The sequence below is a fragment of the Enterococcus sp. DIV1090 genome, assembly GCF_050537975.1.
Taxonomy (GTDB): Bacteria; Bacillota; Bacilli; order Lactobacillales; family Enterococcaceae; genus Enterococcus; species Enterococcus faecalis.
Window position 1 is genome coordinate 2,567,844 of record NZ_CP172917.1, and the last position, 57,671, is coordinate 2,625,514.

At 38.2% G+C, this 57,671-nt stretch carries 55 protein-coding genes and 1 other annotated feature (2 of these 56 cut by a window edge); of the genes, 11 read left to right on the forward strand and 44 right to left on the reverse strand.

Features of this window, described 5'->3' with window-relative positions:
- From IGL48_RS12525 to IGL48_RS12570, 10 genes are all read right to left on the reverse strand, one after another.
- Window positions 1-1,417 carry the 5' portion of a cation-transporting P-type ATPase gene (locus IGL48_RS12525; protein WP_002385260.1) on the reverse strand. Its footprint begins 1,136 nt before the window's first position, so only the first 1,417 of its 2,553 coding nucleotides appear in the window; its start codon is at window positions 1,415-1,417; its stop codon lies off the left edge, out of view.
- A 149-nt stretch (window positions 1,418-1,566) separates the two neighbouring features.
- Window positions 1,567-2,829: a serine/threonine transporter SstT gene (gene sstT, locus IGL48_RS12530; RefSeq protein WP_033918092.1), complete on the reverse strand. Its 1,263-nt coding sequence runs from the start codon at window positions 2,827-2,829 to the stop codon at window positions 1,567-1,569.
- 128 nt (window positions 2,830-2,957) lie between these two features.
- Window positions 2,958-3,341 (reverse strand): potassium channel family protein, encoded by a 384-nt coding sequence (locus IGL48_RS12535; RefSeq protein ID WP_002355036.1) that lies wholly within the window; start codon window positions 3,339-3,341, stop codon window positions 2,958-2,960.
- A 116-nt stretch (window positions 3,342-3,457) separates the two neighbouring features.
- The gene (locus IGL48_RS12540; protein WP_430601652.1) at window positions 3,458-4,417 is read right to left on the reverse strand and encodes a restriction endonuclease; all 960 of its coding nucleotides are present in this window, start codon (window positions 4,415-4,417) and stop codon (window positions 3,458-3,460) included.
- A 23-nt stretch (window positions 4,418-4,440) separates the two neighbouring features.
- Window positions 4,441-5,181, reverse strand: coding sequence for a tRNA pseudouridine(38-40) synthase TruA (gene truA, locus IGL48_RS12545; RefSeq protein ID WP_002355033.1), 741 nt, complete (start codon window positions 5,179-5,181; stop codon window positions 4,441-4,443).
- 111 nt (window positions 5,182-5,292) lie between these two features.
- Window positions 5,293-7,074, reverse strand: a complete 1,782-nt coding sequence (locus IGL48_RS12550; protein WP_002386294.1) for a hypothetical protein — start codon at window positions 7,072-7,074, stop codon at window positions 5,293-5,295.
- A 151-nt stretch (window positions 7,075-7,225) separates the two neighbouring features.
- A complete protein-coding gene (locus IGL48_RS12555; protein WP_002368394.1) occupies window positions 7,226-8,152 on the reverse strand; it encodes an anti-sigma factor in 927 nt (308 codons plus the stop codon).
- Between the two features lie 2 nt (window positions 8,153-8,154).
- On the reverse strand, window positions 8,155-8,619 hold the full coding sequence (locus IGL48_RS12560) for an RNA polymerase sigma factor (RefSeq protein WP_002390448.1): 465 nt from the start codon (window positions 8,617-8,619) through the stop codon (window positions 8,155-8,157).
- A 137-nt stretch (window positions 8,620-8,756) separates the two neighbouring features.
- Window positions 8,757-9,266 carry a DinB family glutathione transferase gene (gene gst / locus IGL48_RS12565; RefSeq protein WP_002389448.1) on the reverse strand — a complete coding sequence of 170 codons (510 nt, stop codon included), beginning with the start codon at window positions 9,264-9,266 and terminating at the stop codon, window positions 8,757-8,759.
- 42 nt (window positions 9,267-9,308) lie between these two features.
- A complete protein-coding gene (locus tag IGL48_RS12570) occupies window positions 9,309-10,115 on the reverse strand; it encodes a DUF5677 domain-containing protein (RefSeq protein ID WP_010824230.1) in 807 nt (268 codons plus the stop codon).
- Window positions 10,116-10,395: 280 nt separating this feature from the next.
- Between IGL48_RS12570 and IGL48_RS12575 the strand changes: the two genes are divergently transcribed.
- Window positions 10,396-11,799 carry a dicarboxylate/amino acid:cation symporter gene (locus IGL48_RS12575; RefSeq protein ID WP_025190632.1) on the forward strand — a complete coding sequence of 468 codons (1,404 nt, stop codon included), beginning with the start codon at window positions 10,396-10,398 and terminating at the stop codon, window positions 11,797-11,799.
- A gap of 70 nt (window positions 11,800-11,869) precedes the next feature.
- Here the strand turns inward: IGL48_RS12575 and IGL48_RS12580 are convergent, their stop codons facing one another.
- Window positions 11,870-15,775 carry a polysaccharide lyase family 8 super-sandwich domain-containing protein gene (locus IGL48_RS12580; protein ID WP_010824231.1) on the reverse strand — a complete coding sequence of 1,302 codons (3,906 nt, stop codon included), beginning with the start codon at window positions 15,773-15,775 and terminating at the stop codon, window positions 11,870-11,872.
- Between the two features lie 580 nt (window positions 15,776-16,355).
- Window positions 16,356-16,835 (reverse strand): 23S rRNA (pseudouridine(1915)-N(3))-methyltransferase RlmH, encoded by a 480-nt coding sequence (gene rlmH / locus IGL48_RS12585; protein ID WP_002380931.1) that lies wholly within the window; start codon window positions 16,833-16,835, stop codon window positions 16,356-16,358.
- A 400-nt stretch (window positions 16,836-17,235) separates the two neighbouring features.
- On the opposite strand from rlmH, the gene IGL48_RS12590 reads away from it, so the two are divergent.
- On the forward strand, window positions 17,236-18,534 hold the full coding sequence (locus IGL48_RS12590; protein WP_002368406.1) for a S1C family serine protease: 1,299 nt from the start codon (window positions 17,236-17,238) through the stop codon (window positions 18,532-18,534).
- Window positions 18,535-18,580: 46 nt separating this feature from the next.
- Here IGL48_RS12590 and ytpR read toward each other — a convergent pair whose 3' ends face one another.
- From ytpR to pepA, 4 genes are all read right to left on the reverse strand, one after another.
- Window positions 18,581-19,201 carry a YtpR family tRNA-binding protein gene (gene ytpR, locus IGL48_RS12595; protein ID WP_002361057.1) on the reverse strand — a complete coding sequence of 207 codons (621 nt, stop codon included), beginning with the start codon at window positions 19,199-19,201 and terminating at the stop codon, window positions 18,581-18,583.
- 210 nt (window positions 19,202-19,411) lie between these two features.
- The gene (locus tag IGL48_RS12600) at window positions 19,412-19,867 is read right to left on the reverse strand and encodes a universal stress protein (protein ID WP_010824232.1); all 456 of its coding nucleotides are present in this window, start codon (window positions 19,865-19,867) and stop codon (window positions 19,412-19,414) included.
- 147 nt (window positions 19,868-20,014) lie between these two features.
- Window positions 20,015-20,329 carry a thioredoxin family protein gene (locus IGL48_RS12605; protein WP_002355015.1) on the reverse strand — a complete coding sequence of 105 codons (315 nt, stop codon included), beginning with the start codon at window positions 20,327-20,329 and terminating at the stop codon, window positions 20,015-20,017.
- An 11-nt stretch (window positions 20,330-20,340) separates the two neighbouring features.
- Entirely contained in the window at window positions 20,341-21,417 is a 1,077-nt protein-coding gene (gene pepA, locus IGL48_RS12610; RefSeq protein WP_002355013.1) for a glutamyl aminopeptidase, read from the reverse strand.
- Window positions 21,418-21,723: 306 nt separating this feature from the next.
- Here pepA and IGL48_RS12615 point away from each other — a divergent pair, with 306 nt between their 5' ends.
- On the forward strand, window positions 21,724-22,065 hold the full coding sequence (locus IGL48_RS12615; RefSeq protein WP_002355012.1) for a PepSY domain-containing protein: 342 nt from the start codon (window positions 21,724-21,726) through the stop codon (window positions 22,063-22,065).
- A gap of 318 nt (window positions 22,066-22,383) precedes the next feature.
- Window positions 22,384-24,039: a peptide ABC transporter substrate-binding protein gene (locus IGL48_RS12620; protein ID WP_002368408.1), complete on the forward strand. Its 1,656-nt coding sequence runs from the start codon at window positions 22,384-22,386 to the stop codon at window positions 24,037-24,039.
- A 37-nt stretch (window positions 24,040-24,076) separates the two neighbouring features.
- On the opposite strand, the gene IGL48_RS12625 is transcribed toward IGL48_RS12620, so the two are convergent.
- Both IGL48_RS12625 and IGL48_RS12630 read right to left on the reverse strand, forming a co-directional pair.
- Window positions 24,077-24,628, reverse strand: a complete 552-nt coding sequence (locus IGL48_RS12625; protein ID WP_002398148.1) for a DNA-3-methyladenine glycosylase I — start codon at window positions 24,626-24,628, stop codon at window positions 24,077-24,079.
- Between the two features lie 76 nt (window positions 24,629-24,704).
- Complete coding sequence (locus IGL48_RS12630) at window positions 24,705-25,481, reverse strand: peptidase C39 family protein (protein ID WP_002372856.1); 777 nt, start codon at window positions 25,479-25,481, stop codon at window positions 24,705-24,707.
- Between the two features lie 216 nt (window positions 25,482-25,697).
- Here IGL48_RS12630 and IGL48_RS12635 point away from each other — a divergent pair, with 216 nt between their 5' ends.
- Entirely contained in the window at window positions 25,698-26,060 is a 363-nt protein-coding gene (locus IGL48_RS12635; RefSeq protein ID WP_002354999.1) for a hypothetical protein, read from the forward strand.
- 119 nt (window positions 26,061-26,179) lie between these two features.
- On the opposite strand, the gene thiT is transcribed toward IGL48_RS12635, so the two are convergent.
- The 3 genes from thiT to IGL48_RS12650 all read right to left on the reverse strand — a co-directional run bounded on the left by thiT (window position 26,180) and on the right by IGL48_RS12650 (window position 28,435).
- The gene (gene thiT / locus IGL48_RS12640; protein WP_002354998.1) at window positions 26,180-26,755 is read right to left on the reverse strand and encodes an energy-coupled thiamine transporter ThiT; all 576 of its coding nucleotides are present in this window, start codon (window positions 26,753-26,755) and stop codon (window positions 26,180-26,182) included.
- Between the two features lie 162 nt (window positions 26,756-26,917).
- Window positions 26,918-27,571, reverse strand: a complete 654-nt coding sequence (locus IGL48_RS12645; RefSeq protein ID WP_025192857.1) for a PepSY domain-containing protein — start codon at window positions 27,569-27,571, stop codon at window positions 26,918-26,920.
- Window positions 27,572-27,649: 78 nt separating this feature from the next.
- Window positions 27,650-28,435 (reverse strand): hypothetical protein, encoded by a 786-nt coding sequence (locus IGL48_RS12650; RefSeq protein ID WP_002354996.1) that lies wholly within the window; start codon window positions 28,433-28,435, stop codon window positions 27,650-27,652.
- Between the two features lie 233 nt (window positions 28,436-28,668).
- Here IGL48_RS12650 and IGL48_RS12655 point away from each other — a divergent pair, with 233 nt between their 5' ends.
- The gene (locus IGL48_RS12655; RefSeq protein ID WP_002354994.1) at window positions 28,669-29,403 is read left to right on the forward strand and encodes a class A sortase; all 735 of its coding nucleotides are present in this window, start codon (window positions 28,669-28,671) and stop codon (window positions 29,401-29,403) included.
- Window positions 29,404-29,450: 47 nt separating this feature from the next.
- Here the strand turns inward: IGL48_RS12655 and IGL48_RS12660 are convergent, their stop codons facing one another.
- From IGL48_RS12660 to rpsO, 8 genes are all read right to left on the reverse strand, one after another.
- Window positions 29,451-29,681 carry a hypothetical protein gene (locus IGL48_RS12660; protein WP_002383277.1) on the reverse strand — a complete coding sequence of 77 codons (231 nt, stop codon included), beginning with the start codon at window positions 29,679-29,681 and terminating at the stop codon, window positions 29,451-29,453.
- A gap of 88 nt (window positions 29,682-29,769) precedes the next feature.
- Window positions 29,770-30,240, reverse strand: a complete 471-nt coding sequence (locus tag IGL48_RS12665) for a low molecular weight protein-tyrosine-phosphatase (RefSeq protein ID WP_002387365.1) — start codon at window positions 30,238-30,240, stop codon at window positions 29,770-29,772.
- Between the two features lie 40 nt (window positions 30,241-30,280).
- Window positions 30,281-30,850, reverse strand: a complete 570-nt coding sequence (locus tag IGL48_RS12670) for a TetR/AcrR family transcriptional regulator (protein ID WP_002354991.1) — start codon at window positions 30,848-30,850, stop codon at window positions 30,281-30,283.
- 177 nt (window positions 30,851-31,027) lie between these two features.
- Window positions 31,028-32,446 (reverse strand): CHAP domain-containing protein, encoded by a 1,419-nt coding sequence (locus IGL48_RS12675; protein WP_002390314.1) that lies wholly within the window; start codon window positions 32,444-32,446, stop codon window positions 31,028-31,030.
- A 331-nt stretch (window positions 32,447-32,777) separates the two neighbouring features.
- Window positions 32,778-33,287, reverse strand: a complete 510-nt coding sequence (gene mreD, locus IGL48_RS12680) for a rod shape-determining protein MreD (RefSeq protein WP_002359075.1) — start codon at window positions 33,285-33,287, stop codon at window positions 32,778-32,780.
- Window positions 33,284-34,144 (reverse strand): rod shape-determining protein MreC, encoded by an 861-nt coding sequence (gene mreC / locus IGL48_RS12685; protein ID WP_002383273.1) that lies wholly within the window; start codon window positions 34,142-34,144, stop codon window positions 33,284-33,286. The genes mreD and mreC overlap by 4 nt, the downstream gene beginning before the upstream one ends.
- Window positions 34,145-34,325: 181 nt before the next feature.
- Window positions 34,326-36,440, reverse strand: coding sequence for a polyribonucleotide nucleotidyltransferase (pnp, locus tag IGL48_RS12690; RefSeq protein ID WP_002354984.1), 2,115 nt, complete (start codon window positions 36,438-36,440; stop codon window positions 34,326-34,328).
- A 186-nt stretch (window positions 36,441-36,626) separates the two neighbouring features.
- The gene (gene rpsO, locus IGL48_RS12695) at window positions 36,627-36,896 is read right to left on the reverse strand and encodes a 30S ribosomal protein S15 (protein ID WP_002354983.1); all 270 of its coding nucleotides are present in this window, start codon (window positions 36,894-36,896) and stop codon (window positions 36,627-36,629) included.
- Window positions 36,897-37,175: 279 nt separating this feature from the next.
- On the opposite strand from rpsO, the gene def reads away from it, so the two are divergent.
- Window positions 37,176-37,739: a peptide deformylase gene (gene def / locus IGL48_RS12700; RefSeq protein WP_002354981.1), complete on the forward strand. Its 564-nt coding sequence runs from the start codon at window positions 37,176-37,178 to the stop codon at window positions 37,737-37,739.
- A gap of 43 nt (window positions 37,740-37,782) precedes the next feature.
- Here the strand turns inward: def and IGL48_RS12705 are convergent, their stop codons facing one another.
- From IGL48_RS12705 to IGL48_RS12715, 3 genes are all read right to left on the reverse strand, one after another.
- Window positions 37,783-38,559, reverse strand: a complete 777-nt coding sequence (locus IGL48_RS12705) for an HAD family hydrolase (protein ID WP_002361040.1) — start codon at window positions 38,557-38,559, stop codon at window positions 37,783-37,785.
- Window positions 38,560-38,568: 9 nt separating this feature from the next.
- Window positions 38,569-39,222 (reverse strand): DNA alkylation repair protein, encoded by a 654-nt coding sequence (locus tag IGL48_RS12710; RefSeq protein ID WP_048949483.1) that lies wholly within the window; start codon window positions 39,220-39,222, stop codon window positions 38,569-38,571.
- 72 nt (window positions 39,223-39,294) lie between these two features.
- A complete protein-coding gene (locus tag IGL48_RS12715; protein ID WP_002365340.1) occupies window positions 39,295-40,098 on the reverse strand; it encodes a formate/nitrite transporter family protein in 804 nt (267 codons plus the stop codon).
- A gap of 324 nt (window positions 40,099-40,422) precedes the next feature.
- On the opposite strand from IGL48_RS12715, the gene rpsD reads away from it, so the two are divergent.
- The 3 genes from rpsD to lepB all read left to right on the forward strand — a co-directional run bounded on the left by rpsD (window position 40,423) and on the right by lepB (window position 42,339).
- Window positions 40,423-41,034: a 30S ribosomal protein S4 gene (gene rpsD, locus IGL48_RS12720; protein WP_002365342.1), complete on the forward strand. Its 612-nt coding sequence runs from the start codon at window positions 40,423-40,425 to the stop codon at window positions 41,032-41,034.
- 158 nt (window positions 41,035-41,192) lie between these two features.
- Window positions 41,193-41,741, forward strand: coding sequence for a biotin transporter BioY (locus IGL48_RS12725; protein ID WP_002354975.1), 549 nt, complete (start codon window positions 41,193-41,195; stop codon window positions 41,739-41,741).
- 61 nt (window positions 41,742-41,802) lie between these two features.
- Window positions 41,803-42,339, forward strand: a complete 537-nt coding sequence (lepB, locus tag IGL48_RS12730) for a signal peptidase I (protein WP_010712890.1) — start codon at window positions 41,803-41,805, stop codon at window positions 42,337-42,339.
- A 68-nt stretch (window positions 42,340-42,407) separates the two neighbouring features.
- Here lepB and IGL48_RS12735 read toward each other — a convergent pair whose 3' ends face one another.
- The 10 genes from IGL48_RS12735 to IGL48_RS12780 all read right to left on the reverse strand — a co-directional run bounded on the left by IGL48_RS12735 (window position 42,408) and on the right by IGL48_RS12780 (window position 55,806).
- Window positions 42,408-46,697, reverse strand: coding sequence for a WxL domain-containing protein (locus IGL48_RS12735; protein WP_174098713.1), 4,290 nt, complete (start codon window positions 46,695-46,697; stop codon window positions 42,408-42,410).
- Window positions 46,684-47,046 (reverse strand): LPXTG cell wall anchor domain-containing protein, encoded by a 363-nt coding sequence (locus IGL48_RS12740; protein ID WP_010824237.1) that lies wholly within the window; start codon window positions 47,044-47,046, stop codon window positions 46,684-46,686. Before IGL48_RS12740 ends, IGL48_RS12735 begins: the two co-directional genes overlap by 14 nt.
- Before the next feature lie 355 nt (window positions 47,047-47,401).
- Entirely contained in the window at window positions 47,402-48,013 is a 612-nt protein-coding gene (locus IGL48_RS12745) for a YktB family protein (RefSeq protein ID WP_010824238.1), read from the reverse strand.
- 34 nt (window positions 48,014-48,047) lie between these two features.
- Complete coding sequence (locus IGL48_RS12750) at window positions 48,048-48,605, reverse strand: GNAT family N-acetyltransferase (protein ID WP_010824239.1); 558 nt, start codon at window positions 48,603-48,605, stop codon at window positions 48,048-48,050.
- Window positions 48,606-48,690: 85 nt separating this feature from the next.
- Window positions 48,691-49,911 carry a peptidase T gene (gene pepT, locus IGL48_RS12755; protein WP_010777984.1) on the reverse strand — a complete coding sequence of 407 codons (1,221 nt, stop codon included), beginning with the start codon at window positions 49,909-49,911 and terminating at the stop codon, window positions 48,691-48,693.
- Window positions 49,912-49,932: 21 nt separating this feature from the next.
- On the reverse strand, window positions 49,933-51,576 hold the full coding sequence (locus tag IGL48_RS12760; RefSeq protein ID WP_002359061.1) for a peptide ABC transporter substrate-binding protein: 1,644 nt from the start codon (window positions 51,574-51,576) through the stop codon (window positions 49,933-49,935).
- 49 nt (window positions 51,577-51,625) lie between these two features.
- Window positions 51,626-51,871 (reverse strand) — a binding site (T-box leader).
- Window positions 51,872-52,152: 281 nt separating this feature from the next.
- Entirely contained in the window at window positions 52,153-53,106 is a 954-nt protein-coding gene (locus IGL48_RS12765) for a siderophore ABC transporter substrate-binding protein (RefSeq protein WP_048949487.1), read from the reverse strand.
- Window positions 53,107-53,144: 38 nt separating this feature from the next.
- Entirely contained in the window at window positions 53,145-53,900 is a 756-nt protein-coding gene (locus IGL48_RS12770) for an ABC transporter ATP-binding protein (protein WP_002354962.1), read from the reverse strand.
- A complete protein-coding gene (locus tag IGL48_RS12775) occupies window positions 53,897-54,862 on the reverse strand; it encodes an iron chelate uptake ABC transporter family permease subunit (RefSeq protein WP_002371665.1) in 966 nt (321 codons plus the stop codon). Before IGL48_RS12775 ends, IGL48_RS12770 begins: the two co-directional genes overlap by 4 nt.
- Window positions 54,859-55,806, reverse strand: coding sequence for an ABC transporter permease (locus IGL48_RS12780; RefSeq protein WP_002354960.1), 948 nt, complete (start codon window positions 55,804-55,806; stop codon window positions 54,859-54,861). Before IGL48_RS12780 ends, IGL48_RS12775 begins: the two co-directional genes overlap by 4 nt.
- A gap of 184 nt (window positions 55,807-55,990) precedes the next feature.
- On the opposite strand from IGL48_RS12780, the gene IGL48_RS12785 reads away from it, so the two are divergent.
- Entirely contained in the window at window positions 55,991-56,443 is a 453-nt protein-coding gene (locus IGL48_RS12785) for a YueI family protein (protein WP_002359057.1), read from the forward strand.
- A 277-nt stretch (window positions 56,444-56,720) separates the two neighbouring features.
- Here the strand turns inward: IGL48_RS12785 and IGL48_RS12790 are convergent, their stop codons facing one another.
- A complete protein-coding gene (locus tag IGL48_RS12790) occupies window positions 56,721-56,906 on the reverse strand; it encodes a hypothetical protein (protein WP_048949489.1) in 186 nt (61 codons plus the stop codon).
- Window positions 56,907-57,068: 162 nt separating this feature from the next.
- On the reverse strand, window positions 57,069-57,671 hold the end of the coding sequence (gene gshAB, locus IGL48_RS12795; RefSeq protein WP_002354955.1) for a bifunctional glutamate--cysteine ligase/glutathione synthetase. The gene runs 1,668 nt beyond the window's last position; only the last 603 of its 2,271 coding nucleotides appear in the window; its start codon lies beyond the right edge, outside the window; it ends in the stop codon at window positions 57,069-57,071.

Below are 57,671 nucleotides of genomic sequence, written 5' to 3' on the forward strand. Positions count from 1 at the left end.
ATGTTTCATGTGTCAGTTCCTGTTGTGACGTAACTGTCTTATAAGCGAAACCTAATACCCGTTGTCCTTTTTGCGCTAATTGCGCAGCTTGTGCTTGCCAAGCACCTTTTTGATTATCAGATAACGTAGAAAGTTGTAACAATACTTCTGGCGCACCTTTGACATAAATAATTGAACCTTCTGCTTGCGGATGGCGAGTGGCCATGTATTTATAACTTGAACTAAACGGAATTTTCTTTTCTACAGGGCGTAAAGACAGTTGATCCTGATCAACATATTGTAGTAAAGCTAACTCGGTAGGATTCCCTTGTAAGTCGGCGATTTTTTGTTGGTCTTGTAATTTCAATTCTTGACAGTTGGCCATAATCTCTTTGACAATGGTCATTTCTTCAGTCACTACATCCATTACCGTCATTTCATTTTTAGTTAGCGTTCCTGTTTTGTCTGAACAGATAACTGTCATTGAACCTAATGTTTCAACGGAAGGCATGCCTTTAATAATCGCATTTTCTCTAGCCATCTCATGAACACCCATCGATAAAATCATCGTTAACACAGCAGGTAAGCCTTCTGGAATCATTGCTACAATTAATGCAATCATCGCAGAAAATAAGAGGCTCCATTCCATGCCATGACGAAAAGTGGTAAAGAAAATCAGAAACACGATCAAGACCATAATCCCTTGGAAAATTTGCTTGTTTAATTGGTGCATTTTCCGCACGAGCGGCGTTGTTTTTTGATCTACTGACTGCAACGCGTGATTAATTTTTCCAACTTCAGTGGAATCTCCTGTTTCTACTACAACGCCTAAGGCTGAGCCCGCTTGGACAAGAGTTCCTGAAAAAGCCAAATTCTTTTGATCGCCTGTTGGCAATTCTTCATTCAAGGAACCGGTAATTTTCTCCACGGCTTCTGATTCGCCTGTCAAAATTGATTCTTCAATCATCAGATTATGTACATCAAATAAGCGCAAATCTGCTGGGACTACATCGCCAGCTTGTAACGTGACTACATCTCCCAGAACCAATGTTTCAGAAGAAACGGTTGTTTTTTGTCCATCAATTAGAACGACTGCCTCTTGGCCCATCATCTGTTTCAGGCCGTCTAATGATTCTTCTGCTTTACGCTCTTGCCAATAACCGACAAAGCCATTGACAAGTACCACTAGAAAAATGATACTTCCTTCGACCACTTCGCCTGTGGCAAATTTTAGAATTGCGGCAGCGAGTAAGACCACCATTAGTAAATCTGTAAAATGTTTGGCTAGCTTTTGCCACGTTTTCAGTTGTTGTTTTTCTTCAATTTTATTTGGACCATTCGTTTGTAAACGTTGCTGACGTTCTTCGCTAGAAAGACCCGTTTGCTTCGTCTTAGTCTGCTCGATTACTTTTGTTGAGGAAAGTTGATACCATTTCATTTCGTGTACCTCCTATTTACTTGATACCTTTATTATAGAGAGGATTTTCTTCACAAAATGGTCGATAATTTCAGTGGCCCCTGAAAAAAATGGGGCCAAGATTATTAAAGAAAGGAACAACCCGCATTTTAGTGGGTTGTTCCTTTCTTTTAAATATTTTCTTGTTCGACCACCAATTGACTTTTGCCAATTAACGCTTTAACATCAATAATTTCACCATTTTTACGTCGGTCTGCTAACTCAACTGAGGTGGTAAACAACAAGTCACTAGAAGAGTTCAACGCTGTTTCAATGGAATCTTGGACTACGCCGACGATAAAGCCAACGCCGACGACTTGCATGGCAATATCATTGGAAATGCCAAACAAACTACATGCAAGCGGAATTAACAACAAGGAGCCACCAGCAATTCCTGAAGCCCCACAAGCAGAAACAGCGGCGATGATGCTCAACAATAATGCTAAATAGATTGGTACGGACATGCCTAATGTGTGGACTGCCGCCAATGTCATAATAGTAATCGTAATGGCTGCGCCGCCCATATTAATCGTTGCGCCTAGTGGAATAGAGACCGCATAAGATTCTTCATTTAAATCCATTGCTTTCGCCAATTCCATATTAATGGGAATATTGGCCGCAGAACTGCGTGTAAAGAATGCGGGAATCGCACTTTCCTTTAATACAAAAAAGACTAACGGATACGGATTTTGCCGAATATTCCAAAAAACAATCGCTGGATAAACGACTAAAGCAACCACGGCCATCGTACCAATTAACAATAATAGTAACTGACCATACTTGGCTAACCCTACAATGCCTGTTGTTGCCACCGAATGAAACACCAATCCCAGAATCCCAATTGGCGCAATGCCGATAATCATTTGAACGACCGTGGTAATCCCTGTCGAAAGATTGGCAATCACATCCTTGGTAGCGACCGAACTTTGGCGTAACCCAATGCCGATTAATGAGGACCAAAATAAAACAGATAAATAATTGCCTTCAATCATCGCTTGAATCGGATTTTGGACAACGCTTGTTAACACATTGCTTAAAACATCACTAAGTTGCGTTGGGGCTGCTTGCGCTTCCTGCGCCGCCTCCAAGACAATCTTAACGGGAAACAGATAGCTTGCCGTCACGGCAACAACAGCTGCCAAAAATGTCGCTAACAGATACACAACTAAAATTGATCCAACATATGTTTTCGCCCCAGCCTTTTGTTGGGCCAGCGACGCAATAATTAAGACAAAAACTAAAATCGGCGCAATTGCTTTTAAGGCGCCCACAAACAATTCACCAAGAACGCTGATGAAGGTCCATTCCGGCACCAAGAAACCCAAGGTGGTTCCAATCACAATCCCTATCATGATTTTTTGAATTAACGATAATTTCCGAATCGCTTTGACCATTCACTTCACGCTCCTTTAAAATAAAATACAGTTTGGGACATACTACCATAATTATTAAGATAAAAAAAGAGTGTTTCTCAAAAAACTTTCATTTTTCGAGAAACACTTGGTCAACTCATCAATTTCGTCTATTTTTCTGAAGACTTTTCCGCTGAATGTTCTTTGTTTTTATGGTGATGATGGTGATGACTTTGTTTAGAATACAAGTAGGATTTTGCTACGACCGAAATAAACATAGCCATAATCCCCAAGCCCACGGTAGCATAAACCATGGTGAAAATTTTTCCCAAGTCAGTAACTGGATGCACATCTCCATAACCAATCGTGGTTAACGTCATGAAACTTAAATATAACGAATCTAATGGCGACAATTTTTCCACTGTTGAATAAAAAATGGTCCCACTCAACAACGTGGTTGCCAATAAAAAGAACAAGGCACGCGTGTCTTCTTTTTTTAAGATACCTAAAAAAGATGAAAATAATTTTTTGACAGAAATAAGTAAAGATAGCAAAAAAATGACCTCTTTCTATTGTTAATCTCTTCTTAACGTTAGCACTTTTTAGATAAAGTTCAACTTTTTAATTGGTGTGGTTAAAGAAAATTTATTTTTTTGTTATTTATAATAAGCTAAAGCTCATCTTCAAAGTAATCATTATCAATTCTAAATAGCTTGTACGTCTTGGCTATTTCTACACCAACACCAAACTCTAACATGAGCTCTGTTAATTTAATACCATCTATTAAAACTATCCCTTGATTTTTGGCAAATTCGTGCGCATTAGCACTAAAACTAGAAGTTGTTATAAAAACTCCTCTATCTGCATTTACAGCAGCTAAAGCGCCATAAAATCCTTGTATAGCAGGGCGACCAATGGTATTAGTTTCGTGATATCGCTTTGCTTGAACATAAACAGTACTAGTTCCTAATGGATCCTGATTGATGATACCATCTATTCCACCATCATTTGATTTGGATGTAACAACTGCCGTTCCGTGTTTTCCACTATATCCCATTGTCTCCAATAAATGTATAACTAGCTTTTCAAAAAATACTGGCTCCACTTGTCGAACTTTATTTAATAGTTCAATCGCAATTTGATTATTTTGATTGTTGATCATATCCTCAATGTCTATTTTAGCACTTTCAATTGGTGCGCTTGCTTCGATAGTAGTCGTTCCAACACGATTATTCCGTTCGACTAATTCTTGCATATATTTTTGATATGCAGGTTGTTGTTCCAAAAGTTTTCTATTGATTTTTTCACCATAATTATTTAATAAATCCAAACCTAGTTCTGTTATTTGATACATACCTCGTTTAATCCGTTCAACAGCTCTAGCTTTATACAAATCACTGATAGCAAAGCTGAAACGATTTGCTAAAATCCCATCTCCTTGAGGGTAGTTTGGATACATCATTGAGGCAATTTCATCCGGAATATCTAAGAACTGAATAATACGCTTTAAAATGATCTTTCTGTTCAGTACATCTCCATCTTTCAAAACTTCTAAAGTATATGGCATTAATGATTCAAATATTGGAATACCTTCATTAGACGCTTTTAGTTTTTTCCAATCTTTATTCACTTTTCCCCCACCTCTAAAGTTGTTTATTTATAATACACTTCATCTAAAAACAACCCTTGTGCAGGAGCCGTTTCACCTGCGCCTTCTCGGACTTTTGTTGCGAACAATTCATCAATTATCGCTAATTCTTTGGTGCCTGCACCAATTTCTAAAAGTGTCCCAACGAGGATGCGGACCATTTTATGCAAGAAACCATTGCCCACAAAAGTGAACTGTAACATTTCGCCGTTTCTTTCAATCGTAATCTTTTCAATCGTTCGAGTAGTCGATTTTTTGGTTTTTTTCAATGCTGAAAAGCCAATAAAATCATGGGTCCCTATTAATTTTTGGCAAGCTTGTTCCATTTTTTCTTGATCCAACGCTTTGGGAAAGTGAAAACTATGATACCGTTCAAAGGCATTAGGAATTGGGCTATTCCAAACATAGTAGCTGTATTGTTTGCCTGTGGCGTTATACCGTGCATGAAAACGTTCAGGCATTTCTGTAACTTCTTTAACAACAATATCGCCAGGTAAATATCGATTTAAAAAGGATAACATTTCGGTTGTTGTTAGTGAACTAGTCGTTTTAAAATTCGCTACTTGACCACGTGCATGTGTGCCGGCATCCGTTCTGCCTGAGCCAATAATTTCAATCGGTTCACCCGTCATTTGTGTTAAAATACTTTCAATTTTCCCTTGAATCGTTTTCTCTGAATTGCCTAGTCGTTGCCAACCTGAGTATCTTTTACCATCATATTCAATGGTTAATTTTATGTTGCGCATGGGCGAAGCTCCTTCGTATTCTTTTTCTCTCTTATCATAGCAGAAATAAGTGGATTTTTCTTCTTTTCCAAGAATAAAACACCTCTTTTCTATAGAAAAGAGGTGTTTTATTTAGTTTAATCCTGCAATTTTCAATTCTTCAACATTCGCTGCTTTAGCATTTTCAGTCACTACGGCTTTAAATGTCACTTGGTCGCCCTCTTTTAAGAATAGCGCCAGCGGACTGTTATTAGTCGTTACGCTAAAAATGGTTTTTTCATCTTCTAGTAAAAATGAAACTACCGTTTGCGCTTCCCCAGCTACTACTGAGACACGAGCTACTTTCCCTTGCATCGTTTTCAAGTTGGCTTTGTCTGTATTTTCATTGTTACTTCCTTTGGTTACTAACTCAATTCGATAAGCGTCTAATGCGCCTTGTGCCGTGTCTGCATCAATCACAATATCATTATCTACGGCGTTTATATAGACATATTTTTTGAAAATCCCTTTACTGTCCATTAACGAAACAATCCACGTTGGCACGCCATCAATGTTATAAAGGACTGGCATACTAGCTTTCCATTTCTTTTCTGGATAAATTTTTGAGGCGATAGAAATGGCGCCATCACTATCCATAATGCCGACTTTAGTATCACGATAATACGTAACTTGGCCTGTTCGGGCATTGATTAAGGAGTAACCTAAAGCGGAATCTTGGTCTTTTTCACTACTTGTAAAGTCCGTAAAATAAAGCAACTGGTTCCCTTCCTTGTTCATCATCGGCGTAATTTGTCCTGATGCATAAATACCATTTTCAGTTGGAATTTTAACATCTTTTTTGGCACCAAACATTGTCTGGTTCCACCAGCCTTGACTGTAACGACCAAAGAATTCATTTAAGCTATTCGCCGCTGAGCTAGTAATCGGCGCATCAACGAAACTTGGGGCTTTTTGACTGTCATAAACGTTAACTTCTCCTGTTGTAGCATTTAATACCGCCGTTTTAAATTCATTATAGTGCATGCGACCAGAAACCCCATACTCTTTGTAAAGCGTTTGAATATAGTAAGGATTCCCTTGGTCGTCCAGCTCTAAATTGATTGTGCCAGTTGCTGCATAACCTGGATAAGCGGAATAAATTTTTCGTGCGGCATCTTTGCCAAAGTAAGCTGAAGGAGTGTAAACGATTGGTTTTTCTACAAATTCTGGCTGTGCGTTGATATCTGTCGCACTAATGATGAAATAGCCAGGTACTTCCCCCAGTTTTAGCCATTTAAAGAAGCCATTAAATTCGACTGTTGCTACATAAACATACTCGCCATTGACAACTTGTGCTGTTATACCATCCAAAGTAAACATATTGGAATTGGGAATGACGGAAAATTTCTGTAACATTTTTCGTTTCGCCGTTTGTGGTGCAATCGCAATGGGTGTTTCTTTCGCCGAAGTTAAAACTTCAGCTTTTTCTTCCGTTTTTAAAGGAATCGTTTGATAAATTTCATCAATAGAAGAAATTCTGGTAATACTACTGACAATGGTCAACAAAATCATTGCCAAAACGGCAACACCCAAAATTTTGCCAGACCAGTCTTTGTTAGCCGTTTTGTTGGTATTCTTGCCTACTTCTTTGCGGCCCTTTTGGATACCAGGAACTTCGACTTTACTAGCTAAGCGTGTACTTAATAACACCCCACTAGCAATCACTGCGCCAATCAAATTAATCCACAACACGGTTGAAAGATTTTTACTTGGCAAAGTCACAAATAAAAAGATACCTAACAAGAGCAATTCCATCGCCATTAACAGAATGGTCCCCTTACTCTTTTTCCCTTTATTCGCTACAATTTTGGCGCCATTCGCAACTAAGATCCCGATACCAAAAAATAACGTTAACCCAATAAAATTAAAAAACATTCACTTGCCCTCCTCATAGATAAGTAAAAAAAGTGCTCCCACGCATTGTAGAAGCACTTCCTGTGATCCATTCTATTATAACGTTTTCTATTTTTACTGACAATATCGTTGAAGCAAAATCAGTCGGAAGGCTTAGAGTTTTGAAGAACGTTTATTTCTCTGGCTGAATATAAGGAACGATAGGTGCGGTCACGCCAATTGAAGCGCCACGAACAAAAGGTTCATTTTGTAAGGCTTTGAAATTTTTAGTTTGTCCGGTGAGCATGACTCCCCAAATAGGTAATTTTTCGACTTTTTTATTTTTATTTTGTTGGATAAACTTTTGGCCTTCTTGGTTGTCAGCAAACATGGGGGATTTTTCTAAGGTTTCAAAAAAGTGTTGCTTGTCGTTTTCAGGATCAAATATTTCATTTTGATCGTCCATGCTTAATTGAAAACCATAAGGCAGAGTACCAGAAGGCCCCTCTTTTTCATTAACCGTTTCGGAGTAAACATAGAGCCAAACTAAGTTGACATTGCTCGGTAACATTTTGCGGACTTCTTCATATGGATAAGGTTTATCAAAAGAAATCGCCACTTCCGCTACTTGGTTTTCCATTTTATCTAATTCAGTTAATTCGTTTTTGATACCACCATAGTAATTGGTAATCGCTGGGTTATAAAAAGATGCTACTTTCTGCTTGGTTTGTCGGTTGTATTCATAAAAATTCTTAGAAGAATAATAGCTACCAGGATAGACTTCATTCCAGTCAATCGAATTTCTGAAAAAGCTATATCTGCTACGTAAATTACTCCACTCCACCGTGTAACCATCAATATTTTTTGAACGATTGGTCACAACTTCGCCCCCAAAAGGCGAACTATTAGCAATTACTTGGGAATCTAATTGAGTGTTTGGTGAAGCAATCATTTCTTGATCATTAATTACTTCTAGTAGGGTATGATAGTTTTTCGTCGAAAGTTTATCCATTCCCACAAAAAAACCGACAAACAATACGGCAAAACTAACAACGGTTATGGCACCAATCACGATAAATTGTTTTCTTTTCGCTTTACGAATACTTTTTTTTAAATCCACTTCTATTCCTCCAGTTCTTTTTTTAATTTTTGACGTGTGCGATACAATTTTTTGCGAACATTTTCAACAGATAATTCTAAAATCAACGCAATCTCGGCATACGATAATTGATAATAATATTTCAAAAGTAATAGTTCTTGTTCCTCATCTTTTAAGGAATCGATCAATAATAATAACTCTTGCCCTTCCATTTTTTCTATTGATTTCACAGGATGGCTGTTTGCCACAAAAGTGCGTTCTCGTTTCTTTTTTCGATACATCGTAATGTAGTAATTAAATGTTACTCGGAAAAACCACGGGCGTAGATTTTCTGATGTAATTTCAGGTAATATTGAAAAAATCGTTGTATACGTTTGCGACACTGCATCTTGTGCATCTTCAAGACTTGCTCCTCGGCGAATCAAGACTTGGATGACTTCTTGCCCCAAAGAAAATAGTACTTCGTCAAAATTTGCCTCCTTTTTCATCTGATTTCTCCTTTCACTTATACAACGTTTCAACTAGGGAAAAAGTGGACAGTCCTTCGTTCATTATTTTTATGTATTTTTCTCTCAATAAAAAATGCTCCTGCTTAAGCAGAAGCATTTTTGTTTTTGCTTATTTATCATTTTCCAATGACTAATCTTCGTGTATAAACGGCTTGCCCAGAATGCATCACTGCATCATCAATCACTGAAACTAAACGCACTTGTCTAGTCACCGGCGGGGTCCAATTTTTATCAATCACGTCTGACAATTGTTCTTCTTTGATTTGGTCTAAATAGCTTTTGGTAAGTGCCACACTGGCAGCCAAATAGTCACTAAGCAATTGCTTTTCTGCCACCACGACTTTCGCCGCTTCCTCTGGTGTGTGATGCCAGTCTTCTGTTTCATCTGGCAAATCCAAGGCAAATTTTTCTGTCCAGTGTTGACTAAGCCATAACGGATCACTATGATTAAGTGCGGAAATTTGTAGGTCTAATTCTCTGGCTGTGTGCCACATCAGCCAAGTAACAGACTTGATTAATGGTGCGGGCATCGTGTTTGCTTCGGCAACGGTCATTTGCGCAAGTGTTTCTTCAAAACGTTCGTGCGCTCGGTCAAGGGTTTCACTAGAAAGTTGAGTGACTTTCATAAAAATACCTCCTTTGTAGATTATTTATTGCGATTTATGCTTTTAATCATTAATGAATGTCATTGAATTAACTATTTTTGTACAAATATCCGATATTTCTTTATCTTCCATTAAGTCATATCTTTCAAGCAAACTATATACTAAATTACTTATGTTTTGTTCTATAAATATATAACACATGTATTTTGGTATGACTTTCCACGTCATGATATTTTCCTCAATTATTCCAATACCACTCATGCCATGTACATCTATAGATGTTAAACCATAATAAAAATTTACTATATTTTTTTTTATTCCTATATGCTGCATCAATTGTGTAAAAGATTTAATTTTCCAATCTAATGAATACCATTTTCTTTTATATTCCGCGATTTTATTAGGATTAGCTTCAAAAAGTGAAAACCATTTATCTTCATAATATTTTAAATAATCTTTATATGAATTTATAGATGAAGATATTTTTTGAAGTTGATTCAATTCTTCTGGTTTTAATATAATTTCACTGTCCGATGATCTAATGATAGTTCTAATTACTTGAATTTTTTGATTTAAGTAGTATGATGTCGCTAATTTTTCTGTATCTCCATTCAGTATATGAATAATGCTTACGTAAGTCTCAATAGATGCTCTTGTTAAAATAGATATGGATTCTCCTCTTCCTAAATAAGAAAGGTCAATTATTGTTTGTATTTTTTCTATATAATTTTTTGTTAAATTCATTAAAACATGATCTTCAAATAGAATTTCTTCTTTATTTAGCTTATCAATTATTAAATAGTAACATTTCTCAACCTCATTAACTAATTCAGCTTTTATTTTCTTATCACTATATTTATTACTTTTCACCCTATTCACTCCTTCACACTATTTAATTTTATCATACTTAAAACTTACCCTCCAAACCTTTAAACACTTATTTTTATGAGTTTTTCACAATGACTAACATTAACAATTGACATTATTTCTACTTTCCCTTATTATGTGGAAAAGTACCTTTAAGATAGTCCGAGAGGCTAACAAGGCAAAGTTCTGTAAAATTCTGTATTTTTGTATAGTGAATGATACGAGATGTCTTGCCCTTTTTTTGTGTGCAAGGCTTTTTTTGCGCGGTGCTTAATCAATTTATTTGGGAGGCAACAAAGTGGAAAAGAAAAAACGTGAAGTGAAAGGTATCTCATTTACCAAAAAAATGGTGATTTCATTGGTGGGAGGGTTAATCGTTGGGCTCGGCTTTTTATTTTTAAGAGAGTACCTTATTCGCAGCAATCAAGGCGCTGTGTGGCAGACAATCAATCAGATTCTTTTCCAAGATATTTCAGATCCTGAAAAAGGACAATCTGCGATTGGGCTTTTCTATATTATTGGTCAACTATTTATCAACGGCCTACAATTAGTGATTGTGCCGATGGTCTTTACTTCAATTACTTTAGCCATTTGTCATATTACCGATACGCAAAAATTAGGACGAATTTCCTATAAAACGATTTTTGGCTTTTTATCGATGTCACTGATTGCTCTACTAACAGCAGGAATTGTGGGCTATAGCGTATATTTAACTGGCGCTTTTAATGTGTCGTTATCTGAAACGCTAGCTCCTGTCGAAGTAAGTACGAGCGGCAACCCATTAATGGTGATTGTCAATGCTGTCACGAAAAATATCGGTTCTGCATTTAGCGACAATGGTGCAATTTTAGCCGTTGTTGTGTTGGCAGTGATTACTGGTTTATGTATTAATGCATTAGGGGATAAAATTCGTGTTTTCAAAAAATTAATTGAAGAAGTCAATGCGATGGTCACGTTATTTTTAACCTTTGTAATTACTAAATTTGCTCCTATCGCCGTCTTTATGTTGTTAGTTCGGACGTTTGCTTCCTACGGGATTGATTATTTAAAACCAGCGTTAGTCTACGTCATAACAACGACAGCGACGCTCTTAGCCTTTTTGATGATCGGTTACCCATTATTTATCTTATTTGCGACAAAATTAAATCCTGTTCCTTTTATTAAAAAGATTATGAAAGTTGTGGTCTTTGGATTTTCTACTTCTTCTTCGGCAGCCACTTTACCGTTAAATACAAAAACAACGGTTGAAGAGTTAGGTGTCGACAGCGATGTTGCCGCCTTTGTCTTGCCGTTAGGAATGACTATTAATATGAACGGCACAGCGATTATGCAAGTAATTGCGGCTATTTTTGTGGCGGGCGTAGCTGGTTATGAAGTGACACCAGCTAATATTGCCTTGATTGCCATTTTAGCTTTAATGTCATCTATTGGTACACCGGCGGCACCTGGCGCTGGCGGAATTATCCTTTTCACTATTTTAACTGGTTTAAACTATAACAATGAGATTGCGATTGCGACGTATTCATTGATTTTAGCCATTAATCGTCCAATCGAAATGCTCGTTACTAGCCTAAACGTGGTTGGTGATAGCGCCACTGCGATTTATGTTGCACATTCGGAAGATTTGTTGGATGAAGCCACTTATCTGACTGATGTCGCTGACTTGCAAAATGCGGAAGCGGAGTAATTAATGAAAAAGCAGACTTCTTGTATGGAAGTCTGCTTTTTTATTATGTTTTTAGTGAATCCGTAATTTTTTACTTCTTCGATTTACTTTTACGAAAAACTAAAAGACACCCACTGGCGATAACTAGAAGGCCAATAATCACAAGCGCGATTGATTTCTTTTCTCCTGTGCTCGGTAAAAATTGGCTAGCTTTTCTGAAACCACCTTGGCTTGATGGCTTAACTTGTTTCGTACCAGTTTGATCAACTCCCGCACTAGTATTTAAGTGTCCATTATTCCCCCCATTTTTTTGTTCCTTTTTATTTTCCCCACTATTTTTCAATGTTAATCGCTTCACTGCCGAACGTAGTTTTGCTTCTGCTTGGTCTACTTCTGCTTGCGTTGCTGTTGTTTGATCTGCCACAGTTTGTGCTTGTTTCAATGCTTCACTGTAGACTTTCCAGCTACTTGCGGTGTAGTCTTTTTCTTGGTGTTTCTCTTTTTCTTTGATGATTTTCAACAAGTTGGTTTTATCTACTTCTTTGGTTGGTACTTTTACCAATTGCTTCACTGCCGAGCGTAGTTTTGCTTCTGCTTGGTCTACTTCTGCTTGCGTTGCTGTTGTTTGATCTGCCACAGTTTGTGCTTGTTTCAATGCTTCGCTGTAGACTTTCCAGCTGCTTGCGGTGTAGTCTTTTTCTTGGTGTTTCTCGTTTTCTTTGATGATTTTCAACAAGTTGGTTTTATCTACTTCTTTAGTTGGCACTTTTACCAATTGCTTCACTGCCGAGCGTAGTTTTGCTTCTGCTTGGTCTACTTCTGCTTGCGTTGCTGTTGCTTGATCTACCACAGTTTGTGCTTGTTTCAATGCTTCGCTGTAGGCTTTCCAGCTACTTGCGGTGTAGTCTTTTTCTTGGTGTTCTTTTTGTTCCTGAATTAATTTTTCTAACGCTTCTTTCGTTACTTCAGGAGTTGTTTTAACTGTGATTGAACGCGAGCTGCCATTTAACCCCGCACTATTTAAAGTGATAATATTTTGGTCAACAGAAATTTCTGGGTCCGCTGCGACTACTTCAAGAATGCCCTTATCAAATTCAATAGAAACGGATGCATTATTTTGTAAAGGATTCGCAAGAGTTAAGCGATAAACACCGTTATCAATTTTTTCTGAAATAATCGACATTGGATCATACGCATACAGTCCTGCAATTTCTTGGTCATTATTCCATGTATTCATCATGACATAATTACCTGCTTCAATGGCTTGTAAGCTTGCTGTATTTTCTAGAACAGTATAGCCTTTGTTTTTAGAAAGAGCTGCGATTTCTTCATTCGTTTTCCCAACCACTGTTAAATATTCGTAAGTACCATTTTCAACAGTCTTGCCATAATTTTTACTAATTTTAGCAAATGTATTTGTATAGGTTTTATCATTAACAAAGTATTCGTTAATATCTCCGTAGCGACCAGAGCGTTCTTCTATTTGAACATCAAGCGTATTCATTGAATTAGGAAAAACATAGCCAATGTTATTCAATGGATTCGCTGCGCTTAAACTAATCCAAGAATTATCTTTGTCTGAACCTTGGTCAAGCTTCACTTCCTGTGGATGAATCATCCGATTATCGAGGATTGTTTCAATCGAAGCATCTGTCGTACCAGTAATGCCACTTCCCAAATTAATGATTTGACCATCTAATAAGAACCAAGATTTTTTAGCAACTAAGTTCATTCCTTCATTACTTTTATCTAAAAACATTCCTATAGAGGCAACCTGTCCATTATTTGAGCCACCTACCCATGACTGGGGACTGCGTTTCCCTGTATAAGCACCATTTGCCAATTCTCTTGTGTCAACTGTCGTTCCTGGTAATCGATATGGATCGATCGTTGCCCAGTATCCTTCATCAAACTGAGCAAAGTCTTGATTGTATAAATAAAGCATGCCGTCTGCTGTATGCCAGCCTTTTTTATTTTCCGTATTCCCAAATTCATAGTTTCCGACACGTTGTGAATACATACTGATACCCACCGCATATTCGTTATTTTTCTGTAGGACTCGATCCATCGAACCATATACATTTAAAGATTGCATTGGTGTCGCTTGGGCAGGTGACGCACTATTCACTACATTTTTCAAGTCAATTAACGCTTCAAAATCTCTTGGTTTTTTAAAGAAATGATAGTATGACCCACTTTGTTGAAGCCATGTTTGGATAGATGTATAAATGTCATTTCTTAAATTTTCTGGTGCAAATTTTGCAATTAAGGTTAAATTAGCTATTGTTTCTTTACCCGATTCAAACTCTGTAGTAAAAGGATTCGTTTCTGGCGCTCTGGAAATACTTCTACCAGAAACCATCGATGGCATTTTTCCATTTACCATCAATTGTAAGTAACCTTTATCAACAACATTAAATAAATTACTAATGTTAGGGTCATTCATCTCCCAGTCGGAACCTTGTAAAATAGTCTGAATTCGTCCAAACCCTTTTAGCAACTCATTCCCGTAACTGCCGTTGTACGGAAAATAACCATGTTGAATCAAGGAACCATCAGGATATAAGCCATCACCAGAGGAAACACTTTTTAAAACGGACGGAACAGCTTCTTGTACTTGTACTAGGCGTTGATTATCTTCTAACAAAAGTCCAGTACCTAAAACGGTGATTGAAATATCTGTTAAGTTAGCCCCTGTTGCACGATAAATTGGCCATTGTATGTTTGGATCTTTTGCATACAGCATCAGCGGAGCAGTAAATTTATTTAATTTTTCTGCATCTGTATTCAATAGGTCATCATGTAATAAAATCAATGTATCTGTTAGCGGCTGCGCGGAACCAATTTGCCAATCCCACCAGTTACCTGTGTAATACGTTCCATTGTATTTTTTTGTATCAATCATAAATTCAATGCCTTTAACAATCGCATCATAAACTTCTGGTTTTTCAAAAAGCTCACTTGATGGTTCATAGTAGCCTAACGCTAATTTTTTAATATTGGTAAATTGAGTCGTGTAATCAGCAGACACTGTATCCGATGGTTTTCGTTCCCACAGATACTCACGATCTGCTGCTTGATTAAGCGTTTGCCATAATGCTAAACTCTCCGTAGCAATCTGGGCACGATACTGTTGCACATCTGCATCGTTATCATACTGCGTTGTACCTAACAATCGCATTTTCCATTTTGCTCGCATTTCCGCATATTGTTTATTTTCTGCTACAACAGTCACAGGAATTGTATCACTAATTTCTGTTCCTTTAATTTTGACTGTTACCTTCGCTTCACCACTCTTAACTGCTGTTAAATTACCCGTTTGGTCAACCGTCACAATGGTAGGATCACTACTCGACCACTCAATCTGATCCTCTGTGATATCTACTCCAGCTGGTGACACTTCAAAGGCTAGCTGTTGCTTTCTTTTTTCACTAATAGTCAGGTTCTCTGTTAAAAGTTTAATCGCTTCTGGCAATCGTTTTTTTTCATATGCTTCAAACGAAATAATACTTGAACTGTAAAATTGCTTATTTGTGTGTTGCCACATTTTCATCTGCTGATATTTTACAAAACGTGCTTGTACATTATTGCCATCAATATATTTTTTAGTAGGTTGGCCACCTTGCCCATTCTCTTCTTTAAAGATAGATTGATAGCTTTCACCATCTGTTGAAACTAAGATTTCATACACAGGACTTTCTGCATGCAACTGTAAAACGAGTTCGCCAATGTTTTTTACTTCACCCAAATCAACAATTAACCATTGTTCATCTTGCTTATCAGCGGACCAGCGTGTTGTTTCATCGCCATCGACAGCTTTTTCGCCAACAAATTGAGGGTATTTCCAATTCTCTCCAATTTTTCCTCCTTCCACACCAGAATATGTCACTTCTTTTTGTAAAAATAAATCAGTTATTTCTTCTGCAGAGGCACTCATCGCAGTTAGCGAGAAGCCTGTAAGCATGAAAGCAACAACGACTATTATTTTTTTAATCATATTTTTCCCCATATCTTTCTATTTTTAAGCAACCAATCCGACTTTTCCAAACACTTTTTTCTGATAATTTAATCAACTTCCTCCTCTACTAAGTATTCTATATAAAAATTAGGCATGAAAAGACAACCTAAAGTAATTACTTCAGACAGACTTTTCATGCCTAGTTTTCCCTAGTCACATGAAATGTTATACATGTTTACGCTTTCACTTTAAGGTAATTTTTGATTACTGTCAATAGTGTTTTCTTCATTGAAGAGCTTATTCAACTTTTCACGTTAAAAATATTGATTTTTATGATAATCCCTTAATTTTTTCTCATTTTAAAATAATAATTATGGGTGCTGAACCTATTTCTGAGGCACAACAATCGGACAATTTTTTTGAAAAAACGAGAGGAATGACCATTGTTTTTTGCCATTCCTCTCATTTTTATTTATTGTTTGAACGGTAACGTTTCTCTCAATCCAGTTTGATTGAATTTTTTTATTTTCTATCAGACAAACAGACTAAAGATATTTTACTTCATATTTTTCAAGCAATGACTTGATTTATAGAAATTACTGAGCAACCAGCCTACTTCCTACTTATGATACGGTTCCCCTTTCATAATCCGAAAACCGCGATAAATTTGTTCCACTAATACCAAACGCATTAACTGATGTGGATAAGTTAAGCGGCCAAAAGAAATTTGTTGGTTACTTCGCCGAAGGACTGAATCACTGAGACCTAAGGAGCCACCAATGACAAAGGTTAGATTACTTTTGCCACTAATCCCTAATTGTTCAATTTCTTTTGAAAATTCTTCACTAGATAATTGTTTGCCATTAATGGCTAAAACAAAGACGTATTCGTTGTCATTAATTTTCCCCAAAATACGTTGGCCTTCTTTTTCTTTGACTTGAAGCATTTCAGCGTCACTGAGTTTTTCTGGGGCTTTTTCATCTGGTACTTCAATGATTTCCATCTTGGCATAGCTATTTAAACGTTTCAGATATTCATTAATGCCTTGAATCAGGTATTTTTCTTTCAATTTTCCGACTGTTACTAGTTTAATTTTCACCTATTCCACTACTTTCTCGTTTTCTCTTCTTTCTTATTTTAGCACGAAGTTTGGCTACTTTCCACAACGTTTCCACATACTTATACACATATACACAGAGTTATCCACAGAACAAACTAAAAAATTACTTTATTTAACAGCTTTTTCAATACAAACACATATTCGCCACTGATTTGTCCACATTATCCACATTCTGTGGATAACTTTTCTAAAAACTGTACACAGAGTTATTCCCGATTTGTTCACATTTTTCTGTGTATAACTTTTTCATTCGTATTTTTTCTGTAATTTTTCCCTAAGTTGTTCATAAAAAATTCAAAGCTATTCGATAGACTAAAGGAGTAGGAAACAGATATACTTAATATAGAAAATTCAGATGCACTTATTGGGAGGTTATTTTATGCAACGAAAAGATGTTACACCTAATTCAGATAAAAAAAGTTTATTGCAAAAATTTGGGATTGGTTTAGCTGGCGGCTTACTTGGTGGCGCTCTTATTCTAGGAGGCGCTTATTCTGGGATTATTCCCACACCCAACGGCGGAAATAATGCGGCGACGACGACGTCCACTAATCACGGCGACACAAAAGTCAGCAATGTGAGTTACAATGTGTCTAGCGATGTCACAAAAGCCGTGAAAAAAGTTCAAAATTCTGTGGTTTCTGTCATTAATATGCAAAGTGCTAGCAACAATTCTTCGGCAGATGATCCTTTTGGGGGATTGTTCGGTGGGAATGAAGGTACTCAAGACTCTTCCGGCAACAATGGTAACGATTTAGAAGCAGCCAGTGAAGGTAGTGGGGTTATTTATAAGAAAGATGGTAAAACGGCTTATGTCGTGACAAATAACCACGTCGTAGATAAAGCGCAAGGATTGGAAGTTGTTTTATCTGATGGTACCAAAGTGAAAGGCGAATTAGTCGGAACCGATGCTTACACGGATTTAGCCGTGATTAAAATTTCTTCCGACAAAGTTGATCAAGTCGCTGAGTTTGGGAATTCTAGTAAAATCACAGTCGGTGAGCCTGCTATTGCGATTGGTTCCCCTCTAGGCTCTGATTATGCTAACTCTGTCACACAAGGAATCATCTCTTCTGTGAATAGAAATATTACCAATAAAAACGAGTCTGGTGAAACCATCAATATTAATGCCATTCAAACCGATGCTGCCATCAATCCAGGAAACTCCGGTGGTCCACTAATCAATATTGAAGGGCAAGTCATTGGCATTAACTCAGTAAAAATTGTGCAATCAACTAGTCAAGTGAGCGTTGAAGGGATGGGCTTTGCCATTCCAAGTAATGACGTAGTCAACATTATCAACCAATTAGAAAAAGATGGTAAAGTGACACGGCCAGCTCTCGGGATTACGATGTCTGATTTAACAGGTATCTCTTCACAACAACAAGAACAAATTTTAAAAATTCCAGCTTCTGTAAAAACTGGCGTAGTGGTTCGTGGTGTTGAAGCAGCGACCCCTGCTGAAAAGGCTGGATTGGAAAAATACGATGTTATCACGAAAGTTGACGGCCAAGACGTAAGCTCTACTACAGATTTACAAAGCGCGCTTTACAAGAAAAAAGTTGGCGACAAAATGGAAGTGACTTATTATCGTGGTTCTAAAGAAATGAAAGCAACCATCGATTTAACCATTGATAAGTCAGCTTTAACACAACAAAATAATCGAAGCAATCAATAAAAGAAAGAAACGACCTGTTGTCTGAACAACAGGTCGTTTCTTTCTTTTATTCTCCTACCGCAAATGCAGAACCAACTTCTGCATCAAAAGGCAATTCTAAGATTCCTTTTTTAGCAGGTGCATTTGGTAAACGTAATTCTTTTGCTGAACAAATCATTCCAAAACTTTCTTCACCACGTAAAACCCCTGGCCAAATCATTAAACCATCAGGCATCATTGCGCCTGGTTTGGCCACAACTACTTTTTGTCCTGCTTTGATGTTCGGTGCGCCACAAACAATTTGTAAGATTTCGCCGTTGTCTACTTCTGTTTGTGTGATAGATAAATGATCTGAATCTGGGTGTTTTTTACATGATTTGACAAAGCCGACCACAATTTTAGGGGTGTCGTCTTTTTCAAGGGTTTCTGAAAATCCCGCATCTTTAATCGCTGTATTGACTTTTTCAATTTGTTCGTCTGTTAAAGTCACTTGGCCGGTGCCATTAATGTCACCTAGAAGCGCTGAAGCATTGAAAATATTCCAAGCTACCACTGTTTCTGGCGCCTCAACTAAACTTACACGTGCCACATCGCCGACACGTTTTACTTGGTTTTCCGCACCTTGATCGTCCGCAACGATGACAAGTAAGACATCGCCAACGTGTTCTTTGTTATATGCAAAAATCATTTTTGTTCCTCCTCTGTCGTTTTCCTGTCTTATCTTATCAAAAATTGACCCATTGTGCATACTTTTTTGTCGAAAAACTAAAAGACTTGGAAAATATGTCACTACGACTTATTCTCCAAGTCCTCAATTTTGAGTGACAAGCCGCTGATCCTTTGAAAAAACAAAAGAAACGTTAGGTCAACTCTCTATTCAATCAATAACTCTTTTTGCTTATTTTTCTTCAGAGTGAACAATTAAGACATCGCAAGGGGCTTGACGAATAATGTAGCTACTGACGCTTCCCATGACCACACGTTCGACTGCGTTTAATCCTGATTGTCCCACCATAATTAAATCAACATTGTATTTTTCAGGTAATTCATGACTCATGACTTCTTTGGGCGAACCAAACATGGTAACTGTTTCAACATTATGAAAATCAACACTTTCAGCATACTTTTTACAATCGGACATTAATTCTTCCGCAGCGGCTGTTTCTTGATCAATTAATTGATCATTTAACGTCGAATACCCCATCATTGTATACACTTGATTTTCTAAAATATTTGCAACAATGACTCGGCTTCCGTTTCGACGAGCAACCTCAATTGCACGTTCATAAGCTAAATTGGCTTGATCACTACCGTCTACGCCGACAAGAATATTTTTATACATTTGTTCTTCCATTTTCGTCACCTTCCCGATGGAGGCTGATCTAAAAGGCTTCTTTGACTAAGAAACTAGAGTCAAAAATGAATTTAGGACCCTTGCGCAGAACGCCCTTTTGTCCAGCTGATTCTCTCTTAATTTAATGGTTCCTCTGGTTCATGAAAATTAGCCTAAGCTAGTTAAAAATGCACTGATTTCTTCTTTTGTTTTTCGGTCTTTGTTTACTAAGCGTCCTAACTCTTGACCGTTTTCAATTACGACAAAACTCGGAATACCAAAAATATTCCACTCGGCAGCCACGTCAATAAACTGATCGCGGTCGACTTCGATAAATTGAAAAGCTGGAAATGCTTCTTCAATTTCAGGCATGACTGGTTTAATGAAACGACAGTCTCCGCACCAATCAGCAGTAAAGAAGAAAACATTTTTACCTTTTTCAACATAAGTTGCTAGTTCTTCTAATGAATTGGGATAAATCATTTAAACATCCTCTACTTTCCGTAAACAATTGTATTAACTGTTGATTTATCCAAGCCACGTAATGCTTGTAACAACATTTCCCGCGCTGCTTCATAATCCGCAATACTAAACATTGTTTGATGCGTATGGATGTAACGACCACAAACGCCGATGACTGTACTTGGTACACCATTATTAGTTGTGTGCGCTGCCCCAGCATCCGTTCCGCCTTTAGAAACAAAATATTGATACGGAATATTGTGTGTCGCTGCTGTATCCAATAAATATTCACGCAAGCGAGGCAATGTGATTAAACCTGGGTCGAAAATCCGTAATAACGTTCCTTCACCTAAATGACCATATGTCCCTTTTTTCGTGTGAATATCATCTGCCGCTGAACAATCCACCGCAAAGAAGATATCTGGATTAAATTTATGAACAGATGGTTTAGAACCACGTAAACCGACTTCTTCTTGTACGTTTGCTCCAGCAATTAATGTGTGGCCTAATTCTTCATTTTGTAACGTTTCCAATGCATCTAATACCAACGTACAACCATAGCGGTTATCCCATGATTTACTGATAATATTTTTGCCATTAGCTGTTTTAATCGTTTCTGTTTGTGGAACAATGGAATCCCCTGGACGAACGCCAAAGCTTTCAGCTTCTTCTTTTGAAGAGAATCCTGCATCAAATAACACATCAGAGACTTCTAATTGTTTTTGACCACTCGTACCACGCAACAAGTGTGGCGGAATAGATGAAGAAATACATGGATAGTTCCCTTTACTTGTTTTTAACGTAAAACGTTGTGCTGAAACAACATAGGGATTCCAGCCACCTAAAGGAACCACTTGGAATAAACCATTATCGTTAATTTGAGTTAACATGAAGCCAACTTCGTCCATGTGGGCTGCTACCATTACGCGTGGCGCTGCTTCCACTTTTGAACGTTTAATCCCAAAAATACCACCTAAACCATCATATTGAACATCGTCCACTAACGGGGTGATATGTTCTTTCATGTACGCGCGAATGTCGTCTTCAAATCCGCTGGTTCCTTGTAATTCAGTTAATTCCTTGATTCGTTGAAATGTTTTTTCTTCCATAGATGTATGTCCTATTGCTTTTAATTTGTTGGAAATTACGCCAACCAAGCGTCACTTTTCCTCTAAAAAGTCACTTTATCCTGTCGATAAAAATAGGTACTCCTTTCATATGATTTCACTCTTATTATAACGCAAATACTAGAAAATGCACATCGCTTTCTCTTTTTAAACGTGACAATGAGAATGCCCTAAAAGAATGATTGAAAAACTTTTTTTATTTCTCAGCGGCCCCTTCTCTATGGTAAAATAAGAGTGATACTGACAAAAGTAATAGTAAGCAGAAACCGACCAAGGGAGGTCATACAAATGAACGAAGAAAATGAGTTGACATACTTTAAAGGCGGCTTAGCGCTAGGCGTTGGTCTTGGTTTAGTAGGCGGCATTGCCTCAACCTTGTTCTACCATAAGAAAAAAACAATCTCCGCTGATCTCGTCTTAGAAAATGTAAAAGCTGCTTTTTTAAAAGAAGGACCGATTGAAGGTTCGTGGATTGAGTTTGAGAAAAAGCCCTTACGGAAATTCGCCATCCACTCCAAAACATATACTGGAGGAATTTGCCGCATTGAAGACGACGGCATTGTTCAATACGAATTCACTGCAGATGCCTACACAGGAACTGTCATTGACATCCAACGATTAAAAGATTAAAAAGATTGTTACAAAAGCACTTATTTGCTTTTGTAACAATCTTTTTTTCTTCTCATTTGTTTTTTGTAAAAGGGATGTTTATTTTATGTCAAAAAAATCAAATCAATGATGAATAAATACTCTAAAATCGAATGCTTTCTGCATGGAAATCAGCTTAAATCTTTACTTATCAACGTTTGTCCACTTTTTTCATAAAAAAGATTAGACATTTTTTAAAAATTGATAAAAGAATAATCATTTCTAACGATTTTTTAATTTCTCCTTTTCATTTTTACATTATACTGAGAGTATTGCTAAAAATGAAAAGGAGCGTGTCAAATGAAGAAATCTGTTTTATTTACTTCATTACTTGTATTATCAAGCTTAGCTTTAGCGGCCTGCGGCGGTGGCAGTGACGATAAAGGAGCAAGCAACGGCGGCAGCGACAACCAAGTATACACAATGGTTGAATCCCAAGAAATGCCTAGTGCCGATCCGTCCCTTGCAACAGATGAAGTGAGTTTTACCACTTTAAATAATGTCTACGAAGGAATCTATCGTTTAGATAAAGACAATAAACCCGCGCCTGCTGGTGCAGCCGAAAAAGCAACTGTTTCAGAAGACGGTTTAGTTTACAAAGTTAAATTACGTGAAGAATCAAAATGGTCTGATGGCAAACCAGTTACTGCTGCAGATTACGTTTACGGTTGGCAACGAACAGTGGATCCTGTCACTGCTTCAGAATATGCCTACATGTTTGAACCAGTAAAAAATGCTGAAAAAATTTCTAAAGGGGAACTACCTAAAGAAGAATTGGGCATTAAAGCAATCAATGATCATGAATTGGAAATCACTTTAGAAACAGCAACACCATATTTTGATGATTTATTGGCTTTCCCTTCTTTCTTGCCGCAACGTCAAGATATCGTTGAACGTTTTGGTAAAGATTATACAAAGAGTAGCGATAAAGCAGTCTACAATGGTCCCTTTACGCTAACTGAGTTTGATGGTCCCGGAACAGATACTAAATGGTCTCTAACTAAAAATGAAGAATATTGGGACAAAGAGACTGTCAAGTTAGATAAAGTCGCTATCAACGTGGTGAAAGAAGCCCCAACTGCCTTAAATCTTTATGAAACTGGTGAAGTGGATGATACGTATTTATCTGGCGAACTGGCTCAACAAATGCAAAACTCTCCTGACTTGGTCCAATTAAAAGCCGCTTCTTCTTTCTATTTAGAAATGAATCAAGCAGATGAAAAATCACCATTGACTAATGCAAACTTACGTCGTGCTATGTCTTATGCCATCGATCGCGATTCATTAGCTAAAAATATTTTAGCTAATGGCTCTCTTCCTTCACAAGGCTTCGTCCCTGTTGATGTCGCGAAATCACCAAAAACGGGTGAAGACTTTGTTAAAGAAGCCGGCAGCGACAAATTAGTCAAATACGACAAGAAAAAAGCTGTGGAATACTGGAACAAAGCGAAACAAGAACTTGGTGTTTCCAACTTAACGGTTGATTTAATGGTAGACGACTCTGAAGGCGCTAAAAAAATGGGCGAATATCTTCAAGGATCACTATCTGATACTTTGGAAGGCTTAAAAGTAACTGTGACACCTGTCCCTATGGCCGTTCGTTTAGATCGTACCTTAAAAGGGGATTTCCAAATCGCTATTCGTGGTTGGAGTGCCGACTATTCAGACCCAATTAACTTCTTAGATTTATTAGAAAGCTCAACTTCTAATAACCGTGGACGTTACAGCAATCCTGAATACGATAAATTCATTGCTGCGTCCAAAACCACAGATGTTAACGATCCTGAAAAACGCTGGGAAGATCTAATCAACGCTGAAAAAACAGTAATTGCTGATATGGGTGTTGTGCCAATTTACCAAAAAGCAGAATCACACTTACGTGCACCAAACGTGAAAGAAATTATTTATCATCCAACAGGTGCTAAATACGACTTCAAGTGGGCGTATAAAGAATAAAATAAAGGTCTCCTTCAATTTTGGAAGGAGACCTTTATTATTTATAATGACACGTTTCTAAATGATCATTCACCAATCCCGCCGCCTGTAAAAAGGAATAGACTGTCGTGGCACCTAAAAATTTAAATCCTCGTTTTTTTAACACTCGACTAATCTCTTGCGATAATTCCGTGGAGGCAGGAACCTCTTCTGGGTGCTGCCAGTGATTAACGATTGGTTGCTGATCGACAAAGTTCCAGAGGTAGCGATCAAAGGACCCAAATTCTGCCTGAACTTCTTGAAAAACTTGCGCATTCGTGATGGTCGCTTGAATTTTTAAACGATGACGAATCACACCAGGATTTGCTAGTAAAGCTAAAATTTTTTCCTCATCATATCGCGCAATTTTCCGATAATCAAACGCATCATAAGCTGCTCTAAGCGTTTCTCGTTTATTCAAAATAATCGCCCAGCTTAAGCCTGCTTGCATACTTTCCAAGGTCAATAACTCAAATAACTGTTGCTCTTCATGAACTGGACGTCCCCATTCATCATCATGATAGGCTTGCATCTCTTCAGTTGTATCCGTTGCCCAAGTACATCGCTCCATTGTACTGCCTCCTTTTATTTGCTAAAAAAGATGCGAACAAAGGGTACTGCCTGTTGTTCCACACCTTTTCTTATTCCTAATAAAATGCCCAGAAGTTTAACGCTTCATTCATCACTTCTTCGGCTGTAAATGTCCGTTTTGAATGGCCCTTTTCTTCTGAATCGTTTGGATCATTAATCCAGAAATCGCCTTTTTCATCCACACCACTCATCACCATAATGTGACCAGTTGTAGTGAAATAGCCTGGTTTTACAGAAATAATGACTGGATGACCTTCCTTCAAGAAAGCTGCCACTGTTTCAATATCCCCAATTTCTTGACAGTTATAGCCTTTCATTTCAGCATATGCACTAAAAATAGACCACGCCGTCCCTTGTCCTTCCATAAAGAAGTCATTTTTTGCCCAAGCTAACACATCTAGAGGAGTAACTTCTTGGTGATCCATGTATGAACCAACCATTGCAAGCGACACAATCGCACAGCCATTAATTTCGATTGTATTCGGCTTATCTACATTGCCAAATCCGTACGCGGTGTCTTTCCATTTAGCATCTGTCTGCAATTCTAACGGCAAATCCAGATGTCCATCATATTGCTTCTTTTCAATTTCTTGATTGACCTGTTGTCCATAGCTTAAAGGTTTGACTTTTTTCTCAATTTTAACTGGTGCTGGTTCTTTTGTTTTACTTGATTCAGCACTAGCTTTAACATATGAATCATCAAACCAACTTGAAAACCCACCTGATTTCATCGGCGAAAACTGCGCTAACAACCCGCCAAAGCCAAACGATACCAACAACACCGTGAGAACTTTTTTTTGGTAACCTGATGGTTTTTTTGACATACTATTCATCCTTTTCTATCTATTGACTACATCCGATAATCTTATGTATTTCTTATATGCTCACACATTATACTACTTTCTTTTTCGAAAAACAGAAACGTTGGTAAATTCTCATAATTATTGAAGGCGAACATATTTTCTTGAATTTTATCACAAAATTAGGTAAAATACAGGTAATTAGTCATTTGAGTTTTATTCTATTTTATTCGTAAAGGAGGCAGAAGAATGGATCAACATAAAGCTACCATCAAGAGCATTTCTAAACTGATTACGCTCTCTTCCCAACATTTCTTTTCGGCATTTTTAGAAGATTCTCAAGATCAAAAGAATAAAGAAAAGGAACGCAGTGCGCTTTTACAAGAGCTCCAAGTCGCTGCCGCCCAAAAATCCTTAGTGGTCTTACAATTGAAAGAAGTCCCTACAGCGCATAAATTCGAAACGGTGATCGGCTGGATTGTCTCAAAAAATATTTCGGACAATATCGTCGTTCGTTTACAAACGGATGAACAACAGTTGCGCATGATTCCTGTTGCTTCTGTCATGAAAGTCAGCACGTTAGCTAATCGTCACCAACGTCAAATTCACTAGAATATTGAAGTCTTTATAAAATAAATGGAAACCACCAACCCTGGCGATTGCAGGTTGGTGGTTTCTTTTATTTATGACTTTAGTCAAAATCCCATGAAACTTCTGACTTAGGACTCAACTTATTTCTTAGGAACAAATAATTGCGGTGCTACTTTTGCCAATAAGCCTAGAACTAGACTTACATACAAACAATTGACGACGGTACTTGTACCGTTTAGAACAAAGGAATAGAGATATGGGCTCATTCCTTCTGGTGCATACATGCCCCAAACCAATACACCCGCCCAAAAATGCCAAAACCAGCGGGCGAAGACTGCGACAACACTTCCTAAAATAATCGTACGAATGGCTGATTTTAAACGATTCGCTTGAAAATACAGTTGAATTTTTCTAGCGAATACGCCACCCATTCCTCCAAACGCAAAAGCAAAGGGATATTCAAAAATAATCTGTGGAACGGACAAGAAATTTTTCATGGCTGTGCCGAGAATAATATTTAACATGCCCCAAACAAAGCCTGCTGCAACTCCGGGAAGCAACCCACGACGAAACGAATAAAGAACTAATGGGACCATTCCCAACGATAGGTCCAAGCCACTATTGGCAAATTCAATCGGTAAAAAAGAGAGGGCCATTGCCATTGCTGCGACGACTGTTCCTTCTACCCAAATACGTAAATCCATTTTTCTAGCCAAACAAATTTCCTCCTATGTTCTGACGCTCTCAACCACTAATACATCGTTATTTTACCATAGGGACTTTAGAAAAACACGTTTGTCGAACAAGCAAAAAAATAGCTGATCAGCATTTAAGATAATCAACTCCTACTCAAACGCATGCCAGCTACTTTTTATCCATTAATCGTCCCGCTCAGTTGTCAAAATTTTACCAGAATGAGCATCGATTTTTACCTCTATTTTTTGTTGGCCCTCTTTCACTTTCACTTCCCAATAGGTGATTCCTAATTCTTTCTCTAACTTCCAATCTGTTGCCTGGCCGACTTTCGCTTCTTTTTCAGCCAAGGTTGTGGCTTGTTCTCTGGAAATGATCTTTGTTAAATCAAGTGCCTCTTCTTGCATTTTAACGCCATTTTGTTCATCGGCATCCAAGGTTTCGACTTTTTCTTTTGTGAATTCGCCTGTTTCTGCGTTCACTTCAACTTGATATTCTTTTTGCTGATCCACGCCTTCTATTTCATAAAAATAACGGCCAAAATCTGTATCTAACTGCAGACTTGTTATTTTAGCTTCTGGATATTTTTTCTCAAATGCTGTCGTTACTTTTTCTAAAGAGACAGCTACCACAGTTGCCTTCTCTGATGTCGTCGTTTCTTCTTGTTGTACGGATGAACTTGTTTCAGTAGTTGATATTACTGTTTCTTTTTGTTCATTTGTTGATGAAACATCTGTGGGTGTTTTGGATGTACAGCCAGCTACCAAAAAGAGTGCCAAGCCAGTCATAGAGCCATAGAGTATTTTTTTCATTAAACAACCTTCTTTCCTTTTTATCATTTTATTATACTTGATTTCTCATCCAAATCATAGCTACAAAAAAAAAGCCCTACTTTAGTTGATAAAGTTAGAGCTCTCTCAGCCTTCATGGGCCAACATAAAAATTTCACCGAAATCATTCTCTTGTTCAATGTGCCAAATGCGTTTTTCACTATTATAGACAAGCGTTGCCAAAATTTCTTCTTTTTGGTAAGAGGTATTTTTCATCTTGCTAAGTGAATCTTCCACCAAGTAAATAGGAATCCGATATTCTTCTTTATCCACTTCCGTTTGTTGGAAGCAAAAAATAACACCTTCTTGCAAGATACCTTTCATATTTTTAAGTAATTCAGGACTTAATTTTTCGACAGGCGTATTTCGTTTAAAGAAGGCCTTTTTCTGGTTGACTTTCTCTAAAACAACACGTGTAATTTTATCAGCAAAGATTCGATAAAATTCATCAATATAACGATAATAGACACGCGTCATCTGATCTGCAAATTCAAAAAAGACAAAATCATTTTGTAGCTTATAAAAGAAAGGCGAATGCAAACTATTCTTCATGTGTCCAAAATAAAGAAGTTCCGAAATTTCTAATGGCGTTAGCTCTTTTAGCATCGTCACATCGGAAAAGTCAATCCATTTAATTTCTTCAGTCATCCAACGACGTTGTAGCGATTGAAAATAGCGATTGACGCTTTCTTCTCCGCGAATAATTTTCAAGCCTGAATGCATATCGTATTCGCCAGCTTCGGCAGAAGGATCTAATAATAGTAAGTTCTGTGGATGATGCACAATTGAACGAACAAAATCGGAATGGGTAATTCCTTTAGATAAAACCGCGTTGCTGGTTACATCTATATGTACATAAATTAAATCAAGCAAATTCCCATCTCCCCTCTACTAGCCTCCTTACCATTTTACAATATTTTCAAAAGAAAAGCTTGTTTCTTTTACTTTAAAATTCCATTACAAAATGAGGATTTTTTTGAAAAATCAATCGATTCAGTTGTTTTTTATTAAATCAAGGTCCAGCTAGCTTACCTATTCACCAAAGAAAATAAATAGGTTTTTCAAATAAATTGTGGTAAACTTGATACATTAAAAGGAGGGAGAATATGCGCCCAAAAGAGAAAAAAAGAGGAAAAAATTGGTTAATCAACAGCTTATTAGTTTTACTATTTATCATTGGCTTGGCCTTAATTTTTAACAATCAGATACGCAGTTGGGTGGTTCAACAAAATAGCCGCTCGTACGCCGTTAGCAAGTTGAAACCAGCTGATGTGAAGAAAAACATGGCCCGTGAAACAACGTTTGACTTTGATTCAGTTGAGTCCTTGAGCACAGAAGCGGTGATGAAAGCCCAATTTGAAAACAAAAACTTACCTGTGATTGGTGCCATTGCGATACCAAGTGTCGAAATTAATTTGCCCATTTTTAAAGGATTGTCAAATGTCGCTTTATTAACTGGTGCGGGGACCATGAAAGAAGATCAAGTCATGGGGAAAAACAATTATGCCTTGGCTAGTCATCGAACGGAAGATGGTGTTTCCTTATTTTCACCTTTAGAAAGAACCAAAAAAGACGAACTCATTTATATCACTGATTTATCTACTGTTTATACATACAAAATAACTTCTGTAGAAAAAATCGAACCAACTCGTGTTGAGTTAATTGATGACGTTCCTGGTCAAAATATGATTACCTTAATTACCTGTGGCGATTTACAAGCAACGACGCGAATTGCTGTTCAAGGAACATTAGCAGCAACGACGCCTATTAAAGACGCCAACGACGATATGTTAAAGGCTTTCCAATTGGAGCAAAAAACCTTAGCCGATTGGGTGGCTTAATAAAAAAATCCTTAAAAAGTTTTGACACTTTTCAAGGATTTTTTGCTTTATTTCATCGCTTGACGTTCTTGCTGTTTCAGACGAGCAAAACCATAACGAATACCTGCAAATAATAAAACTAACGGAGATAAGAAAACAGAGATCATTAACCATTCACTTGTATACATACTACTAAAAGATAAATGATACGTGACAGCATACACTAGCGGCAGACTCATTATCAACAATAAATAATACAAACTCAATTCAAAAACATAGGATAAATAACTACTGTTCATCTTACTTCCCTCCTGTCTCTTTTTCCCTGAACAATTTGTTAACACTATTGTACCAAGGGGAAACAGAAAGTACTATCGGACTATAGTCCTAATCTTTCAGCTGTGCTTTTATTTTTTTCAACCATTCTGAGGTACCTGCTTCCACTAAGCGGTAAGTTTCCTCAAAATCTCCAGTATAATAAGGATCAGGTACGTCCATGGTTTCTTTACCAGCCACAACTTCCATAAATAAATGAATCCGCGGTTGCTCTTCTTGAGGAGCTAATGCTTTTAAATCGGCCACATTATTCGTATCCATCCCAATGATATAGTCATATTTTTTAAAATCACTTGGCTGGATTTGTGTCGCCCGCATTCCTTGATAGGAAATTCCTTGTTGCTCCAAAATTTTTCTGGTTCCCTTATGTGGCTGACTGCCAACTTCCCAGTGGCTAGTAGCTGCTGAAAACACTTGAATAGTCGATTCTAAACCGGCTTGTTGGACTTTCTGACGAAAAATCGCTTCTGCCATTGGCGAGCGACAAATATTGCCTAAACAAACAAATAACACAGTTACCACAACGTTTCACTCCTTCATAAAACTTTTTATCCTTCACACATTACTCATTGGCTTCTTGTTCATACAAATGATAAGCCATAAATTCTGTATCTTTCGCTAAACGGAATAATTGCGTCGCCATTTCCAAAGGAGTCTGAGGATATTCCTCAAGAATCCATTTCGTTAAGACGCCGCTACATCCATAAGAAAAGAAATTCGCATAAAATTGTTTATCTTTATCTGTTAAATGGTTCTCAACATCGACTTGTTCAAATAATGAAATAAATAAGCGATTGGTCGAAGCGGAAAAAACATTAAGAAGAACTTCTGAATCTGAGGTCACCGTTGTATAGTAAAAATGACTCTTCTCTTTAATCGCTTTTAATAACTTCAGGGCTTGTTCCTCCCAGTTTTCCAAACAAATATCTGTTTCCAAGTAAATCAATGCATCGTGACGATAAATCCAACGTAATAAATCATATTTATCTGTAAAGTGATAATAAAATGTTTGGCGATTCAAGCCCACTTTTTTGGTAATATCTTGGACACTTATTTTACGAAAATCCTTTTGTTCACATAATTCTATTAAAGCTGAAGCGATTGCTTGTTTTGTATCGTGCGTTCCGCTCATGCTGATTCCTCCGCTCCTAATATGTATATACCTCTATAATTGCAAAAAAATGGCCAGATTACAATATTTTCAGATACATTTTATGCATATATTTAAAATTAAATGAATAAAAAAAGCGGCAACTAACGATTTTTGTTAGTTACCACTCCTTGTTATCAATTATTAATAGATGACTATTTAGCCTGGAAAACGCCATACAACAGCGCGGAATCCTGCTGGTGGTGCTGGTGACCAGTTAGAGTTAGAAGAAACATAACCAGAACCTCCTGGGTTGTTCGCTTCAACGATTTGGACACTTCCACCACTTACACCTGTAACTAAGACAGTATGCACGCCACCAATCCAGCTATCTGGACTATAGGCACTTTCATATTGAACAACATCGCCTGGTTGCACGTTACTCCAGCTAACTTGTGTTGCGCCAGAAGCAACATAGCCACTGTTTGGACCACCATAACCGAAGTTAATACCGCCTGCCGCTAGCCAGCGACGAACAGATACTAAACATTCACCTGGTTGATTCCAACCTGTTGCATAAGAATTACCAACATCTGCTAAAGCTGCATTAATTGCGGCTTGTTTTCCTGAAGTCACGCCACCATTCCCTGGTTTTGCTTCATTACCTTTTTCAGGAGTTGTTGGGTTAGTTACAGGAACTTCTTTTTCTTTTTCAGGTGCTGCTGCAGGTGTTGTTACAACACTTTCTGTTTCAGTACTTGAAGTTGTTGTTTCTTGCGTTGTGGTACTTTCAGTAGTTGTTGATGATTCTACTGCTGGTGTTGCGGCTTTTTCTTCAGCAGCAGATGCTGCTGCCTCATTGGCTGCTTTTGTTGCTTTCGCTTGCTCTGCTGCCGCTTTTTGTGCTGCGGCTTGTGCTTGCGCTGCCGCTTGTTCTTCTGCTTTTTTAGCAGCTGCACGTTGGCGTGCTTGTTCTTCTGCTAAACGTTTTTCCGCTTCTTTTTTCTGTTTAATGAAGCCGTCTTTTTTCCCTTGTTCTTCAGAACGTTGTGCTTCTAAATCATTTTTAGCCACTTCTTGTTGAATCTTCAATGTTTTTAATGATTCTGTTTTATCATTTAATTCTTTTGTTGCTGCTTCTAATTCAGCAATTTGTTTTTCAACATTCTTTGTTTTCTTTTCAACAGTCGCTTTATCTTCTTTTTGTTGTTCTAGTAATTCATTATTGGCGCTCATCATTGTTGAGACCGCTTGAACGCGACCAATTGCATCTGCTACTGAATCTGCATCTAAGACAGCATCAATAATTGAATCACTTTGACCATTCACTTGGACATCGCGTGCTTGTTTTGTCATTTGTACTTCACGTTTTTGAATACGGACATTCAAATCAGAAATTTCACTATATAATTTAGATACTTCTGATGATAGCTTGTTCTTTTTAGCTGTTAATGTATCGATTTGTTTGGCCGTTTCAACCATATCATTTTCAATCGCGGCAACTTTTGCTTCTGCATCTGACATTTGGCTAGTTAACGCATTAATTTTTTGATCTTGTTGTTGAATCTTTGTATCGTATTCATCTGCAAATGCTGCGGATGGCAACGCTACGCTTGTTAAGGTAATGGAACATACCATTAGAGCCGATAATACACTTTTCTTCAATCTGTTGTCCTCCGAAAATCCTTTTTTGTTAAGCTTTTTTATTATTTATTAAAATTTGAATAAATTTCTCTTTTTCAACGATAGAGCAATTGTAGCATAGCTGTATGTCACTGAGATAATATGGATGTTACAGTAATATTTCAATTTTCTTCTTGTAAATGACAAAAAAAAGCTTCACTTTTTTCACAACTTTCTTCAAGGCTCCAGGGTAAACTTCTCATCGTTTTGTTATTTAAAGAAAATAAAAAAAGCGAAAAATGCTAACAAATGAGCATTTTTCGCAAACGAACAAAATTTTCAATTTTTATTTTACGGAAAACAGTTTTTTCAGTGGATAAGATAAAATAACATACCACACCATGTTCAATAGCAATGTAGGGCCCAACACACGCGTAATAAATAAAATCGGGCTGACATCTGCTAAATGAAAGGCCACTTGAATCAGTACCGCAATCAGTTCATACAACGTGGTAAAAATGACGATCCCAAAAAAACCAGTTAGTAAATTTGTTTGAATTACTTCTTTAAATGTATACATCAACATAACCGAAATCGTCAGTGCAACTGTATAAATCCCGATAATGCCAATGTAGTAGCTATCGCAAATAAAGCCTAAAATTAACGAAGTAATTAATAAATAACGTTTAGAAAAATTAGGAACGGCAAACATAAACGCAAGTAATAGCAGATGAGAACTGGCGAAGTAAACATTACTTGTCCACGTTTCAAAAGACTTTGTTAAATGAGCATCAATTAACATTAAGAAAAACAAGAGAATAGGTGTGACGTATTTTAAATACTCTTTCCGAATCATTCGCTTTCCCCTGCCGATCTTTTCACGACCGTCACAACAGAGATACCATAGACATCCGCATAAGGTTTCACATACACTTCACGATCTAAACCAAAACTATCTGGTTTCACTTTAATAACTGTCCCTACCGCTAAATCGGCTGGGGAATTACCACCTAAGCCAGAAGTCTGAACGACATCTCCTTCTTTCAGAGTGGCATCGCCAGTTAATTGTGACACAATTAATGCATTCGTCTTATTGTCGTAATTTTTAAGTAAACCAAATGATTCGCCATTTGCGGAAGTTACTCGCACAGGGAAATGGTTCGAGTTAACATTTTTAGACGTTAGTAGTTCCACTTTTGCAGTCGTTGCATTGACTTCAATAACACGCCCCACTAACCCTTTTTGCGCCATGACCGCCATGCCCGCTTCAATGCCGTCATTGGTTCCTTTATCGATAATTAATAAGTCTTGCCAAGTATCAGGCGAACGCGTAATGACATTCGCAGTTACTTTTTCATAGTTGGCCAACGTTTCGTTCAGATTCAATTCTTGTTTTAAACTATCAATTTCACGTTTATAGTTATTGTTTTGGACAGCTAATTCATTATAGCTATCAATTTTTTCTTTTAGACGTTCGTTTTCTTTAAACGTGTTAATTAAATTGCCCATTGAAGACAAGCCATTTTCCACCACACGAGCTGGAAAAGAAATCACACGGTCCACCATACTAACGCTATTATTGACGCCACCTTGAACGACATTGGTTTTGCCTTTTTCAGAACGTTGCGCAGCAGTTAAACTAATAATGGTTACTAAAATAATGACTAAAATTAAGGTAATGATTATATTTTTATTTGGATTAAATTTTTTCACAAAGACACCCCAGATATTCTTCAGACTGATAGTATTAATTTTACCACTAATTGACTATAAACAAAAGAGTTGGCGATCGTCTTTAGCTTTTTTTATCATTTCTTTTTTAGGGCTTGTTTTCAACGAAAAAACCAACGAAAAGAAAGGAAGCTTCCTTGGTTTTCGTTGGTTTAAAAAGAAATTATTTTTCTTTGTTTTCTTCGTTTAATAATGCTTTTCTTGACACGTTGACACGGCCTTGTTTGTCAATTTCAGTTACTTTGACAAGGACTTCGTCGCCTAATTTCACGACATCTTCAACGTTGTTCACACGTTCGTTTGCTAATTGAGAAATATGGATTAAGCCATCTTTGCCTTTAATTAGGTTAACAAACGCACCAAATTTTTCAATGCGGACAACTTTTGCTAAGTAAACTTGACCGACTTCGACTTCTTTGGTTAATTCTTCAATAATCTTGATGGCTTTTTTAATCATTTCGGCATCTGATGAAGCAATACTTACGTTACCGTCTTGATCGATATCAATCTTAACACCAGTTTCATCAATGATGCTGTTGATTGTTTCGCCACCTTTACCAATGACATCTTTAATTTTCGCTGGTTTAATTTGAATCATTTCAATTTTCGGTGCATATTGACTTAATTCTTCACGAGGAGCAGCAATCGTTGTTGTTAATTCTTCTAAAATTTCCATCCGGGCTTTCTTCGCTTGGTCTAATGCTTCCGTTAAAATTTGTTCTGTAATTCCTTGGATTTTGATGTCCATTTGTAAAGCAGTGATTCCGTCTTTCGTTCCCGCTACTTTAAAGTCCATATCGCCAAGGTGATCTTCTAAGCCTTGAATATCTGTTAAGATTGTATAGTTTTCACCATCACTAACAAGACCCATTGCAATACCTGCAACTGGCGCTTTAATTGGCACACCCGCATCCATTAATGCTAATGTTCCCGCGCAAATACTTGCTTGTGAAGAAGAACCATTTGATTCTAACACTTCTGCTACTAAGCGGATTGTGTAAGGGAAGTCTTCTTCTGATGGAATAATTTGTGCTAAGGCACGTTCACCTAACGCACCGTGACCGATTTCACGACGACCTGGTGAGCCCGCGCGTCCTGTTGAACCAACAGAGAATTGCGGGAAGTTATAATGATGGATGAAACGTTTGCTATCTTGGACACCCAACCCATCGATAATTTGATGTTCCCCTAAAGGCGCTAATGTACAAACGGATAAAGCTTGTGTTTGACCCCGAGTAAATAAGCCAGAACCATGCACACGTGGTAAAATACTTACTTCTGATGATAAATGACGAATTTCGTCTAATTTACGGCCATCCGGGCGAATCTTATCGATCGTGATTAACTCACGTACGACATCTTTTTCAAGATCTTCCGCAATTTGTTTCACTTCTTTTAGTAATTGTGCTTCTTCTTCGTGTTCCGCAAATTTTTCAGCGTAAACTTCTTTGACTGTATCTTTTACTTTGTCAATTTCAACTTCACGTGCTAATTTTTCTTCCGTCATTACGGCTGTTTTCATTGTATTGTAGTATGCATCAAAAATTTCTTTTTTAAGATCAGCGTCCACTTGTAATAAGTCCACGTCCATTTTTGGTTTACCTACAGCGGCAACGATTTCTTCTTGGAACGCCACTAGTTCTTTAATGGCATCAAAACCGAAAAGTAAGGCACCTAACATATCTTCTTCTGATACTTCTTTGGCACCACTTTCAACCATGTTGATGGCTTCTTTTGTTCCAGCAACAGTTAATTCAATATCTGTTTGTTCTGCTTGTTCTACCGTTGGGTTTAAGACATATTCGCCATTAATACGACCAACGTCAACGCCAGCAATTGGTCCGTCAAACGGAATATCTGAAATTGCTAACGCTAAGGAAGACCCAAACATTGCAGCCATTTCTGGTGTACAGTCTTGCTCCACACTCATAACGATGTTCGTGATTTGGACTTCGTTACGGAAGCCTTCTGAGAACATTGGACGAATAGGACGGTCGATTAAACGAGCGGTTAATGTCGCACGTTCACTTGGACGACCTTCACGTTTAATGAAGCCGCCAGGAATTTTTCCTACCGCATACATTTTTTCTTCATAGTTTACAGTTAATGGGAAAAAGTCTACATCTTTTGCTTCTTTAGAGGCAACAGCAGCACTTAAAACGACCGTATCGCCGTAACGTACTAAGACAGCTCCATTGGCTTGTTTGGCTAATTGGCCGATTTCTACTTCTAGTGGGCGGCCGCCCCAAGTTGTTTTAAAGACTTGTTTTTCTGTCATAATTCTTCTCCTTTACTCTTGCTCTTTGGAAAAGTCAGACGGCTACTAAACAAATGAAAAAGTAACAAGTCGTTGCTGCTCTTTCATTTGGTTAGTAGTTCCTAAAAACTTTCCAAAGAGGACCTTCAATAGTGACAATAAGATAAAAAGCGAGATTCTGATTGAACCTCGCTTTATACGTAATGATTAACGACGTAATCCTAAACGTTGGATCAATTCGCGGTAACGTTGGATGTCAGTTTTACGTAAGTAAGCTAACAAGTTACGACGGTGACCGATTTTTTTCATTAAACCACGGTAAGAATGGTGATCTTTTTTGTGTGTACGCGCATGTTCGTTCAATTGGTTAATGTCTTCAGTTAAGACAGCAATTTGTACTTCTGGAGAACCAGTATCTCCTTCATGACGTGCGTATTCTTTAATGATTTCGTTTTTTCTTTCTTGTGAAATTGCCATTTGTTCCACCTCTTTCTCTATTATTCGTCTGATCACTGAGTGAAGCGTTGGTGACTCGCTAAACCAAGTGATAGATGGTGTGTTTCCACACAAACTTACTTTACAGGAAACACCGCTAAAATGCAAGCTTAATCTCTATTATTCGATAGTTTTTTTAAACAATCTAGCCCCTTTTTTGGTGATTTTGTGATACACTAAATGGTGGTAAACAACTGATTATTTCAGCGCATGAATAAATAAAAGAAGAATTTTTTTATGTTTCAAAGGAGGAACCATTGAATGATTACAATGAAAGATATTATTCGTGAAGGGAATCCCACACTTCGTGCTGTGGCAGAAGAAGTGCCTGTCCCTATCACTGAGGAAGACCGACAATTAGGCGAAGACATGTTGACTTTCTTAAAAAATAGTCAAGATCCAGTCAAAGCCGAAGAATTACAATTACGTGGTGGCGTTGGTTTAGCTGCACCACAATTAGATATTTCTAAACGAATTATTGCTGTCCATGTTCCTAGTAACGACCCAGAAAACGAAACGCCTTCATTAAGTACGGTGATGTACAACCCTAAAATTTTGAGCCATTCTGTGCAAGATGTATGTTTAGGTGAAGGGGAAGGCTGTTTATCTGTCGATCGGGATGTGCCTGGGTATGTCGTTCGCCATAACAAAATTACCGTCAGTTATTTTGACATGGCTGGCGAAAAACACAAAGTTCGTTTAAAAAACTACGAAGCGATTGTGGTTCAACATGAAATTGATCATATTAATGGCATCATGTTCTACGATCATATTAATAAAGAAAATCCATTTGCTTTAAAAGAGGGCGTTTTAGTCATCGAATAAAAAAAACTGGGCCGTTTGTTTTCAGACAAACGGCCCAGTTTTTTTAAATGGCCTTCATTTCTTTTAAGGCTTTCCAAATGCCATCATTATCATTTGTATCTGTGACCATTGTGGCCACTTTTTGAATGGAAGGACTCGCGTTGCCCATTGCGACGCCAATTCCTGCATGGCTTAACATTTCTCGGTCATTTTCGCCGTCCCCAAAGGCAATGATATTTTTTGCATCAATGCCCACACGTTTGGCTAAATACGTTAACGTAGCTGATTTTGAGCCATCTTTAGGCACAACATCTACGCTATGTTGATGCCAGCGAATAAAGCGAAATTCTGGGTATTCTTCTTCAAACGTACACTGATCTTCTGCGTCATAAAAAGCTAGCGCTTGGTAAATATCATTTTGACGATAAAAGTGTTCATCATAAGCAGGTGAATGAAAATGAAAAGAGTTCATCGCAATTTCCATTTTTTCAGCACGGTGCTGGTTGCTCTTCTTAATATCATCTAAGCCCACACAAGCAAATCCTAAGCCGCGTTGATCACTGTCTTGTGCCAAACGTTCCAACGCTTCAGCGTGCAATAAATTTTGATAATATTGCTCATGATCCACAAAAGCCGCGGCGCCATTACATAACACGTAATTGGTAAAATCTAAATCCCAAATCACCTCTTGCGCCATATAACGACTTCTGCCAGTTGCCAGCGTAACTAAGTGTCCTTGCTCCCGCAATTTTGCTAGCGCTTCTCTCGTGCTATCCAATGCTTTCTTCTCCGAATTTAACAACGTCCCATCAATATCAAATGCAAAAAGTTTTCTTTCCATCATTTCTCCTTATTCGCTCGCTTTCGCTAAATATTTACTGCCTTCCCGTTGTGCTAAAGGACTCAACACTAATTCTTTCATCAATTCCTCGACCCATTGCGGATTCGTTTTACTATATTGGCGTAATGACCAGCCAATCGCTTTTTGAATGAAGAACTCCTCTGTAGTTCTATCATAAATAATCGCCTTTTTCAACAGGTCCTGATTGGTCTTTTCTTTCAACATCAACTGTAAATTCAGCGCAACACGCCGATTCCAGAAATTTTCAGCGCCATAAAAAAGGGCAAAAATCGTTGGCAATTCAGTCAGATGCAACGCCACCCACAACCCAAAAAATTTTCGCCAAGCATCCACACTGTCCCACCACGCTTTTTGTGGAACATAAGCTTTAAACGCTACCACCTCTTCTAATGAAAATCTCCGAACATTTTGAAGGGCTAAATCAATAGCGACATACTGATATTCTCGTTCTGTTTTTTGATAATAAGCCTCAATCTCTTGGCATAATTTTTCCTTTGGCCACGTATGACTTTCTTTTAAAAGTTGTTTACTTAACGCTTGACGTTCTGGGGCGGGGATGCCTGCAAAAACAAATTGGTGTTTCATATAAGCAGACATTTTTGCTGCTGTTTCTGGGTTCTTCTGAAATTGAAGTGTGTCCATTCCTTCGCTCCTTATAATAAAAAAAACTATACTAAAACAGTGTACCATGTTTTAGTATAGTTGGTTGATCAATTAATCAAAATACGTTAAGTTTTTGTTGTCTTTATCTAACCAGGCATAGCCGAGACCCATAATTAAGCCACCACCGATAAAGTTACCGATAAAGGCCCAGAACAGATTATGAACAACATTACCAGCTGTGAAAGCTTCAATTGCGCCGTTCGAAGCAAAGTAAGCTAAACTGAAGGCTGGGAAGTTGGCAATCACGTGTTCAAAACCAAGGAACGCAAAGATAAAGATAATGAAAATAATGGCCGCGACTTTGCCGGCATCATCTTTCATTCGCATACTCACTAATACGGCTGTATTAACTACAATATTGGCGAACATAGCTTCAACTAAAATTTGCAGGGTGGTTTTTTCTAATTTTCCAGCAATCGATGTAAAGAAGAAACTATCTTTTGGCAAATCTTGGAACGGTACTGTAAGTGATACCAAGAAGCCAAACAAGACGCCACCAATTAAATTGAATAAGATACAGGTAAATAAAATTTTTGCAGCTAAGGAAAAGTTGACTTTTTTACGATAGACACCAACAGTCATGTACAACATATTCGAGGTACCAAGTTCGGCATTCATATATAAAATCATCACAAGTGACCAACTGAACATGAAGGCGTAAAGCATTTTCCCTAAACCATGAGAAATTCCTTCTCCTTTAATTGCGATTGCAAAAGCAACGGCTGTTCCCAACGTTAAAAATAGACAAGCAAGCATTGCACGAACAGCGTAGCGGGAAAAGCTGTTTGAGAATAAATTCACTTTCTTGTCGATGGATTTATCAATTTGTTCAAACAATGGTGAACCAGACTTCATTGTAAACTCCCTTTCATTCCGTTTTCAACTTATATTTTCAAAACATCTCCCCTTATTCTAATGAGGAAAAGTGTTTTTGTCTACCTTTTTTTCAGATTTCACTTTAAAACCTTGACGTTTCCTATCCTATTAAGTATACTAGATTTTGTGTAAAATAATTGCAGCAGAAGAATAATAACTCGTCAACAGTTCATTGCCAAACTTGGTTCAACTGCGTAACCGCGGCTGCAAAGGCGAAGGTTGAAGAATGAACTGAACGAATATGAATTTTTCATCTAATTATTTTACTCCAAAAAAAACATTTATTTATTGGAGGAATTTTTAATGTCTCGTTATACTGGACCATCATGGAAAGTATCTCGTCGTCTAGGTATCTCTTTATCAGGTACTGGTAAAGAACTAGCTCGTCGCCCTTACAAACCAGGACAACACGGACCTAACAGCCGTGGTAAAGTTTCTGAATACGGAATGCAATTAACTGAAAAACAAAAATTACGTCATATGTATGGCATGAACGAACGTCAATTCCGTACGTTGTTCATTAAAGCAAGCAAAATCAAAGAAGGTAAACACGGTGTTAACTTCATGGTTTTACTAGAACAACGCTTAGATAACGTTGTTTACCGTTTAGGTCTTGCAACTACTCGTCGTCAAGCACGTCAATTAGTTAACCATGGCCACATCACTGTAGACGGCAAACGTGTTGATATTCCATCATACCACGTTGAAGTTGGTCAAGTGATCGGTGTTCGTGAAAAATCTCAAAACATCTCAACAATTAAAGAAGCGGTTGAAGCAACTGTTGGACGTCCAGCATTCGTAAGCTTTGACACTGAAAAATTAGAAGGTAGCTTCACTCGTTTACCAGAACGTGATGAACTTTACCCAGAAATCGACGAAGCACTTGTCGTTGAATACTACAACCAAAAACTTTAAGATTTCAAAAGGTCGAACTACGGTTCTTACCTTCTTTCAAAACCTTGCCTTTCTTGGCAAGGTTTTTTTCTTTGCCCTCTTTACAAAATTGTTTACTTCCGCTAAACTATTGTTAACCAAATAAAACAATTGGTTAACAATAGAAAGTGAGGCTTCTTATGAATAAAGCATCGTTACGCTCTTTAATTTTAGCAGCAGAATTCGCTGTGATTATTGCTGTACTTTCACAATTTACAATTCCATTGGGGATTGTCCCCTTAACTGGACAAACATTTGCCATTGGCTTAACCGCTACCGTTTTGGGTAAGCGAACGGGGACCTACGCTATTTTAATTTACTTCTTATTAGGATTAATTGGTTTACCCGTTTACGCGGGGATGTCTAGCGGGTTCGGTGTACTCTTCGGACCAACTGGCGGCTATTTAATCGGGTTTATCTTCAACGGCTTATTAACTGGTTATATTTTAGAAAAAACAACCTTTAACTATACTTGGGCCATTATCGCAAATATTGCCGGCGCCTTAGTTACCTTAGTTTTCGGTATGATTTGGTTGAAATATTCCGCAAATCTACCGTGGCCAAACGCTTTCGCTGGCGGGTTTGCTCCGTTTATTATTCCTGGTATCATCAAGGCTGTCGCAGCTGCTTATGTTGGTATTTTAATTCGCCAACGCTTTATGAAACGTTTTTTAGCACACCTTTCTTAAGGGGAAAACTTTTTTCTTTTCCTTGTCTGTAGTACACTAAAAGGACAAAGGAGTGAAGTCCATGTCCTCATTATTAAAACGATTGGTTCAGTTGGTTTTGTTAGTCGTCGCTGTCTTGCTAATTCGACACTATGTTTTCTCCCCTGCTGCGGTGAACGGCTCTTCAATGGAACCAACACTTCATAACAACGACCGTTTATGGGTGACCTCGATTAAAAAGCCACAGCGCTTTGATATTATCGCTTTCCCTAGTCCTCGCAACGGCCAACGAGTAGCCAAACGTTTAATTGGTTTACCTGGCGAAACAGTCGAGTATCGCGATGATACCCTTTATATTAATGGTGTATCACTCAGTGAAGATTACTTAGCAAGTGCTAAACGAAATGTCTCTAAAAATGAAAATTATACCCAAGATTTTACGCTAGAGACCTTAGAAGCCACCCAATCCCTGACCGTTCCAGAAGGCATGTATTTTGTCTTGGGGGATAATCGCCCGCGCTCAGATGACAGTCGTTACTTTGGCTTTGTTAAACAAGAGAGTGTGGAAGGTGTTTTGACTTTTCGTTATTATCCGTTAGATAAAATTGGCTTTCCATAAAAATAATAAACCGCCCTCAAAAAGTTAGACTTTTTGAGGGCGGTTTAGCTTTTATTCACGTATTCTTGTTAAGGTCCAGTCACAAGATTCCACGTAACCGCGGCCTTGTATTGTTGCCCTTTAATACCTTGATTGGCTGGCACTTCAAGTTTGACATTATTGAAGGTGAAGTCCAACTGGTAAACATTACTACCTGTGAATTGCTTGTTGGCAATAATACTCGTCGCCGTGTTGTTGGCTGTTAAGCTAATGGCACTCGTGGTACCGACCGCATTTTTCAACTCGGTTGGTTGATTGTAATTGGTGAAGCTAGAGACAGGCGCCGCACCTAATAATAAGCGGGTCGCCGTAGGCAAGCTGTCTGTCGCTGATTTTGGTTGTGACAGTTGCGCCGTTAAGCTCCAATTCGGTTGCGTTTTCTTGATTCGGACATACGGATTGCGTGTGCCGTTGCCGTAGTAATCCGCGGCTTTTTTCAAGTTGTGTTGTTGCTTACTTCCTGCAACGCCCACTTGGCCGAAGTCGAAGGTTGGCACACTGATGAAGCCTTCGGTCGTTGGTGTGACTACTTCTTGATCATTTGGACGAATTCTCACGAAGTTGTCCACTGTACTATCTTTAATACCACCAAATACTACAACTTCTGCTTTCAAAACAGTGTTTGGTTTCCCTGTTGCGCGAGTTGTGAAAGCAATTGAAACTTTTTTGCCGATAGGAACGGCATTTGGTAAAGAAACCCCCTCTGTCCAAAGTGTACTATTTACTGGGATTGATTTTGTCGTTTCTCCTTCTGGTGTCACTTCCATAAAGGTCGGGATCGTCAGACCAGCTGACCAATTGGGCCCTTTTTTCAAGTTAAGATTCTGTAAGGGTGCTTTGCTAGTATTCGTGATCGTTGTTGTCCAGATTACATTGGTATTCGTATCGATCACTTCTTTTGGTCGAGTTAATGTGACACTAGCTGTTGGTATTTCTTCCTTATACATGGCGGTCATATCGTCATTGCCATCAAAAGTCGCATTGAACGTTGGTGTTGTGGTTTTGTTCAACGTACTTGGCTTGGTTTTCCCTTTGTACCACCCTTGGAACGTATAGACTTTGCCACCTGCAGTATACGTCGCTGGTAAAGCTTTTGCCGCTGTGTACTTGAAGGTGTTACTGTTCATCGGTACTTGGTTGCCTTGGGTGAAGCCTGTTGGTGCGGTAATTTTGGCACCGTTGACATCTACGAAGTTTTCGGTGACTTGTTTCCGTGTGACTTTGTAATTCATGGTTTGTTTGAAGTCTTGTGTCCCATCAAAACCAGCCAAAACGATCTTATTCTCTGGATTTCCTGTCGCACGAGCTATAAATAATAATCTTGGAATAGTGTTTATTGAGCTACCAACACCAAATGTTGATTTTATTGAAAATTTATTATCTACTCCTTTTTTAAAGGATTTATCTAACTCATTTAATTGACTAGGAGCACTATTGTTAAACACTGGGTCAGTCCCGACAAAGCCCACTGGATACACAGAAACAGGTAATGTGGTATTCATTGTTTCAATTTTGTCCACATATTTTAGTTCCGTTGTAATATTCCAGTCGTTGATTGCATAACTACGAATATCATAAATATCGCTAGGAACTTCATCAAAGTTTGCTGGAATATTAACTCTTGATTGGGTCGTAATAGTATAGACATTGGCTTCATTCGTATTTTTAATACTTACCAGTGGATTCATGGCGCCCGTTGTCACATATGTCTGGTCTACCGCTTTTCTTAGTGTCTGTGTGTAGTTTCCAGAAAACGTTAACGGTTCATTGAAAGCTTGTCCTTTTTCATCGACAAATTCTGCATGGAAACCTGGGTAAACCCACGTATCTTTGGGAATTAGTTCCTCATACACCACATTCAAGTCATCATTATCATCATACGTTACTGCATAGCTTGGCGCTTTCGTAGTTGTCAAGGCACTTGGTTTGGTTTTGCCTTTGTACCAGCCTTTGAACTTGTAAGTTTTTGTGCCGACTTTGTAGGTGTCAGGTAAGGTGCCAGCTTGTTTGAACGTATAATCATCACTTGTGATCACCGTTTGTTTTCCTTGGGTGAAACCTGTGGGCGGTGTGATTTTGGCACCGCTTGTGGCTACGAAGTTTTCGGTAACACGGCGGTTTTCTAAATAATAATAAACAGTTTTATCTGGGGTAGCTAAATTGTAAGTCGCTCCTACGTTACCAGAGTAAACACCCATTGCATAAAGTGTCTCAGTCGTATCCCAGTTCCAATAATATTGTTTGGTGTTATATGATGTATTACTGGTTTTACCTAATTCATATGCATTTGTACCAGGACTTGAACTAACAACCGTACTTGGATTTACAATATCTTTTCTGACCTCATTCGCAAGTGGATATTTCGTTTTATCCCCTGTATAAGTTGCCGTTGGTGAGATTGAAATGGTGCGATAGTATTTCGGAATTTCATGTGTAACACTTCGTGTACCATATGTGGTACCTTCCACAGACTCTGGTAAGGTATAGACTTTTTGTGGAATCGTTAATTTTTTAAGATTCGTTGTCGTTACATTGGTTCCTGTAATCGTTGAAAAAGGTGTTGTTGTACCACTTTTCGTTGTTTCAGACATCGTTGCTTTCAATGTGAAATTAGCAGGATTGATTAAATTACCTTTTTCGTCTACATAGCCAAAAGTAATTTCTTTGCTAGGTAATGTATAGGTTTTGGTGACTACTTCCTCATACACCACATTCAAGTCATCATTCCCATCATACGTCACCGCATAACTCGGCGCTTTCGTGGTGGTCAAGGTACTTGGTTTGGTTTTCCCTTTGTACCAGCCTTTAAACTTGTAGGTTTTACCACCTGTTGTGTAGGTGTCTGGTAAGGTGCCTGCTTGTTTGAAAGTGTACGCTTCACTATTTATAACTGTTTTCTTACCCTGAGTGAATCCCGGGGGTGGTGCGATTTTTTGTCCACTACTATTAACAAAATTCTCATAAAGTTTTTTGTAATAAATATAGTAGGTAATCGTTGCACTATTATTTCCTGCATTAAATTGTCCTGTTGTTCCCACAAGATTGTCACTAAACATAATATTAGTACTTACTCCGCTATGAGGATTAAGATTAGTTATGCGCCACGTCTTACCAGTCGCTTTAGTAAAGTTATATGCTGAAATATCATAGTTGCTTCTCGTATAAGTTGTTGATGTATATGCTCTGGAAGTCATCACACCTGTTCGGCTATCTGGAAATGTTGTTTTAGGTGGCGTTAACACAATTTTATCAATTCTATTGGTGGTAGCTGTAGCAAAATTAATCGCAATGTCGTTACTAAAGAAAAGCCACGAACCCCCATTACTAGTGCCTACAGTTTTTAGTCCTGTATTAAAACTATAAAGTCCATTGCCAGCGTTTGTCATAGTTAAAGGATATCTTAACAGTGTTCCTTCAACTTTAGAGTTGGTTGATTTAAATAGTACTGGATTCATGGAAAGGCTCATTTGTTCCTTACTAGACTGTCCATCCTCATCGTAAAATTTTAAACTCCCTTTTAAACCTAAGTTACCAGCAAATTTATCCACATATGTCATTTCATTTCGTCTATTGACTGCACCAAAACCATTAAATCGAATCGTGGAATCGATATATTTTTTTTCATTGTGTATACCAGAAGTAATTCTTGTCTGAAAATACAACGTTTTGATATACCCAGTATTTCCAGAAGTTCTCCCGTGTAGACGATTAATAAATGCAGTGACCGTCCTAGTGGACTCTGTCCAAACAAAATATTCGCCACCACTATTGACATTATGAGAGCCTTCCCCTAGAACTACATTTTGTTCCTCGGGGCCAACTTTAATAATAACTGAAGTGGGTCTAGTCATTCCTGCTGCCAATTTTGATTCAATTCGAATCGGACCAACAATATCTGAATTTGTGTCATCTGTTGTAATATTTTCAAATTTCAACCGATAATCAACTACATCATTAAGACGAACCGTAGTTTTATTCGTTGTCCCTGTAGCTGCCCAGACAAATGCCCTAGGCATAATTTTCGCTTGAACACTGGATGGTTCAAGTATATTTTCTTCTTGAATGATTTCTGTTTTTTCTGTCTGCTCTACTTCTTCCTGACTTGTGTCAGTCGTTACTTGGCTATTTTCCGTACTGGCTTTCGTTGTTTCTTCTTTCACGCTACTGGCTGGCGTCTCTTCCTTGGTACTACTTTCGGCGGTCGGACTACTTTCAATCGTCACAGTTTCCGCAACTGCCGTCACGCCCGAAAAGGCATTCACTAGCAAAGAACTACATAAGCCAATAGCTGCAAGACGTTGCCATTTATTTCGCTTCATGTCGTCCCCTCTTTCTATGTACGATTCCCGCCAAACCGATTAAGGCGAAGCCGAGAATGTTCAAATTTGCCTGACTCTTGCTCCCTGTACGAGGGAGCTGCGAGCCAGTTGTGGTGGTCTGTGTCGAACTACCACTTCGTTGATCTCCTTGCGGAGGACCAGCTGGTTCCTTGGGATCAGCAGCTGGCGCATCTGTTTTCGGTGGGGGATCTTTAGGAGCGGGTGTTGTCGGATTTTGGTAAAATTCAATCCCCACCGAACTAAAACCACCATCAGACGCTTCAACATTTATAAAAAAACTAGGGGAAAATAGTAGACACGCAATCATTAAATAACGCTTTTTTTTCATTGAAAAACCTCCTTTTGAATTTAAGTATCTCTCACAACCTTTTATATACCACTATGATAGCAAAGAAAAGACTCTTCAAAACAACAGTTTTTTCCAGTTGATAACCCTTATTTCCACAAGTTCCTTATATATCGTGTCTTTTAAGCTACGTTATTTAAAGGAAACAAGGGAAAACAGTAAAGACTATCCCCTTTTTCAAAAAAATCATCTTTAATTTCTTAAATTTCCATCACCCAAACTAAAGAAAAGCTCACAATGTTAGTAATTAAAACTAACATTGTGAGCTTTTCTCATTTTTGACGATTGGATAATTCGATAAAATAACACTAAAACACAAAATAACTGTCTGTTTCTCTTATTGGGCAACAGCTAATTGATACAATGGCAGGAGTTGTTGATAGGTTGACAACATATAAGCTCGTGCTTTTTCAGGGTTTTGCCACAAGTCACTATCTTTGGGAATGATGCGCCCAATTTCAAACTCACCTTTTTTTACATCTCTAAAACGAGTTAAGGCTTTCTCTAAATCCGTTTCTGGCAGCGGAGTAATTTGAGGAACCGTATGATCTAAGGAAACATACGTATCTTCTGGTAATGCTTGGAATAATTGCTGATTCTCTAAAAAGGCTTGCGCAATCTGCTTTTCATTTTTAGGATTATCAATGAATGACAACCACATAAACACATAGTCGCCCCAAATACCTAATTGAAAATGCGGCTGCATTTTATACCCGCGCTTATTCGGACTAAGTGCTGACCAAGTATTTTCTGGTGGATACACGGTGCGACGGCGATGTTGCGCAATATGGACAAACAACTCCGTTCCTAGTTCAGGCGCTAGTTGTTCGGCAAAATACGTGTCTAATTCTTGAAAAATAGGTTGAATTTGCGCACGGATAACCGCCATTCGTTCATCTAATCCAGCAACTTCAAAGGCTGCGAATTCTTTTTCTGTAAACATCAACATTTCTCTAATTCCTCTCTCAACTTGTCTTCCGCTTCTATTTTTGTCGATTTTGCCATGTTTCCAGTGTCATCCCACGATAAACATCTGTGACAATTTTCCCTTTACTAATTCGGGCATTGGGCAGTGTTCCTTCGTAGGTAAAACCAATTTTCTCCATGACACGACCAGAAGCTGGATTGTCTTGATCATGTAAAGCAAAGATTCTCATGAGTTTCATTTTTGCAAAACCCAGTTCGACTAACGCCGTCGCGGCTTCAGGCATGTAGCCATTGCCCCAAAAGGCACGGTTCAAGACATAGCCTAATTCTCCAACATTATTGGTTTCATTGACCCGCAAATCAATCGTGCCAATCATTTTGCCCGTTTCTTTCACTTCAATCCCATATTTTCCTAAAGGTTCCCCCATAAAATATTTCGCAATACTGGCTCTTGTTTCTTCTTTGGTTTCATTTTTAGGAAACACAAAACGCGTCGTTTCCTCATCTGAAGCATATTCGTACATATCTTCTGCATCGGCTAATGTGACAGGTCTTAAAATCAAGCGTTCGGTTTCAATTCGTTGGTTTTCTACAAAAATCAATGGATAATTCATGAGCAAAACTCCCTACTTTTCTACATACTTTACAGAAAAACAGCGAAACACGCAAGGAAAATCGGCATTTTCCTCGCGTGTTTCTTTAATTAGCGTTTAAGCGAATGATGGCAATGATCGTTTGAACAGCTTTGGCCATTGATTCAACGGTAATAAATTCATATTGCCCGTGAAAATTTTCGCCTCCTGTAAATAGATTAGGCGTGGGAATGCCCATGAAAGAAATCTTAGAACCATCTGTCCCGCCACGAAAGGGTGTGATGATTGGTTCAATGTCACAACTTTCCATTGCTTGGACGGCCAATTCTACAGGCGTCCAATCTTTTTCGACGATTTCCTTCATATTATAGTATTGGTCTTGGAAAGTAATTGTTAGTCTGGGTTTATCCGCCAGCGCATTTAAACGTTGGACTTGTTTTTCCAAAAATTGCTTTCTCGCTTGAAAGTTTTCTCGATCATGATCCCGAATGATATAGACAAGTTCTGCTTTTTCAATACTTCCTGTAAATTTATTGAGTAAATAAAATCCTTCATTTCCACGTGTTTGTTCTGGTACTTCCTTTTGCGGCAGTGATTGATCAAGTTGTTCGCCTAATTTAATGGCATTTACTAACGAACCATAGGCCGTTCCCGGATGGACACTGGTTCCCTCAATTGTTATCACAGCTTGGGCAGCGTTAAACGTTTCATACTCGAAATGCCCCACGCGGCCACTGTCAATCGTATACGCAAAAGCGACTGGGAAGTTCGGCGCATCAAATTGATCGGCCCCGCGTCCAATCTCTTCATCTGGACCGAAGGCGAGCCAAACATCCCCCCGCGCTACTTCTGGATGTGCCAAAAAATACTCAACAGCAGCTAATATCTCGACAATTCCCGCTTTGTCATCTGCTCCTAAAAGTGTGGTTCCGTCTGTAGTAATCAACGTTTCCCCTTGATACTCTTTTAAATTGGGAAATTCAGCAACTGATAAAACGATGCCTTGTTCTTGATTCAAGAGGACATCTTGACCATCATAATTAGTGATGACTTGGGGACGGATGTTTTCTGCTGAAAAATCCGCCGTATCCAGATGTGCAATCAAGCCGATACTCTTCGCTGCAGGTTGGTTACCAGGCAACCGTGCCGTTAAAAAGCCGTTTTGTTCGTTATAATGCACATCGGCCAAACCTAATTCATGAAGTTCTGTTTCAATCATTTTGGCCAAAACCACTTGACCGACCGTCGTCGGTGTGGTTTGACTGTTGGCATCTGAACGGGTGTTAACTTTCACGTAAGTTAAAAATCGTTCGACTAATTTTTCCATTTTTTACTCCTTCTTCCTGAATCATTCTGTTAAATAAGCATTGCGCAAGTGGAAATAATCCCCATACAAGTGATAACTAATGCCTTTCAATTTAGGATTGATTAGATAATTTGAGGCACTTTGATACAGCGGTACTTGGGCAGCATCTTGGTTCAGCAAGATGTCTTCCGCTTCTTTGTATTCTGCAAACTGTTTCTCTGGATTATTGGCATTAATCGTTCGTGCATCTTCTACCAATTGGTCGTATTTGGCATTATGATAATTGCCATAATTGTAGCTTGATTCTCCTGCATATAAGTTAAAGTAAGAGTCTAATTCACTACTGCCGGCAATCCATCCTGAAAGAGACAACTCATAATTTTTTTCACGTCGCGATTGATTCACATTATTACTTGGTTGCGATGAAATGGTAATTTCTAAACCTGGCAGATTTTCTTGCAACTGACTTTGAACATATTCCGCAATTCGTTTTCCTTGATCTGTATCTGCCGCCAGCAAGGAAAGTTTCACTTTTTTACCGACATCCGCTTGGGCTTTCGTCCATTCAGCTTGGGCTTTTTTGACATCATTTTTCAAATACTCGCCACTGTAAGCTCGGAAATCTTCATCTGTTTCTGGATTCGCATAAAGTTTACTTGGAATCAATCCGTTGAGGGGTTTTGACCCATCGTTTAAGACACTTTGTGTTAAGGCTTCTTTATCAATTGCTTGGCCAATCGCTTTTCGTAAATGAACATTCGCTAATGGCGTTCCTTCTTTTTTGTTGAAATCTAAGAAGTAGTTGGCCACATCTGGATGACTGACATAGCCTGGATCATCTTGATATTGTTGAACATATTGTCCGTTAATGCGAACTAAGTCTAGTTCATTCGCTTGATATAAGTTAATCCCAGTATTATCTTCTTTGATTGTACTAACCGCAACTTCTTCCAGTTTCACTTGATCCGCATCATAGTATTCTGGATTTTTTTTCAATGTCCAAGTATCTGAAGTCGCATCCCAATTGGCTAGCGTAAATGGCCCGCTATAAAGTAAATGTTCACTATCCAAGGCGTAATCTTTGCCTTGCGCTTCGACAAATTTTTGATTTTGTGGCGCTAACCAAGCAATCGAAACGACTGCTAAGAAGGAAGGTTGGGCCTGTTTTAATTCAACAATGAATTCTTTGTCATTCGGGGCTGAAATCCCTAATTCATCGACTGACTTTTCACCGTTGCGTATTTCAAAACTATTTTTAACGCTGTCTAGTAAATAGGCATTCGGTCCAATCGTCGCTGGTGTCACCAGTTTTTTCCAAGAATAAACAAAATCTTGGGCCGTAATTGGCTCGCCGTTGCTCCACTTAATCCCCTCCCGCAAGGTAAAGTGGTACTTGCGCCCATCGTCACTAATCTTGACATCTTTAGCTAGAGCTGGCACCGTGGCACTATCATCATCAAACCGATAAAGGCCTTCAAATAAATGTTGTGCCATTGTAAAGGTATTTTTATCTGTTGTTTGTGTTGTATCCAATGTTGAGATTGGTGCAGGTGAACTAATACTGATTTTTTGTTCAGCTGCTAAATTTCCCGAATCTACTTTCTCTGCCGCTTCTTTGGTTCCGCCACATGCGGCTAAAAGAAACCCTGTTGCAATCAAACCTACTACTTTTTTCCCCAATTTCATGTTGTTGCCCCCTCATATTTTTTAAACAAATAAAAAAAGCATTCGTCCTAAAAAGGACGAATGCTTATGCAATCGCGGTACCACCTTTGTTGATCTCTTCGCTAAAAAAGATCCGCTCGTTTCCAGTACAATCATACTGTAGCGCTATAACAGGCGCACCTGAATTGGTTTAAGCGAACGGCTTCAACCAACCTGTTCAAAGGCCATTTTCCCCTTTAACGTCACTACCTCTTCTCACCAAACGAGGCTCTCTGCAAGCTATTTTAAAAAGTACTTTCCTTCTCATCACATTTTGTTCTTTTATTTGTTTCATCAATCATACTGATTTACGGATAGTTTAGCAAACATTTTCGAGGCCGTCAACCACATTTTTAATTTAAAACTTTTTTGTTTTTCATCAAGAAGGTCGGGACAGAAGTGTTTAGCTCCGAGAAATAAGAAGAAATTTCCGAAAATTGTTCTTTAATTTTTGGAGAATTTCAGCTTATTTCCGAAGGAGTTGCTTTTGTTCCCGCCGTTTATCAGCTTTTAAGCCTAGGAAAAAAATCCAAAGTGATTTTTGTCCTAGGCTTTTTTTTACTCTAATCCTTTTTTAACATCTTCTATCATCAAATGCATTGATTCTAATCCACCACCGCTTAGATACCAAACATCTGGTTGAAGCATAATGACTTTATCATTTTTACCAGCATCGGTTTTTTGAATCAATTCGTTTGCAGCGACGTTATCTTTTGAATCGTCGCCACCAATTGCTTTGGTGCGATCTACCACAAAGAGAATCCCAGGATTTTTTTCTAAAACATATTCGTAAGAAACACTTTGCCCATGAGTGGAAGCTTCAATCTTATCGTCTGCTGCTTTGAAGCCAAATGTATCATGAATTAAACCGAAACGAGAGCCTTTTCCATAAGCGGAAAGTTGTCCTTCGTTAACTAACACAACAAGCGCATCATTCGCGCTAGCTTCTGCTTGTTTTTTCACGTCAGCGATTTCTTTTTCTAAGCCAGTTATTTTTTCTTTAGCTACCTCTTCTTTATCAAAAATAGTGCCTAACGTTTCGATATTTTGTTTCGTTGATTCCCAAGGATTTTTGGCATCTACAGCTAAGTAAATGGTTGGCGCAATGGCTTTTAATTGTTCTTGATAATCTTGTTGACGACCAGAAATAATAATCAAGTCTGGTTTTAGTTGATTGATTTTTTCTAAATCTGGTTCTTTAATGCCGCCTGCTGATTCAACTTTTTGGTATTTTTCCAAATACGCAGGGATATTTTTGGTTGGCGCACCTACCACGCGGTCACCGACACCTAGTGCATCCATTGTATCCAAGGAACCATTATCAAAAACAACGACTTTCTGAGGATTTTTGGGAACGGTTAATTGACCATTGGTGTCTTTGACTGTGACTTCCGTTTTAGCTGTTGTTTCTGTTGTTGCAGAATCTGCTGTTTTTTTATTTGTTTGACAAGCACTTAACATTAACAGTCCCATCATTGAAACTGCCATCATTGCTAAAAATTTCTTTTTCATTCTTTTCCTCCAAAAACGTTATTTTTAAATTGCCCGATTTAGTGATAAAGACAAAAGCGTTTTCCTTCAATTTCACAAATCCGGATATTCATTTCATAAAGATCATTTAAAATACTTGTTTGAATAACTTCTTCTGTTGCGCCATGCGCATAGAGCTTTCCGCCTTTCATGGCGACAATTTCATCTGCATAGCTTGCGGCAAAATTAATATCATGTAGAACAATCAGAATCGTTTTTCCTAGTTCATCCACTAAGCGTTTAAGAATCTGCATCATTTGAACCGCATAATTCATGTCGAGGTTATTTAAGGGCTCATCCAATAAAATATAATCGGTATCTTGGGCTAAAATCATGGCAATATACGCCCGCTGTAATTGGCCCCCAGAAAGGGTATCAATGTATTCTTCCGCCATTTCAGTTAAGCCCAATTGTTCCAACGCTTCTGTTACTTTTTCATGATCAGCGCTTTTTAAGCGACCTTTGGAATAAGGAAAACGACCAAAATTGACCAGTTCTCGCACAGTTAATTTAAGTTGTACACCGTTGGCTTGTTTTAAAAGGGCAATTTTTTGTGAAAAAGCCGATTGCTTCCAGGTTTTTACTTCTTGCTTGTCCAGATAAATTTCCCCGGTATCTTTGGGAATTAAGCGACTCATCATGGCTAGCAGCGTGCTTTTCCCAGCGCCATTTGGCCCAATAAAGGCCGTTAATTTGCCTTCAGAAATAGGTAAATCAATGTCTGAAACGACAAATTTATCGCCATATTTTTTTGATACATCACTCATCTGGATCATGTGCGTTGCTTCCTTTCTGCAATAATTTTCCATATAAAATAAACGCCCCCAACAAATTGAATCACCACACTTAGCGGGGTATTCAAATGGAAGACCTGTTCAACCATCAATTGACCAAATACCAGTAAAAAGACTGCTATTAAACTCCCTGCCACAAACAGTTCTCGGTGGCGATAGGTTTTCATGAATTGATAACTCATATTGGCCACGATAAAACCTAAAAATGTAATCGGTCCCACTAATGCTGTTGATAAGCCGACCAGACTACTGATCAAACACAACAACACTAATTGAAACTGATTCACAGCAATCCCCAAATTCTGGGCTTGATGGTTCCCTAAATGTAAAACGTCTAAACGGTAACTTTCCCGCCAAAGTATCCCACAAATCATGAGTACCGCCACACCAACGAAAACGAGATACTGACTATTGACGTTACCGAAACTGGCAAACAACTTTCCTTGGAGTAAGTCGTATTCGTTAGGATCCATAATCACTTGTAAAAACGTACTAATACTACTGAAAAAAGTACCTAAAATCATGCCAATCATCAATAATAAAAATAAGTCGGATTGATTTTTGCGTAATAGAAAATACGATAAACTAGTACTTAAAAATACCATTAAAAAGACGTTCATCAAAAACGAGCCAAGACTTACTTGACCTAACGCTTGTGCGCCTCCTAAAAGAAAAAATAACACCGTCTGCACAAAGACGTACAAGGAATCCATCCCTAAAATGTTTGGCGTTAGAAAATGATTTTGCGTGACCGTTTGAAAACTAATGGTTGAAAAAGCCGCAGCGATTCCGACAAAAATAAAAGCCAATAACTTTTTGCCTCGTAACGCCAAAGCAAAGGACCAATTGCCATACGTGTTATAAGTTAAATAACAAAGGCTCACAATTACTACGGCAGCTAAAAGCAAAAGTAATGAAAGCCATTTTTTTAAAGGCCGTTTCATTGTTTGCGCCCCCTTAGTAATAATAAAATGAACAAAATGCTCCCTAATGTTCCGACAACCACGCTGACAGGAATTTCATAGGGGGCAATCAATACTCGTGCTAAAATATCACAGATTAACAAGAACAAACTCCCGCAAATCCCAGTTAACCACAAGGTATTTTTCATATGATCGCCATAACGTAAAGACACGAGATTGGGAATCACAACCCCTAAAAACGGAATATTCCCCACCATCAATAAAACGATGGCACTTGCTAAAGCAACCAGCGTCAAACCTAAAAACTGAATTCGCTGGTAATGGACGCCAAGACTATTTGCAAATGCTTCACCCATACCAACGACAGTGAAATGATAAGCAAATAAATAAATAACAAACCACAAAGGAATCATTAAGAATAACCATTCATAATTCCCTTTCATAACTGTGGAAAAATTTCCTTGTAACCAAGCAGACATATTTTGAACCAATTGATATTGATAGGCAAAAAATGTGGCAATTGAACCTAGAATGTTACCAAACATCACGCCCACCAAAGGGACCATCACTTGATTCTTACTTGGTAATAATCGAATGAGCGCTAAGAATAATAAGGTCCCGCTTAGCGCAAAAATAAAAGCAATTGCCGTTCGATAGAGAAACGGAGCTGTTGGGAAAAATAACATTGCGACTAAAATACCCAACCTTGCACTATCGGTTGTTCCAGCGACACTAGGAGCGACAAATTTATTTTGTGTGAGTTGCTGCATAATCAATCCAGAAATACTCATCGTACTACCAGCAATGATTAAACTCAACGTGCGGGGAACACGGGTGGTAAATAAAACAAATTGTTGCTGCGCATCTAATTGAAACAACTGAGAAAGTGCAATGTCCTTCACCCCTATCACTAATGACAATAAGCTGAAAAGTAATAGTAGAACAAACAAACCAATCTTTTTCATGAGAAAACTCCATTTTTATTTAATTGAGAATGATTCTCATTCTTAGTTACAGTGTATGAGAAAATCATCACAAATGCAACCACTTTTTTTCCTTTATTAAAAACTTCTTCTCAAGCCGACTGACCAACGACTTATCTAAGATATGCTATAATGGAGGGAAACGTTAGGAAAGGAGTGTTACTGAATGGCGAATGATGACTTACAACAACGTCTGGATAAAGGAATGTACGGTACGCCCCTCGTTAATCCTGAAGAACAACACAAATACATGGGCACATTTCGTGAACGCTGCCGTCTCTCCATGACCGTCGCTGAAATGAAAGATGCACAGAACCAAAAACATTTATTAGAAGAATTAGCGAAGCATCCTGAAGTTACAGTACTTTTAAATGGCGAAATCTCTTCTGACCTGCAAAGTACCTATATTAAATTATTAAATCAGCATGGCGCAACCTTTAAGATTGTTAACAATTTTGTGGAGAACAACCCTGACTCTCTCGGCTTACTGTTAGCTGAAAAACATGCAGTAGATGAACCTGTGATTGACGTTACAGAAAAATATCCTCAAGCAACCGAAACGCCAAAAGAAGAGCCAACAGCTAAAAAAGGCTTTTGGCAAAAACTATTTCACTCATAAAAAGATCAAGAAAATTTATGAGTCATTGGATTGTTTAAACATAAGTTATGAGCGCTTCCATTTATAATAGAATTGTGCTATTATAAAGATGAAAAAGAGAGGTATGCGGCTACATACCTCTCCTTTATACCAGCGCCAGTTATAAGAACTGGTGGCTTACTGAGTTAAGTTTTTATTACTGTTTAACCGTTCGGCCGTCTAAGCTTATGAACGGTTATTTTTTATCGTTTTTCGTTGCTTCAAGGATACCGAAAATCAGTAGTGCAACAAACGCTAATCAGCTGAACAAAAGCAACTCCTTCGGAAATAAGCCGAAATTCTCCAAAAATTGAAGAACTATTTTCGGAAATTCCTTCTTATTTCTCGGAGCTAAACGCTTTCGCCTTAGCCTCAGAGCAAAACTAATCATCAATTCCAATGTCGCTTCGATTGACAAAAAAATGCTCCTTTCGTTAAAGTGCATCGGATACACATAGGCATCACCTGCCTCTCTAACTCAGAGCCACCGTCATACAACTTTCATTGGTAATAGTTTTAGTATAACCTATTGGGTTCACCAAGAAAACGTTTTTATAAAGAATACCGCCAAAAAATCTATTATGAATTTTTTGGCGGTATTCTTTTTTTATTGAACCACTTCTGGGTATAAAAGTTTTAAAACGTCCATTGTCAAGCGTCTACCCTGTCCAGCGTATGGATACACATGCATGTGCATGGCTGGATTAAAGTTTGCTTCGATAATCCCGTACGTTAAGCTATCACGTGTGCCTTTTACGTCTTTGTCAGGAATGATTAAATCAATACCACAAATTTTGGCTCCTAAAGCAGCTACGGCCTCAATGGCGATTTGTTTATAACTATCATCAATGACATCGGTCATATCAATCGAATCCCCGCCCGTGCTAACATTAGAATTTTCTCGCAAGTACACGATTTGCTCTTTTTCTGGCACAGAATAGATAGTTAAACCTTGTTCTTTCAACATTAGTTTTTCTAAATCATTTAACTGGATTAACTCTAGTGGTGCACGGTGATTGGTCCCCCGCAATGGATCACTATTTTTAGCGGCCACCAATTCTTCTACAGTATGTTTGCCATCTCCGGTAACATTGGCTGGCACGCGCAACATGATGGCTTTTACATCATTATCTAACACAAAGAACCGATATTCTGTTCCAGGTAAAAACTCTTCAATTAAAACCGCTGTGTCCTCTTTAAAAGCAATCCG

Bases quoted from the DNA above. Each gene is read 5' to 3' on its own strand.
- IGL48_RS12750 (WP_010824239.1), bottom strand. From the start codon at position 48,605: ATGAATTATCCATTGATTTTTGTAGAAAACCAACGAATTGAAACCGAA.
- truA (WP_002355033.1), bottom strand. From the start codon at position 5,181: ATGCGCAACATAAAATTAACCATTGAATATGATGGTAAAAGATACTCA.
- IGL48_RS12630 (WP_002372856.1), bottom strand. From the start codon at position 25,481: ATGAATAGTATGTCAAAAAAACCATCAGGTTACCAAAAAAAAGTTCTC.
- IGL48_RS12715 (WP_002365340.1), bottom strand. From the start codon at position 40,098: ATGAAGTCTGGTTCACCATTGTTTGAACAAATTGATAAATCCATCGAC.
- IGL48_RS12670 (WP_002354991.1), bottom strand. From the start codon at position 30,850: ATGAGCGGAACGCACGATACAAAACAAGCAATCGCTTCAGCTTTAATA.
- pepA (WP_002355013.1), bottom strand. From the start codon at position 21,417: ATGGAAGAAAAAACATTTCAACGAATCAAGGAATTAACTGAATTACAA.
- IGL48_RS12590 (WP_002368406.1), top strand. From the start codon at position 17,236: ATGCAACGAAAAGATGTTACACCTAATTCAGATAAAAAAAGTTTATTG.
- IGL48_RS12600 (WP_010824232.1), bottom strand. From the start codon at position 19,867: ATGGAAGAACAAATGTATAAAAATATTCTTGTCGGCGTAGACGGTAGT.
- rpsD (WP_002365342.1), top strand. From the start codon at position 40,423: ATGTCTCGTTATACTGGACCATCATGGAAAGTATCTCGTCGTCTAGGT.
- pepT (WP_010777984.1), bottom strand. From the start codon at position 49,911: ATGGAAAAATTAGTCGAACGATTTTTAACTTACGTGAAAGTTAACACC.
- IGL48_RS12780 (WP_002354960.1), bottom strand. From the start codon at position 55,806: ATGAAAAAGATTGGTTTGTTTGTTCTACTATTACTTTTCAGCTTATTG.
- IGL48_RS12560 (WP_002390448.1), bottom strand. From the start codon at position 8,619: ATGAAAAAGGAGGCAAATTTTGACGAAGTACTATTTTCTTTGGGGCAA.
- IGL48_RS12615 (WP_002355012.1), top strand. From the start codon at position 21,724: ATGAACGAAGAAAATGAGTTGACATACTTTAAAGGCGGCTTAGCGCTA.
- IGL48_RS12775 (WP_002371665.1), bottom strand. From the start codon at position 54,862: ATGAAACGGCCTTTAAAAAAATGGCTTTCATTACTTTTGCTTTTAGCT.
- IGL48_RS12580 (WP_010824231.1), bottom strand. From the start codon at position 15,775: ATGATTAAAAAAATAATAGTCGTTGTTGCTTTCATGCTTACAGGCTTC.
- IGL48_RS12770 (WP_002354962.1), bottom strand. From the start codon at position 53,900: ATGATCCAGATGAGTGATGTATCAAAAAAATATGGCGATAAATTTGTC.
- IGL48_RS12655 (WP_002354994.1), top strand. From the start codon at position 28,669: ATGCGCCCAAAAGAGAAAAAAAGAGGAAAAAATTGGTTAATCAACAGC.
- ytpR (WP_002361057.1), bottom strand. From the start codon at position 19,201: ATGATTTTTGCATATAACAAAGAACACGTTGGCGATGTCTTACTTGTC.
- pnp (WP_002354984.1), bottom strand. From the start codon at position 36,440: ATGACAGAAAAACAAGTCTTTAAAACAACTTGGGGCGGCCGCCCACTA.
- IGL48_RS12605 (WP_002355015.1), bottom strand. From the start codon at position 20,329: ATGATTTATCCCAATTCATTAGAAGAACTAGCAACTTATGTTGAAAAA.
- IGL48_RS12785 (WP_002359057.1), top strand. From the start codon at position 55,991: ATGGCGAATGATGACTTACAACAACGTCTGGATAAAGGAATGTACGGT.
- IGL48_RS12760 (WP_002359061.1), bottom strand. From the start codon at position 51,576: ATGAAATTGGGGAAAAAAGTAGTAGGTTTGATTGCAACAGGGTTTCTT.
- IGL48_RS12735 (WP_174098713.1), bottom strand. From the start codon at position 46,697: ATGAAGCGAAATAAATGGCAACGTCTTGCAGCTATTGGCTTATGTAGT.
- gst (WP_002389448.1), bottom strand. From the start codon at position 9,266: ATGAAAGTCACTCAACTTTCTAGTGAAACCCTTGACCGAGCGCACGAA.
- IGL48_RS12705 (WP_002361040.1), bottom strand. From the start codon at position 38,559: ATGGAAAGAAAACTTTTTGCATTTGATATTGATGGGACGTTGTTAAAT.
- IGL48_RS12635 (WP_002354999.1), top strand. From the start codon at position 25,698: ATGGATCAACATAAAGCTACCATCAAGAGCATTTCTAAACTGATTACG.
- IGL48_RS12675 (WP_002390314.1), bottom strand. From the start codon at position 32,446: ATGGTATGTTCCATTACCTTAACAAGCGTAGCGTTGCCATCCGCAGCA.
- lepB (WP_010712890.1), top strand. From the start codon at position 41,803: ATGTCCTCATTATTAAAACGATTGGTTCAGTTGGTTTTGTTAGTCGTC.
- def (WP_002354981.1), top strand. From the start codon at position 37,176: ATGATTACAATGAAAGATATTATTCGTGAAGGGAATCCCACACTTCGT.
- IGL48_RS12625 (WP_002398148.1), bottom strand. From the start codon at position 24,628: ATGGAGCGATGTACTTGGGCAACGGATACAACTGAAGAGATGCAAGCC.
- IGL48_RS12550 (WP_002386294.1), bottom strand. From the start codon at position 7,074: ATGTTTTTTAATTTTATTGGGTTAACGTTATTTTTTGGTATCGGGATC.
- mreD (WP_002359075.1), bottom strand. From the start codon at position 33,287: ATGATTCGGAAAGAGTATTTAAAATACGTCACACCTATTCTCTTGTTT.
- IGL48_RS12710 (WP_048949483.1), bottom strand. From the start codon at position 39,222: ATGGACACACTTCAATTTCAGAAGAACCCAGAAACAGCAGCAAAAATG.
- IGL48_RS12645 (WP_025192857.1), bottom strand. From the start codon at position 27,571: ATGATAAAAAGGAAAGAAGGTTGTTTAATGAAAAAAATACTCTATGGC.
- IGL48_RS12725 (WP_002354975.1), top strand. From the start codon at position 41,193: ATGAATAAAGCATCGTTACGCTCTTTAATTTTAGCAGCAGAATTCGCT.
- IGL48_RS12660 (WP_002383277.1), bottom strand. From the start codon at position 29,681: ATGAACAGTAGTTATTTATCCTATGTTTTTGAATTGAGTTTGTATTAT.
- IGL48_RS12745 (WP_010824238.1), bottom strand. From the start codon at position 48,013: ATGTTGATGTTTACAGAAAAAGAATTCGCAGCCTTTGAAGTTGCTGGA.
- IGL48_RS12620 (WP_002368408.1), top strand. From the start codon at position 22,384: ATGAAGAAATCTGTTTTATTTACTTCATTACTTGTATTATCAAGCTTA.
- rpsO (WP_002354983.1), bottom strand. From the start codon at position 36,896: ATGGCAATTTCACAAGAAAGAAAAAACGAAATCATTAAAGAATACGCA.
- sstT (WP_033918092.1), bottom strand. From the start codon at position 2,829: ATGGTCAAAGCGATTCGGAAATTATCGTTAATTCAAAAAATCATGATA.
- IGL48_RS12790 (WP_048949489.1), bottom strand. From the start codon at position 56,906: ATGCACTTTAACGAAAGGAGCATTTTTTTGTCAATCGAAGCGACATTG.
- IGL48_RS12740 (WP_010824237.1), bottom strand. From the start codon at position 47,046: ATGAAAAAAAAGCGTTATTTAATGATTGCGTGTCTACTATTTTCCCCT.
- IGL48_RS12765 (WP_048949487.1), bottom strand. From the start codon at position 53,106: ATGAAAAAGAAATTTTTAGCAATGATGGCAGTTTCAATGATGGGACTG.